The following is a 57,671-nucleotide window of genomic DNA, read 5'->3' as shown; positions in this document are numbered from 1 at the left end:
CCGTCCAACCTCGCCGCCGTCCAACCTCGCCGCCGTCCCACAGGTGCCGTCCCACAGGTGCCGTCCCGCAGGTGCCGTCCCGCAGGTGCCGTCCCGCAGGCGCCGTCTGACGTGGCGGCGGCCGGTTCACATGGCCGTCGGGTACGTCTCCGGCTCCCTGTCGCCCCACGGCTCGCCGTGCAGCGGGTGCACGGCCCTGGTCTCGTCCAGCCAGAGGAAGGCGTCGTAGCGGCGGCCCGCGACCGTGGGCACGTAGTTGCCCCAGCGCTCCCGCTCCGGGTGGTACACCACGCCGATCGCCCGGTGCGCCATCGGCTCGTCGTACCAGTCGGCCCGCAGGCCGGGCGGCGGCATGAGGAACAGCGCGTCCCGCCCGGGCAGCGCCTCGTGCAGGAACGCCTCCAGCGAGGCGGGCCGCGCCGGCGGCACCCGCATGACGTGGTGCCGCCCGCCCCACCGGTCGCCGGCCACCACGGTGCCGCGGTGCGTGCCGAACCCGACGAGCACCACGTCCTCGCGGTGCCGCTCGCGGGCGAGCTGCCCGAGGTTCGTCATCCCGGCGGCGGCCATGTCGGTGGCGCGGGCGTCGCCGATGTGCGTGTTGTGCGCCCAGACCACGCCCTTCGCCTGGTGGTGCTCGGCCAGCCGGTCCAGGGTGTCGGCCATGTGCACGTCCCTGATGTTCCAGGAGTCGGGGCCGCCTTGGACCATGGCCCGGTAGTAGCGCTCCGCGCCCGCCACGACCTCGGCGTTCTGCCGCACCCCGAGCTCGCCGTCGCCCAGCGTGGCCAGCAGGTTCACCACCTCGTCCTCGCAGCTGTCGGGGACCAGGCGAGTGGCCAGGCCGTACTGCTGCGGGTCGTGGCCGTAGGACTCGAAGCAGTACAGGGCCTCCATCACCGTGTCCATCTGCTGGGGCAGGTGGGCGGCGGCGTAGCGGCGGATGGCGCGCAGGGAGTCCCGGAGGCTGTAGACGTCCAGGCCGTGGAAGCCGCAGCGCTCGCCGGGCGGGCGGCTCGCGTTCCAGTCGCGCAGCCAGCGGCAGAAGGCGACGACCTCCTCGTTGGCCCACATGAACGTGGGCCAGCGCTCGAAGCCGTACAGGGCGTCGTACGGATCGGCGCCGGTGGTGACGGCGCGGTCGATCCGCTCGCAGTCGGGCCAGTCGCCCTCGACGGCGACGAAGCCGAAGCCCTTGTCGGCGATCAGCCTGCGGGTCAGCTCGGCCCGCCACGTGTAGAAGTCGTGGGTGCCGTGGCTGGCTTCGCCGATCAGCACGAATCTGGCCTCGCCGACGCGTTCGAGCAGCGGGCCGAGGTCGTCGGGAGCGGCGAGCGGCAGCGCCGAGCGGCGCACCTCATCCAGGTTCGTCATCGCTCCTCCTCGGCGAGCGCTAGGAGGCGGTGGTTCGTCATGTTTCCTCCTCGGCCAGCATCGCCAGGCATTCGCGGGCGAGCTGCAGCTCCTCGCGTACCTGGACCACCAGCACCGGTACGGCGGCGCCCTCCGCGCTGACGGCCCCGTCGTCGTGGCGGTTGCCCGTGACCGGTGGCTCGACCCCGAGCAGCCCCAGGCGCCGGCAGACGGCCTCGCGCACCTCGGGCTGGTCCCAGCCGATCTCCCCGGTGAACACCAGCGCGTCCACGCGCCGCAGCGAGGTGGCCGCGGCGGCGATCTCCCGCGCCGCCCGGTGCGCGAACACGCGCAGCGCCAGCCCGGCCGCCTCGTCGCCGTCCCGCTCGGCCGCCACCAGGTCCCGCGTGTCCCCGGACCGGCCCCCGGACAGCCCCAGCAGCCCCGAACGGCGCTCCAGCCCCTCGGCCAGCTCCTTCAGCGTCAGCCGCCCCCGCCCGAGCAGCCACAGCAGCATCCCGGGATCCACGCCGCCCGAGCGCTTGCTCATGGGCAGCCCGTCCAGCGGCGTGAAGCCCATCGAGGTGTCCAGGCTGCGCCCGCCCGACACCGCCGCCACCGAACAGCCGCCGCCCAGGTGCGCCAGCACCAGGTCCAGCTCGCCCGGCGGCCGGCCGAGCAGCTCGCAGGCCCGGTCCGCGGCCCAGGCGTACGACAGGCCGTGGAAGCCGTAGCGGCGCAGGCCGTAGCGGTCGCGCCACTCGGGCGGCAGCGCGTACACGGCGGCCTCGTCCGGCAGGCCCGCGTGGAAGGCCGTGTCGGGGCAGAGCACGTGCGGCACGGCGGGAAGCAGCTCGCGGGCCGCCTCCAGCAGGGCCAGCGCGGGCGGCAGGTGCAGCGGTGCCAGGTCCGCGAGCCCGCGCAGCGCCTCGGCCGTCTCGTCGTCGGCCACCGCGGGCGAGCGCACGACGTCGCCGCCGTGCACCAGCCGGTGCGCGACCGCCCTGACGTCGCGGTCGAAGTGGCCGCCCAGGAACGCCGACAGCTCCTCCCTGGCCGAGCCGGGGTCGACGGCGCGCTCCGAGTGCGCGCTGTCCAGCACGCTGCCCCCCTGTACGAGGTCGAGGCGCAGGCTCGACGACCCCGCGTTGACGGTGAGTATCGCCGCCGGCTCCACCACCTGCTCGTCCATGCCGCCCGGCTACCCTTCGGCATTCCGGCAAAACGGACGGGCGGCCTTTACCGCGCTCGGGGGTTGCCTCTCCGAGAGCTCGGGTAGTCGTGCGAAATGGATATCACCCTGCAGGTGAACGGCGTGCCGCGCACGGTGGACGTGGACCCGAGGATGTCCCTGCTCGACCTGCTCCGCGAACGCCTCGGCCTCATCGGCGCCAAGAAGGGCTGCGACCACGGCCAGTGCGGTGCCTGCACGGTCCTGATCGACGGGCGGCGGGCCAACGCCTGCCTGGCCCTGGCGGTGGCCGTGGACGGCTCGGAGATCACCACCGTCGAGGGGCTGGCGGCGGGCGAGCGGCTGCACCCGCTGCAGAGCGCGTTCATGGAGCACGACGCCTTCCAGTGCGGCTACTGCACGCCCGGCCAGCTCTGCTCGGCCGCCGGCATGCTCGGCGAGCCGGGCCCCAGCGCCGTCACCGACGACATCCTCGTGGACCCGGACCTGACGGACGAGGAGATCAGCGAGCGCATGAGCGGCAACCTGTGCCGGTGCGGCGCGTACGTCAACATCGTCAGCGCGATCGGCGAGGTGGCCAGGTGAAACCCTTCGACTACGCCCGCGCCGGCAGCACCGCCGAGGCCGTACGGGACTTCGGCCCCGGCACCATGTACCTGGGCGGCGGCACCAACCTCGTGGACCTCATGCGGCTCGGCGTGGCGGAGCCGGAACGCCTGGTGGACGTCAGCCGCCTGCCGCTCGACACCATCGAGCCCGTCGGCGACCGCGTCCGCATCGGCGCCACCGTGCGCAACACCGACCTGGCCGCCCACCCGCTGATCCGCAGCCGCTACCCGATGCTGGCGCGCGCGGTGCTGACCGGCGCGTCCGGTCAGGTGCGCAACGTCGCCACCGTCGCGGGGAACCTGTTGCAACGCACCCGCTGCACCTACTTCCAGGACGTCACCAGGCCCTGCAACAAGCGCCGCCCCGGCTCCGGCTGCCCGGCCATCGCCGGCGACCACGCCAACCTGGCCATCCTCGGCACGTCCGACGCCTGCGTGGCCACCCACCCCTCCGACATGGCCGTGGCCCTGGCCGCGCTGGACGCCCAGGTGCACGTCACCGGCCCCGGCGGCGACCGCATCATCCCCATGCCGGGCCTGCACCGCCTGCCCGGCGAGGAGCCCGAGCGCGACACCGTGCTCTCGCCCGGCGACCTGATCACCTCCATCGAGCTGCCGCCCGCGCCGCCCGGCGCCTCGCTCTACCGCAAGGTACGCGAGCGGGCCTCGTTCGCGTTCGCCCTGGCGTCCATCGCGGCCGTGCTCGACGTCCGGGACGGAAGTGTGGCCGGCTGCCGCCTCGCGCTCGGCGGCGTGGCCCACGCGCCCTGGCGGGCGGAGCGCGCCGAGCGGGCCCTGATCGGCGGCCCGGCGACCGGCGAGGCGTTCCTCCAGGCGGCCGAGGCCGAGCTGGAGCAGGCCCGCCCGCTGCCGCGCAACGCCTTCAAGGTGCCGCTGGCCCGCAACCTGATCGTCGCCACGCTTGAGGAGCTCGCACCGTGAACCGTACCGAGGGCCGGGTCAAGGTCACGGGGCTGGCCACGTACGCCGCCGAGTACCCGGTCGAGAACGTCGCCTACGCCTACGTCGTGCAGGCGCAGATCGCCAAGGGCCGCGTCAAGCGCGTGGACGCCACGTCCGCGCTGGAGCTGCCGGGCGTGCTGGCCGTGCTGTCCTGCGAGGCCGCGCCGCGCCTGGCCGAGGACGCCGATCCCGAGCTGGCCCTGTTCCAGAGCCGCGAGGTGGCCTACCGGGGCCAGATCGTCGCCGCCGTCGTGGCCGAGACCCACGAGATCGCCCGCGAGGCCGCCGCGCACGTCCGCGTCGACTACGACGCCGACGACCACGACGTGAGCCTGAGCAGCGACCATCCCGGCCTCTACCAGCCCGAGGTGGTCAACCCGAACTTCCCGTCCGACACCGAGAAGGGCGACGTGGAGGCGGGGCTGACGGCCGCCGCGGCCGCCGTGGACGTCACGTACGAGACGCCCGTCCTGCACAACAACCCGATGGAGCCGCACGCGGCGCTGGCCCTGTGGGACACCGAGGGCCGGCTGCTGGTGTACGACACCGCCCAGGGCACCACCGGCAGCCGCGCCCTCATCGCCGGGACGCTCGGCCTGCCGGAGGACCAGGTGCGCGTGGTGTCCAGGCACGTCGGCGGCGGGTTCGGCTCGAAGGGCACGACCAGGCCGCAGGCGATCCTGGCCGCGCTGGCCGCCCGCATGGTGGGCCGCCCGGTCAAGATCGCGCTGACCCGGCAGCAGATGTTCGACGTCACCGGCTACCGCACGCCCACGATCCAGCGGCTGCGGATCGGCGTGGACGCCGAGGGCCGGCTCACGGCGCTGGAGCACGTCGCGTACGAGCAGAGCTCCACGCTGGTCGAGTTCGCCGAGCAGACGACGGTCCCGGCCCGCGTCATGTACGGCGCGCCCGCGCTGCGCACCGGGCACCGGCTGGTCCGGCTGGACGTGGCCACCCCGTCGTGGATGCGCGCGCCCGGGGAGTGCCCCGGCATGTACGCGCTGGAGTCCGCGATGGACGAGCTGGCCTACGCCGCCGGCCTGGACCCGGTCGAGCTGCGCGTCCGCAACGACCCGGAGACCGAGCCGGACAGCGGCCTGCCGTTCAGCTCCCGCAACCTGGTGGGCTGCCTGCGCGAGGGCGCCCACCGCTTCGGCTGGGAGCACCGCGACCCGGAGCCGGGCGTCAGGCGCGAGGGGGAGTGGCTGGTCGGCACCGGCGTGGCGTCGTCGACGTACCCGGCCAGGCGGTCGCCGTGCAAGGCCGTGGCCACGATGCAGAACGGCGGCGACGTCCTCGTCCAGGTGGCCGCCGCCGACATCGGCACCGGCGCCCGTACGGTGCTCAGGAAGATCGCGGCGGGCACGCTCGGCCTCGACCCTGAGCGGGTGCACGTGGAGCTCGGTGACAGCGACCTGCCGGAGGCGCCGGTGGCCGGCGGCTCCATGGGCACCGCGTCGTGGGGCTCGGCCGTCGTACGCGCCTGCGAGGAGCTGCTGCGCGACGGCAAGGAGGGCCGCGCCGACACCACCGACGAGGTCAAGGCGGACTCCGAGCTGGCCAGGCACGCCTTCGGCGCCCAGTTCGCCGAGGTGCGGGTCAGCGCGGTGACCGGCGAGGTACGCGTGTCGCGGCTGCTGGGCGTCTTCGCCGCCGGGCACATCATGGACGCCAAGCTGGCCAGGTCCCAGTTCCTCGGCGGGATGACGATGGGCATGGGCATGGCGCTGATGGAGGAGACGCTCACCGACGAGGAGTTCGGCGGGTTCCTCCACCGGGACCTGGCCCAGTACCACGTGCCGGCCTGCGCCGACGCCCAGCACGTGGAGGCGTACTGGCTGGACGAGCAGGACGGCGAGCTCAACCCGATGGGCAGCAAGGGCATCGGCGAGATCGGCATCGTCGGCACCGCCGCCGCCATCGGCAACGCCGTCTTCCACGCGACCGGGCACCGCTTCCGCGATCTTCCCATCACCCCGGCGAAGGTCCTCACCGCGAGGTTTTAGCCGGGCTTTGCATGGAAGAAGAAGTCTCTCGTCCGAAGCGGGAGGCGGCGTGACAAGCGAGATGGCGGGGCAGCGCAACGAGTCGGAGCAGGAGCGGGCGGATCGCAACTTCGTCGAGCTGCTGCAGGGCGCGCGCGTGGCGGTCACCGGGGTGCAGGTGCTGTTCGCGTTCCTGCTCACGGTGCCGTTCTCCTCCGGGTTCTCCCGGCTGGACCAGGCGGACCGGTGGCTGTACTACGCGGCGCTGGTGAGCGCGGCGATCGCGTCCATCTGCTACATCGCGCCGACGGCGCAGCACCGCGTGCTGTTCCGGCAGGGGCGCAAGGAGACGCTGGTACGCCGCTCGAACCTGTACGGCATCTTCGGCGCCCTCGCCCTGGCCGTGTCGATGACCACGTCCACGATGTTCGTCATCGACTACCTGTTCCAGGCGACGCTGGCCTGGATCACCGCGGGCGTGCTGGCCGCGCTGGCCCTGTGGACGTGGTTCGCCCAGCCGGGCCTGACCCGCAACGGTCAGTCCTCGGACCGGTCGTCCGCCGAGGGGAACTCGGTGTCGTCGTCGGAGGACTGACGCGTGTAGGCCGCCCGCGCCACCATGTACGCCGCGACCGACACGGTGATCACCTGGGAGATCCCCACCAGCAGCAGCGGCCCCGCGTACGCCCAGGTGGGCCGGTGCAGCCACATGGCCAGCAGCACCAGCAGCACGCCGAGCACCTGGGGTTTCGTGCCGGCGTGCATGCGGTCCAGCGTGGTGCGGAAGCGCATCAGCCCGACCCCGGCCGACAGCGCCAGCGCCGACCCGAGCAGCAGGCAGACGGCCGCCGCGACGTTCACCGCGACCTCCCCGAGAAGAAGCGGGCCAGCGACACCGACCCGACGAACCCCAGCAGCGACAGCACCAGCAGGATCGGCAGGTCCGAGTAGTCGTCCCTGGCCACGGCGAACGCCCCGGCGCCGCACATCGACAGCGCCGTGAACACGTCCAGGGCCACGGCCCTGTCCAGCATCGAGGGGCCGCGCACCAGCCGGTAGAGCGAGGCCGCCGCCCCGCACCACAGCAGGGCCACCGTCGCCAGATACACCGCCGTCATCCCAGCTCCTCCCGGTCCCGCAGGGTCCCGAACGCCCGCACGATGCGCTCCTCCAGAGCGGCCACGTCCGCCAGGACCGCCCCGGTGACGTCCCCGGTCAGGCCCAGGACGTGCACGACGAGCTCCCCGCGGTACTTCTCCACGACCAGCGTCCCCGGCACCGTGGACAGCGCGATCATGGTCAGCACGATCATGGCCTCGGACGACGTGCGCAGCGGCGCCCGGACGATCCGCGTCGGCGGCGCCCCCGGATGCGCCACCCAGAACACCACCCGCGCCGTGGCGGTCACCATGTTCGCGGCGAACCAGAGCAGGAGCCCGGCCAGCGCCACCGGGCGCACCCTGATGCCCGGATCGAGGATGGGCAGCGGCAGCAGCCACGTCACGGCCAGCCCGGTCGCCAGCCCGCCCAGCACGTTCCCCACCGTCAGGTCGCCCCACAACGTCACCCACACCACAGCCAGCCAGGCCACCAGCGGCAGCGGTACCCGCCGCCCCAGCAGCCGCGGCGCCAGCACGTCCCGGATCACAGTCGCCTTCCCGCCGTCATGGCCGCCTCTCCAGCACCGCCGAGATGTACGGCTCGCGCGCCATCAGCTCCGCCGCCGCCCGCTGCGCCAGCGCCGACAGCGGCCCGGCCAGCACCGTGAACGACAACCCGAGCGCGACCAGCGCCGCCACCGACACCGGCAGCGCCACCGGCAGGGTGGTGGTGGTCACGGTGGGGTCCTCGCCGGTGTGCTCCTCGCTCTCCACCACCTCGCCCACCCGGGCCGGCCGCGGCGCCCGCCAGAACGCCTTCCCCCAGGTCTTGGCAACCGCGTACAGCGTGAGCAGGCTCGTCACCAGCCCCGCCGCCACCAGCGTGACCGGCAGCCACCCCCCGGCCGCCAGCCCCGCCTGCACCAGCATCAGCTTGCCCAGGAAGCCCGACATCGGCGGGATGCCCGACAGGTTCATGGCCGGGACGAAGAACAGCACGGCGATCAGCGGCGACGCCCTCATCAGCCCGCCAAGCCTGGTCACCGACGTCGTGCCGGTGCGCCGCTCCACCATCCCCGTCACCAGGAACAGGCTGGTCTGCACGGTGATGTGGTGCACCACGTAGAACACCGCCCCCGCCAGCCCCGCCACCGTGGACAGCGCCACGCCGAACACCATGTACCCGATGTGGCTGACCAGCGTGAAGGAGAGCATCCGCTTCATGTCCGTCTGGGCGACCGCCCCCAGCACCCCGGCCAGCATGGTCGCCAGCGCCACCCACATCAGCAGCGTCGACACCGGCCCCCCGGGGAACAGCAGCGCCTCCAGCCGGATGATCGAGTACACGCCGACCTTGGTGAGCAGCCCGGCGAACACGGCCGTGGCCGGGGCCGGCGCGGTGGGGTAGGAGTCCGGCAGCCACGCCGACATGGGAAAGATCGCCGCCTTGATGGCGAACGCCAGCAGCAGCGTCAGCTCCACCAGCAGCTTCACCTGCTCGGGCAGCGTGGCGAACCGCTCGGCGAGCTGCGCCATCGACAGCGTGCCCGTGGCGCCGTACGTGATGGCCAGCGCGATCAGGAACAACATCGACGAGGCCAGCGCCATCAGCGTGTACGTGGCCCCCGCCCGGATCCTGGACTCCGTGCCGCCGAACGTGAGCAGCACGTACGAGCCGCTCAGCAGCAGCTCGAACGCCACGAACAGGTTGAACAGGTCCCCCGACAGGAACGCGTCCGCCACCCCGGCCACCATCACCAGGAACGCCGGATGGAAGATCGCCATGGGCGCGTCGTGTTCCTGCTCGTCGTAGGCGTTGACGACCGAGTACACCATCACGCAGAACGTCACGGCCGACGACACGACCAGCACCAGCGTCGAGAGCCGGTCGGCGACCAGGCAGATGCCGATCGGCGACGGCCAGCCGCCGAGCTCCGTCACCAGCGGGCCGCGCGAGTCGGCCGCGATCATCAGCACCACCGAGACGGCCAGCGAGATGCCGAGCGTGACCAGGCTGATGACCGACTGCAGGCGCCGCAGCCGCCCGCCGATGGCCAGCTTCACCCCGGCGGCCAGCAGCGGCAGCAGCACGGGCACGCACACCAGGCTCTCCAGCGAGCCGGTCGCGAACGCGCTCTCCGGCACACCGCCGCTGAGCGCGCTGTCCGCCAGGATCGGGCCGGTCACGAGGCCGGTCGCGGGTCCGGTCACGAGTCGTCGCCCTCCAGCTCGGGATCCTGCGCCAGGGCCTGCCGCTCACGTTCCTCCCTGATGGCCGTGCGCATCTGCTTGCGCGCGTCCCGCTGGCGGGCCTTGAGCTTCCTGCGCAGCGCCTTCTCCCTGGCCGCCTGCCGCTCCCGCCCCTGCTCGTGCTCCTCGCGGAGCTGCTCGATCCGCTCCAGGTTCGACATGGCGCCGGGATCCTCGCGCAGCCCCGCCTCCTCCAGCCGCTCCTGCAGCGTCTCCTCCGACAGACCCTCGTAACGCAGCTCGCGCATCCACTGGCCCAGCTCCTCGTGCACGCGCGAGATGCGCCGCTCCAGGTCCGCCTCCTCCAGCCGCTCCCGCTCGGCCTGCTCGGCCTCCAGCTTCGCCAGCTCGGCCCGCTGCTCGATGACCAGCCGCCGGTAGTCGTCCCGCCGGGCCCGTACGGCGTCGCCCAGCTCGCCGCGCCGCGAACGCAGCCGCACCCGCCGGTCCTCGGTGTCGTCCTGGACCTCGTCGCTGCCCGTGAGCTGCCACGAGCGGTGCACCAGCGCCAGCAGGAACGCCGTCACCCCCAGGGTGATCACGATCGCGGTGAGCACCATGGCCTGGGGGAGCGGGTCGGCGATGCCGGGGTTGTCCAGGAAGGGCGGGCCGCCCGCGTCGCCGCCCGTGGTGACGATGAGCAGGTTCACCCCGTTGCCCAGCATGATGACGCCGGTCAGCACGCGGACCAGGCTCCGTTCGAGCAGCAGCGTCACGCCGCAGCTGATCAGCACGCAGCAGGCGGCGAACGGCAGCAGGGAGACGCTGTTCACCCGGTGCTCCCCTCGGCGTCGATCTGCCGGTCCAGCTCGGCGCCGAGCGCGCGCAGCACGTCCTGCACCATGCCGATCACCGACACGTACACGCCCAGGTCGAACAGCAGCCCCGTGGACAGGTGCACGTGCCCGACCAGTGGCACGCCGACGTCGGTGTCCAGCATCTCCAGCGCCGCCCGCCCGAACAGCAGCCCGATCAGCGCCGTGCCCGCCGACAGCGTCAGGCCCACGCCCATCAGCACGCCCGCGTGCACCGGCACGGCCGCCGCCAGCTCGTTCCTGCCGCCCGCCAGGAACCGCACGGTGATCGCCAGCCCGGCCACGATGCCGCCCGCGAACCCGCCCCCCACCCCGCTGTGCCCGATGAACAGCAGGAACACCGACAACGCCAGCACCGTGTGGAACGTCAGCCGCGCCGCCACCTCGAACGCCAGCGCCCGCTGCCCGCGCGGCAGCGTGGCCGCCAGCCAGTGCGTGCGCCCCTCCGGCCGGTGCCCGCTCGCGGCCCGCTCGATGGCGTACGACCTGCGCCGCAGGAACACCAGGCTCGTCACGCCCAGGGTCAGCACGATCAGCACCGCGCTCTCGCCCAGCGTGTCCCAGGCGCGGATGTCGAGGATGATGGCGCTGACGATGTTGCGGGCGCCCGCCTCCCGCGTCGCCTCGTCCATGGACGCGCCGACCGGCTCGGTGCCGCGCGCCGCCATCGCCAGCATGCCCGCCCCCGTGACCACCACCCCCACCGCCAGCCCCAGCCCGAGCCGGAACGGGAACGCCAGCCGCCCCTTCTCCGGCTGGATCGGCAGCCGCCGCAGCACCAGCGCGAAGATGACCAGGCTCAGCGTCTCGGCCAGGAACTGGGTCAGCGCCAGGTCGGGGGAGCCGTGCACGAGGAACAGCAGCGCCGTGCCGTACCCGGTCAGGCCGACGACCAGGGCGAGGAGCACGTAGGCGCGGGAGAACAGTGCCAGGATCGCCGCGGCCGCGAGCAGCACGACGATCGCCGGCTGCTCGGGCCGCTGCCAGGCGACGACCGGCACGTCCAGGTGGGGCTCGCCCCCGTAGACGAGCGAGAAGAGCCCCACACCGACCGTCGCGAGGAGTGTCAGCATCAGGTAATCGGGCACGGAGCCGCGCTGGATGAACCCGGTGAGCTGGATGGCGAACCGGTCCAGCCGCCGGATCAGCGACCAGTAGAGCTGGCCGGAGTCCACCACGTGCAGCGCCGCCCCCGCCCGCGCCACCGGATCCCTGGCCAGGAACAGCACTACCCCCGCCGCCAGGGACACCGCCGACAGCAGCAGCGGGAACGTGAAGCCGCTCCAGACCGCCAGGTGGGAGTGATGGCCCGGATCGCGGAACGTGCCGGTGTAGGCGGACATGGCGCCCTCGTACCAGGGGACCAGGGGCGCCACCAGCAGCCCCAGGACGGACAGCAGCGCCGCGGGCACGAACATGGCCGCCGGAACCCGATGCGCCTCCCCCGACCCGGGCACGGCCTCCTGAGGCCCGGACAGGGGCTTGCGCGCGAAGGCGCCCCAGAGGAACCGCAACGTGTACGCGGCCGTCAGCGCCGAGCCCGCCACCACCCCGGCCAGCGCGAGCGGCGTGTCCAGCAGCGCCTCCAGCGCCGCCTCCTTCCCGGCGAACCCCACCAGCGGCGGCAGCCCCGCCATCGACGCGCCGGCCAGCACCGCCACCCCGCACACCCAGGGCATCACCCGCCCCAGCCCGCTCAGCGCCCTCAGGTCCCGGGTGCCCGCCGCGTGATCGACGATGCCCACCACCAGGAACAGCGCCGCCTTGAACAGCGCGTGCGCCAGCAGCATGCCGGCTCCTGCCAGCGCCGCCCCCTCGGTGCCCGAGCCGAACAGCACCACCAGGAAGCCGAGCTGCCCAACCGTGCCGTACGCCAGCAGCCGCTTCAGATCGGTCTCCCGTAACGCCCGCCACCCGCCCAGCAGCATCGTCACCACGCCCAGCGGCACCGTGACCGCCCGCCACAGCGCCAGGTCGCCGAACGCGGGCCCCAGCCGGGCCAGCAGGTAGACGCCGGCCTTCACCATGGCCGCCGCGTGCAGGTACGCCGACACGGGGGTGGGGGCGGCCATCGCGGCGGGCAGCCAGGTGCTGAACGGGAAGATCGCCGACTTCGACAGCGCCCCGGCCAGCACCAGCACCACCGTGGCGGGGGCGAGGTCCGCCGGGCGGAGCTGCGAGATCTGGTACGTGCCCGCCGCCTGGCCCAGCAGCACGAACCCGGCCAGCATCGCCAGGCCACCGGACGTGGTGACCGTCAGCGCCTTCATCGCCGCCTGCCTGCTCATGCGGCTCTCCGGGTCGTACCCGATGAGCAGGTAGGAGAAGACCGTGGTCAGCTCCCAGAAGACGTACAGCAGCAGCAGGTCGTCGGCGGTGACCAGGCCCAGCATCGAGCCGGCGAAGGCCACCATCGCGCCGCCGTAGCGGCCGAGCCCGTCGTCGCCCTCGGGGAAGTAGCGGGCGCTGTAGCAGAGCACGAGCACGCCGACGCCGGTGACCAGCGACATCATCAGCACGGCCAGGGCATCGGCGCGGAAGGACAGCTCCATGCCCAGCGCCCACGGGGTGCTCTCCCGTACGGGCAGCCCGCGCGTCGCCAGCCACCCCGTGTAGCAGAACGCCGCCGCCGGAGGAACGGCCAGCACGGCGAAGGAGGCGCGACCCAGGCGCGTGGCGAGCCAGGGAGCGCAGGCGGCCGCCACCGCGTGCAGGATCAGCAGCGACTCCATGGGCTCCTCGGGCGGTCTCCCAGCGGTATGGGGCGAGCCGGTGGGAATTTCCGGCTACGTCCGCCCAATCTCTCCCGGTGCCGCCACGCTCACCACGCAGGCGCGGCCGGGGTTGACCCGAAAGACACCAGTCCCACACCTCGGTGAGGTGCGGGACTGGTGAATGACCTGGAGGGTCAGGCCTGAGGATGGGGATCGCGGCAGGTCCCGGCCCGCGGGGCCGCCGCCGTGATCAGGTACTGGTCCACCTTGCGGTCCAGGCAGGCCGACCCGCGGCCGTACCCGGTGTGCCCGTCGGCGTCGTTGGTCAGCAGCACGCCCTGGTCCAGCTGCCCGGCCAGCGACTCGGCCAGCTTGTACGGCGTCGCCGGGTCCCGCGTCGTGCCCACCACCACGATCGGCGGCGAACCCTTGGCCTGGACCTTCTTCGGGTACCTGGTGCCCTTGACCGGCCAGTTCGGGCAGGGGTTCTCCGGGTGGTCGACGCAGTTGATCGCCATGAGCGCCTCGAAGCTGTTGTCGTAGCGGCCGTCCGGGCGGCGGCCGTTGCTCTCGTCTGCCAGCAGCAGCAGCTTCGTGCCGTCGCCCTCGTACGCCTCCTTCAGCGCCTGGCGCAGCTTCGGCCAGGAGCGGGGGTCGTACATGGAGTAGTCCACGGCGGCGCTCACGACGGCCTCGGTGACCTGCCGGCCGTCGTACTCGTTGCGCAGCGGCGACTTGTCGGCCTGCTCGTAGAGCTCGTCGAGCTGCTCCTGCGCGCCCTCGATCGTGCGCTCGCGGAACGGGCAGCCCTTGGCCTTGAAGCAGTCCTTCATGAACGACTCCGTCGCCACCTGGAACGCGTCGTCCTGGTCGGCCATGAGGTCCTGGGCCTTCTCCGAGGGGTCCTCGGCGCCGTCGAGCACCATCGCGCGGATCCGCTTCGGGAACAGGTCCGCGTAGACGGCGCCCAGGTACGTGCCGTAGGAGAACCCGAGATACGTCAGCTTCGCGTCGCCCAGCGCGGCCCGCATCACGTCCATGTCGCGCGCGGAATCCACCGTGCCCACGTGCGCGAGCAGTTCCTCACCGGAATTCTTGGCGCAGTAGTTTGCGAAAACCTTGTCCCAGTTTTCCGCTTTCTTGACCTCGGTCCTGGTGTCCGGGGTGGGGTCGATCGCGAAATACGCGTCGAGATCCAGCGTGTCGAAACAGCGCACCGGCGAGGACGCGCCGACACCGCGCGGATCGAAACTCACGACGTCGAACCGCTCGCGGATGTCCGCCGAGACGGCGTCCTTGCTCGCCTTGAGCGTGTCCACGCCCGAGCCGCCGGGGCCGCCGAAGTTGAGCACGATCGAGCCGATCTTCTTGCCGGTCGCGGGCAGCCGGACCATGCTGATCCCGACCTGCTTGCCGCTGGGCTTGGCGTAGTCCAGGGGCACCGACATGGTCGTGCACTCGTAACCGTTGCCGCACCCGGCCCAGGCCAGGCGCTGGCCGTAGTAGGAGTCGAGTCGAGCGGGGGCTGCGGCGGCCGTCGTGGTCGAACCCGTGACGGCGATCAAGCCTGCGAGAACAGGCGCAAGGAATTTGCTTGGACGTCGCATAAGAGCACATTCGTAGGCAACACTTGCGACGTTCTTTATAGGCGTTCGGGGAGATCCGGTGCAAACCGGAATCCAGCCATAGCGCGACCCGGTTTCAGCCGCGGGATGACGTCGGAACGCCTGTTTCATCGGGGACGAGAATCGGAACAGTCGGGTGCGGGACGGTCATGCGCAGGAGTAGAAAATCTACCTGGGGGGTCAGCCGGCGTCGGAGACCCGCCGCTGCACCTCGTCGGCCAGCCGGTCCAGCGACCGGTCCAGCAGCTCCCGCACCTCATCGGCCCGAGCCCCCGACTGGGCCTCGTCCAGCAGGCTGATGTGCACCGTCACCTCGCTGGCCCCGGCGGCCGAGTCGGCCACCTGCAGCCACCCGGAGTAGTCGGGATGGTCGCGCCCGCCCCACTCCACCCTGAGCTGCTCCTCCGACGCTCGGAACAGGCCCTCGTGCTTGCCGTCGCCCGGCACCAGCGAGCCATCGGCCTCCACCGTGCCCGGGCCGCTGTCGTGCACCGACAGGCCCTGGGGCAGCCACCGGTCCATGAGCTCCACGTCGGACGCGACCCCGAACACCACCATGCTCTCGGCCGGCATCCCGCGCGTCGCCTCGAACTCCGCCATACCGTCCCCCAAGAGGCACCCGAGTTCCAATGCCAGCGCCGTACCCCTGTGATCTGCTCGCAAACAGCGGTCGGCGCGGAGGTGTCTCCCGCTACGGTGTCGTTGCGTTGGGTAATCGTGCGGCGAGGGGAGAGCGGGGCGATGGCGGAGCCGCCACGGGTGCCGCCGGAGATGTTCCGGTTCACCAGCACCGAGCGGGCAGACCTGCACACCGCGGTGCTCCACGCGTTCGGCGAGGCCGGCGAGCGGCTCGTGACGGCGCTGACGGTGGACGAGGTGCGCGAGCGGCTGCGCTCGGCGGGATGGTACGCGCCGGTCTCCGAGCAGGACCTGGCCGGGACGCTCAAGCAGCTCGCGGGCTGGGGGCTGCTCGACGTGATCTTCAATCACGCGGGGAGTTTCGCCACCGCGGAGGAGTACGAGCGCAGGAACCTGCAGTACGCGCTGACCAGGCGGGGCGAGGCGGCACTCACCGGCATGCGGCACGCCATGGCGGCGCTGTCCTCCGTTGGAGCGTTGCAAACCGCCGTGCTGGACGCGCTCGCCGACCGGCTGGAAGAGCTCGACCGGCTGCTGCGCGACCCCGACCCGGGGCGCAACCGGCGCATCTTCACCTGCCTCCGGGAGCTGGAGGGGCATCTCGACGGGCTGCGGGCCGACATCAGGGGGTTCAACGGCGAGCTGCAGCGGCTGCTGCGCGTCGAGGGGGCCGACGTGGCGGCGTTCCACGCGGACCTGGCGACGTTCCACGAGGTCAAGGCCGCGACGGTGGCCTACCTCCAGGAGTTCGTGACGAGCCTGGAGCGGCGGGGCGAGACGATCGCCGCCGCGCTGGAGGCGGTGGCCGGCCACGGCGCCGGCGTGCTGCACGCCCGGGCGCTCGACGGCGCCGACCTGCCGAGGATGCCCGGCACCGACCAGGCCACGGCCTGGCTGGCGGCGCGGGCGGCCCGGTGGGAGGCGCTGCGGGCCTGGTTCGCGCCCGAGGACGGCAGCGCGCCCCGGGTGCGGCGGCTGCACGACGTGGCCCGGCGCGCCATCGTGTCGTTGCTGCAGGTGCTCGACCGGATCACCGACTCGCGCCGCCGCTCGTCCAGCGCCGCCGCCGACTTCCGTACGCTGGCCCGCTGGTTCGCCACCGCGCCCGGCGAGGACGACGCGCACCGGCTGTGGGACGCGGCGTTCGGGCTCGGCTCGGCCAGGCACGCGCATCTCGGGCACGCCGACGCCGAGCTCATCCCCGCCGGGGTGCCGTGGGCGGAGGCCGAGCCGGTCGAGGTGTCGGCCCTGCTGCGCTCGCGCGGGCGTACGGAACGGATGGGGCGCACGGGGAAGGTGCGCGACGTGGCCGCGCTGAAGGCCGGGCGCAGGAAACGGGCCGAGCAGGAGCGGGCCGAGCTGGAGGCCGCCTGGTCGGCGCTGGCCACGACCGGGGCGATGCGGCTGTCCCAGCTCGGCAAGCTCGACCACGACACCTTCGGGCGGCTGCTCGACCTGCTCGGCCGGGCGCTGGCCGAGCGGCCCGACTCGACCGGGTTCCGGCGGGCCGTCACCTCCGACGGGCGGGTGGAGATCGTGCTGCGGACCCCCGAGGACGGCGCGGTCGCGGTGCTGCGCACGCCGGAAGGCTGGTTCCGCGGCCCCGACTACCTCATCGACGTGCGGACCCTCGGCGAGACCGGGCTCCACGGACGGGCGGCGGGCGCATGAGCAGCCTGGCCAACCAGCTCGTCAGGGCCGAGAAGGAGGAGATCGCGCGGGCGATCAGGACGCTGCTCGGCCGGCCCCTCGTCTCCCGGCACGACGATCCCGCCGCCTTCGACCTGATCAGGAAGCGGCGCGGGCCGCTGATCCAGTGGTTCGACTACTTCTGCGGCTGGCGGCTGGTCGTGGAGCCGCGCCAGGGGTACGCGCGCCTGGTCAAGACCGGCCCGCCGGGCCCGCGCGCGGCGAGCAGGCCCGCGCGGCGCCGCCGTACCACCCGCGCGCCGTTCGACCGCCGCCGGTACACGCTGCTGTGCCTGTGCTCGGCCGAGCTGCTGACCTCGCCCGTGACCACGATCGGGATGCTGGCCCGGCGGGTGGTCCAGGCGGCCGCGGTCGAGCCGGACGTGCCCGCGTTCGACCCGGTCAGGAACGAGGAGCGGGCCGCCTTCGTGGACGCGGTCAAGCTGCTGGAGCACTACGGGGCGGTCACCGCGATGGACGGGGTCACCGAGGCGTACCTGGGCGACGAGGACGCCAAGGTGCTGTACCGGGTGGACACGACCCGGGTGATCCGGCTGCTGGCCGCGCCGGTGCCGCCCTCCGGGGCCCGGCCTCCCGGGGAGGACGGGCCGGCGGAGCTGACCGCCGAGGCCAGGTACGGCGGGGACGAGCCGACCGGGACCCAGCGCGCTCTGTGGGCCCGCCACTCCCTCATCCGCCGCCTGCTCGACGAGCCCGTCGTCTACCGTGACGAACTCACCCCGGCCCAGTCCGCCTACGCCGCCTCCCTGACCGGCTGCCGGCTGCTGCGCCGGGCCGCGGAGGAGGCCGGGTTCGTGCTGGAGGAGCGGGCCGAGGGCCTGCTGCTCGTGGACCCGGACGCCATCGCCACCGACACCAGGTTCCCCGACGACGGCAGCCACGCCAAGGTGGCCGCCCTGCTCATGCTCGACCTGCTCGTCACCTCGGGCCCCGTCACCGCCGGACGGCTCGACGCCGAGGCGGCCAGGCTGCTGCGCCGGTTCCCGCAGTGGGCCAGGGCGTACCAGTCCGACGGCGGCGGGCCGCGGCTGGCCGCCGACGCGCTGGAGGTGCTCACCCAGTTCGGGCTGGCCCGCCGCAGCGGTGACCAGGTCGCCGCCCTGCCAGCCGCGGCCCGCTACCGGGTCGGGCGCGCCGTACAGGAGGATTCGTGACAGTCACCGAGCTGGCCCTGCCGCGTGCCGCGCAGGGAGTGGACGCCCGCTGGACTCCCGTACGCGCGGGGATCCTGAACGTCTGGCGCTACTACGACGAGGTGTTCGAGTTCCACCGGGGCAGGCTGCTGCTGCGCGGGCCCAACGGCAGCGGCAAGTCCAAGGTGCTGGAGCTGCTGTTCCCGTACGTGCTGGACGCCAGCCTCAAGCCGAGCAGGCTGTCCACGTTCGGCGGCAGCGAGCGCACCATGCACTGGAACCTCATGGGCGACGGCACCTCCGGCACCACCCGGGTCGGGTACGTGTGGCTGGAGTTCCGGCACTCCGACGGCCGCTGGTTCACCTGCGGCGCCCGGCTGCAGGCGACCGTCCACACCAAGAACGTCACCGCCGCCTACTTCACCACCGAGGCCCGCGTCGACACCCCCGACGGCATCCGGCTCACCGGGGAGGCCGGGCAGCCGCTGACCAGGGCCCAGCTCATCGACGAGCTCGGCACGTCCGGCACGGTGCACGAGTCGGCCGAGTCCTACCGCACCGTCGTGCGGCGGACGCTCTACCGGGCGCTGAACGAGCAGCGCTACGACTCGCTGCTCACCGCGCTGCGCCAGCTCCGCACGCCCAAGCTGTCCGAGCGCCTCGACCCCGGGCTGCTGTCGGAGCTGCTGTCGAGCGCGCTGCCGCCCCTCGGGGAAGGGGAGATCCACGAGATCGCCGAAGGGTTCGAGCGGCTCGACCGGCAGCGGGAGGAGCTGCGGCTGCTCGACCGCGACGTGGAGGAGGCCGAACGGCTCGCGGGGCGTCAGCGCGGGTACGCCCGGCGGGTGCTGCGGGCGGCCGCCGCGGCCGTGATCTCCGCCGGGGCCGCGCTGGAGTCGCTGGCCGCCGAGGTGAAGGGCAAGCGGGAGGCGCTCAAGGACGCCGAGCGGGAGCTCGACGCGACGACCGTGCGGCTGGGGGAGGAGGAGGCGCAGGAGCTGGCGCTGGCGGCGCAGCTCGACGGGCTCAAGGAGAGCGAGGCGTACCAGGCGGGCGGCGAGTTGCACCGGCTCCGTACCGAGGCGCAGGCGGCGCACGAGGTGGCGGCCCGCATGCGGGACCAGGCGGGGCGGGCGGCGCGGGCGGTCACGGCCAAGCAGGAGCTGTCGGCCCGCGCCGACGCCGAGGCCCGCGCGGCGGCGGCGCTCGCCGAGCGCGCCCGCGCAGACGCCCGCCACGCGGCCGAACGCGCCGGCCTCCTCACCGTCCACGAGGAGACCGAACGCGCGGGCGCCGACCGCGAGGAGGCCGAGCGCGCGGGCGCCGACCGCGAGAGGGCCGAGCGCGCGGGCGCCGATCGCGAGAGGGCCGAACGGGCGGGCGCCGACCGCGAGCCGTCCGGCGCGACCGCCCACGCTGCCGGGGCGGCCGATGGGCCGGAGGTCACCGGTGACAGGGCGGCCGATGGGCCGGACGTCGCAGGGGACGGGGTGGACAGTGAGGCGGCCGTGCGGAGGGCGCGGGAGCTGCTCAGGGCCGCCGTCACCAGCCGGGCCGCCCAGATCAGGGAGGTCAGGGCGGCCGCGTTCCGGCACGAGGAGGCGATCGAGCGCCGCACCACCGCCGAGCACGACCGCGATCGCGCCAGGGACGACCTCGCCACCGCCCAGGAGGCCCACGACAGGGCCGAGCGCCTGCGCGACGACCGGGCCCGCGACCTGGCCGCCGGCCTGGCCGACTGGGCGGCCGGCTGCACCCAGCTCCAGCTCGACCCGGGCGTGCTGGCGGGCCTGGCCGACGACGCCGAGCGGGCGGCCGAGCTGATCGGCACGGCCCGTACGATGGCCGCCGTCGAGCTGGCGGCCCGCGAGCAGAACGTGACGGGCCGGCGCGCGCGGCTGGTGGCCGAGCGCTCGGGCCTGGCCAGGGAGCGCGAGGGCCTCAGCGACACGACCGTGCTGGAGCCGCCCGCCCCGCACACCCGCGGCACCGCCGCCAGACAGGGACGCCCGGGCACGCCGCTGTGGCGGGCCGTCGCGTTCAGGTCCGGCCTCGACCCCGTGGCCCAGGCCGGGGTGGAGGCGGCGCTGGAGGCGTCCGGGCTGCTCGACCTGTGGCTGCGGCCCGACGGAGGGTTCGACCCGGGGGAGCACGACGCGATCGCCGTGGCCGCGCTGTCCAGACCCGCGCCGGGCTACAGCCTGGCGCACGTGCTGTTCACCGAGGCGGACTCGCCGGTGCCCGCCGACACCGTGCTGGCCGGCATCGCGTTCGCGCCCACCGCGATCGGCGTCGACCACCCGGCCGTGATCGGCGCCGACGGCACCTGGCGGCTGGGCCCGGCGGCCGGCCGGTGGGTGAAGCCGGAGCCGTCGTACATCGGCGCGACCGCCCGCGAGCGGGCCCGCCGCCGCCGGGTCGCCGAGCTGGACGACCGGCTGGGCGAGCTGGCCGGGCGGATCGCCGAGTGCGACCACCTGCTCGCCGTGGTGGACGGCGACCGCGACACGCTGGCCGCCGAGCTGCGCCGCAGGCCCGACAGGAGGCCGTACGCCGAGGCGGTGCAGGCGCTCGACGGGGCCGTGCGGCGGGTCGCGCTGATGGAGGACCAGCTCAGGGCGTACGAGGGGCGGCTGCAGGAGCGCGAGCAGGACGTCACCAGGTCGCTTCGGCGCCTCACCGAGCTGGCCGGCCGCCACGCCCTGCCCACGGCGCCACCCGCGCTCGGCAACCTGGAGGAGGCGCTGCGCGCCGCCGAGACGGCGGGCACCGTCTGGCACGACCGGCGCGCCGACGCCCGCGCCGCCCGCGAGCGGGCCGCCCTGGCGGCCGAGACCGCCGCCGGGTACGAGCAGCTCGCGATCGAGGCCGTCGAACGCGCCGAGGAGGCCGCGGCCTCCGCTGTCGTGCTGGCGGAGCGGCTGGGTGCGATCGAGCCGGCGGTCGGCGCCGAGCACCGCCACGTCCTGGAGCAGTTGCAGCAGACCCAGCACGCCTACCGGGCCTGCCGCCGGCTCATCAAGTCGGTCAACGACGACCTGGCGCGGCTCAACGCCCGGCTCGGGCAGCTCCGCGGCGAGCTCGGCACCGCCGGGGACAGGCACGCGGAGGCGGGGCGGGTGCGCGACGAGGTGTCCGACCGGTTCCGCCGCCTGGCCTCCGGGCATCTGCCGGTGGACGCGCAGGTGACCGTCGAGCTGGCTCCCGAGGCGGGGGTGCGGGCCGTTCTGGAGGCGGCCAGGGCCACGGTGGGGCAGCTCGCGGCCGTGCCGTACGAGCACAAGCACGTCAGGGAGGCCGAGGCGCGGCTGCAGGACGCCTTCCACCGCGCCAGGGAGGTGCTGGCCGGCCGGGCGGACCTGGAGCTGGCGCCGGACGAGGACGTGCGGGTGCTCACCGCGACCGTCAACGGCGTGCGGGCGGGCGCGGCGGCGCTGAGCCAGGCGCTGCGCGAGGAGCGCGACGAGCGGCGCTCGGACATCACGGAGGCCGAGCGGGACCTGTTCGACCGCACGCTGGCCGGCGACACGCGGCGGCACCTGGCCGACCGCATCAAGCAGGCGACGGCCCTGGTGGAGGGCATGAACCAGCGCCTCGAACGCGTTCGCACCGCCTCCCGGGTCGCGGTGCGGCTGGTGTGGCAGGTCGATCCGACCCAGTCGCCCGGCACCCGCGCCGCCCGGGACCTGCTGCTGCGCGACCCGGCCGGGCTGACGGAGTCCGACAGGGAGGCGCTGTACGCCTTCTTCAGGGACCGGGTGGAGGAGGCGCGGGCCGACGACTCCTCGGCGAGCTGGGAGGACCAGCTCGTGAAGGTGCTCGACTACACGGCCTGGCACCGGTTCGTGGTCAGGCTCGACCGGGGCGACGGGCAGGGGTGGCAGGACCTGACGAGGAAGCTGCACGGGGCGCTGTCGGGCGGGGAGAAGGCGATCGCGCTGCACCTGCCGCTGTTCGCGGCCGTGGCGGCGCACTACCAGACCGATCCGGGGTGCCCGCGGTTCATCCTGCTCGACGAGGTGTTCGTGGGGGTGGACAGGACGAACCGGGGGCAGGTGTTCGACCTGCTGGTGGATCTGGGGCTGGATCTGGTGCTGACGTCGGACCACGAGTGGTGCGAGTACCGCGAGCTGGACGGGATCGCGATCCACCAGCTCATCACGGGCGACGGGGACGACGCGGTGACGACGGCCCGTTTCGTGTGGAACGGATACCGGACGGTGCCGGCCGAGTAACGGTTCCCGTCGTTACTGAATCGTTTTAAGAATTTGGTCGCAAACGTGGAAATGTACCCATCCGGCGCCGCCTTAACGAGGTATTGACACCGTACACCGGCCCGTTTTACGTTCTGGACACCTTAAAACGTTTTGCCAAAACGTTGCCGGAGTGCACATGAGTGAATCTCCTCCCATCCTTTCGTTACGCAACGTGAGCAAGTCCTTCGGCGCCGTCCAGGCACTCAGCGAGGTGCGGCTGGACCTGTGGGCCGGCGAGGCCCACGGCCTGGTGGGCGAGAACGGCGCCGGTAAGTCGACCTTGGTGAAGATCCTGGCCGGCGCCCATCCCGCCGATGCCGGCACGTTGACGGTGGACGGGAAGGAGCTGAGACCGTCCGGCCCGGGGGACGCCCAGGCCGCCGGCATCGCGGTGATCTACCAGGAGCCCACGCTGTTCCCCGACCTGTCCGTGGCCGAGAACATCTTCATGAGCCGCCAGCCCCTGCGCTCCCTGCGCCGGATCGACGCCGGGGCCATGCGCGCCGCCACGGCCGACCTGTTCGGCAGGCTGGGCATCCACCTCGACCCCGGCCGCCCCGCCCGCGGGCTGTCCATCGCCGACCAGCAGCTCGTGGAGATCGCGAAGGCGCTGGCGTTCGACGCGCGCATCCTGATCATGGACGAGCCGACCGCCGCGCTGTCGGGCGTGGAGGTCGAGCGGCTGTTCTCGGTGGTCGCCTCGCTGCGCGAGTCGGGCGCGGCGGTGCTGTTCATCTCCCACCGCTTCGACGAGATCTTCGCGCTGTGCCAGCGCGTCACGGTCATGCGGGACGGCCGCTGGGTCTCCACCGACCCGGCCGCCGGGCTCACCGTGGACGAGCTCGTCCGCAGGATGGTCGGCCGCGAGGTGTCCTCCCTGTACCCGAATGCCGACACGACGGCCGGCGAGCCCCGGCTGGAGGTCAGGGGGCTGACGCGGCACGGCGTGTTCGCCGACGTGGGGTTCACGGTGCGCGGCGGGGAGATCGTCGCCCTGGCGGGACTGGTCGGGGCCGGGCGCAGCGAGGTGGCCCGCGCCGTGTTCGGCGTCGACCGGTACGACGAGGGCGAGGTGCTGGTCGACGGGAAACGGCTGCCGGAGGGCGACACGGCCGCGGCCATCGCCGCCGGGCTGGCCCTCGTCCCCGAGGACCGCCGCCAGCAGGGCCTGGTGATGGAGCTGTCGGTGGAACGCAACGCCACTCTCACCCGGCGCTGGTCGCTGAGCAGGCTCGGGCTGCTGTTCGGCGGCGGCGAGCGCGCGGCGGCCCGCGAGTGGAGCGAGCGGCTGCGGGTCAAGACGGCCCGGCTGACCGACCCCGTCTCCACCCTGTCGGGCGGCAACCAGCAGAAGGTGGTGCTGGCCAAGTGGCTGTCCACCGAGCCGCGGGTGCTCATCGTGGACGAGCCCACGCGCGGGATCGACGTGGGCACCAAGGCCGAGGTGCACCGGCTGCTGTCGGAGCTGGCCGGGCAGGGCGTCGCGGTGCTGATGATCTCCAGTGAGCTGCCCGAGGTGCTCGGCATGGCCGATCGCGTCCTGGTGATGCACGAGGGCCGCCTCGTCGCCGATCTCCCGCGCGAGCGGGCCGGCGAGGAGCCGGTGATGCTCGCCGCCACCGGCCAGAACGGCGGTGCCGGATGACGGCGGCCGGCGTGCTCGCCGGGGCCGGGAACGGCACCCGGCTGGTCCACCGCCTGTTCGTGATCAGGGAGCTGGGCATCGCGGTCGCGCTGGCGCTGCTCGTCGGCGTGACGGTGCTGGTCAACCCGCGCTTCCTGACCGCGCAGGGGATCAAGGACCTGCTGCTCGGTTCCACCATCCTGGCCGTGCTCGCGGTCGGCCAGAGCATCGTGGTCATCACGCGCAACGTGGACCTGTCGGTGGGCTCGGTGCTGGGCCTGTCGGCGTTCGCGACGGGCAGCCTGTTCGTGGCGAGCCCCGGCCTGCCGATCCCGGTCGTGCTGGTGCTCGGCGTGCTGCTCGGCGCGGCGTGCGGGGTGGTGAACGGCGCGCTGATCGCCGCCGCCCGCGTGCCCGCGCTCGTGGTCACGCTCGGCACCCTGTACGTCTTCCGCGGCCTGGACTACACCTGGGCCACCGGCCGGCAGATCAACGCCGCCGACATGCCGCCGGGCTTCCTGCGCCTGGGCAGCGCCACGGTGCTGGGCGTGCCGGTGCTCGCGCTGTTCGCCGTGGCCGTGCTGGCCCTGGCGGGTTACTACCTGCGCAGCTACCGCAGCGGGCGGGAGCTGTACGCGATCGGCTCCAGCCCGGCCGCCGCCCGCCTGGCGGGCATCCCGGTCGGCAGGCGGGTGTTCGCCGCGTTCGTCGTCAGCGGCGCCCTGGCCGGCCTGGCCGGAGTGCTGTACGCGGCCCGCTTCGGCACCCTGGACGCCAACGCGGGCAACGGCTTCGAGCTGAACGTGGTGGCGGCCGTCGTGGTCGGCGGCGTGGCCATCTTCGGCGGCAGCGGCTCGGTCTACGGCGCCGCGCTGGGGGCGGTGCTGCTCACCACGATCAGCAGCGCGCTGCCGGTGCTCGGGGTGAGCCCGTTCTGGCAGCGCGCCGCCGTGGGCGCGCTGATCCTGGCCGCGATCGGCCTGGACCGGGCGCTGGCGGTCCGCCTGGCCCGGTCCCTGAGCGGCCGGTCCCTGAGAGGAAGGAACGGCCGTGGCTGAGCGGATCGCGGTGAAGGCGGCGGCCGCGGGCGGGCGGGGCACGCGCCTGCGCTCCCTCGCCGGCTCCTGGGACGCCGCGCTGCTCGTGGCGCTGGTGCTGGTCGTCGCGGTCGGCGCGCTCGCGATCGAGGGGGTGGCCAGCCCGCGCTTCTGGCGGTTCGTCACGCTGGAGGTCATCCCGATCGCGTTGATCGCGCTGCCCATGACGCTCGTGATCATCACCGGCGAGATCGACCTGTCGGTGGCCAGCATCCTCGGCCTGACCTGCACGGTCATGGGCCAGCTCTGGCTGTGGGGCATCTCCTCGCTGCCCGTGCTGATCGCCGTCGCGCTGCTGATCGGCGCGCTGCTGGGGGCGGTCAACGGCTTGTTCGTCACGGCGTTCGGGCTGCCGTCGCTGGCCGTCACGATCGGCACGCTCGCCCTGTACCGCGGGCTGGCGTACGTCGTGCTCGGCGACCGCGCGGTGGCCGACTACCCGCCCGAGTGGACGACCGGCGCGATCGCCGCGATCCCCGGCCTGACCATCCCCTGGATGATCATCGTGGTCGCGGTGCTCGCCGTGCTCTTCGGCCTGGTGCTGCACGCCACCCCGATCGGCCGCGGCCTGTACGCCATGGGCAACAACGCCGAGGCCGCCCGCTTCACCGGCATCAACGTCGCCCGCACCAAGTTCTGGCTGTTCGTCGCCACCGGCGCCATGTCCGCGCTGGCCGGCGTCTTCTGGACGCTGCGCTACGCCAGCGCCCGCGCCGACAACGGCAACGGCCTGGAACTGGCCGTGGTGGCCGCCGTCCTGCTCGGCGGGGTGTCCATCTTCGGCGGTCGCGGCCGGCTGATCGGCGTCATCGCCGCGGTCATCCTGCTCGGCACCCTGCGCAACGCCCTGCAACTGGCCTACGTCCCGGCCAACACCCTCACGATCATCACCGGATCCCTGCTCATCGTCTCCGTCGTGGGCCCCAACGTCGCCGGCATGCTGCGCGAACGATGGCGCAGGCGACGCCCCGCCACCCCCCTGCACCAGGAGTGAGGACACACCATGGCAGCCAGAAATCGGCTCATCGCGCTGGCGATGTCCGCCGCGCTCAGCCTCGCCGTCAGCGGTTGCGCCAGTCAGGAGCCGGCCGCCACCCAGCCCACCGCGGGCGGCAGCGCGGCCCCGGCCACGATCAAGGAGGGATTGAAGATCGCCTTCCTGCCCAAGCAGGTGAACAACCCGTACTTCGACGCCTCCGACAACAAGGGCGGCAAGGTCGCGGTCGAGGAGTTCAAGGGCGTCTACAGCCAGACCGGCCCGTCGGAGGCCAGCCCGTCGGCGCAGGTGTCCTACATCAACACGCTGTCGCAGCAGGGCACCGACGTGATCGTGGTGTCGGCCAACGACAAGGACGCCATCTGCGGCGCGCTGCAGGAGGCCCGCACCGCCGGCGCGAAGGTCGTCACCTACGACTCCGACACCAACCCGTCCTGCCGCGACGCGTTCATCAACCAGGCCAGCGCCGAGGGCATCGCCGCCTCCCAGATCAAGCTGATCAGCGAGGCGGTCGGCGCGGACGGCGGCGAGATCGCGATCCTGTCGGCGACGGCGAACGCGACCAACCAGAACGCCTGGATCGAGATGATGAAGACCGAGCTGGCCAAGCCGGAGAACAGCAAGCTCAAGCTGGTCGACACCGTCTACGGCGACGACGACGACCAGAAGTCCTTCCAGGAGACCCAGGGCCTGCTCGCCAAGCACCCCAACCTCAAGGGCATCATCTCGCCCACCACGGTCGGCGTGGCGGCGGCGGCCCGCTACCTGTCCACCTCCGAGTACAAGGGCAAGGTGCAGCTCACCGGTCTCGGCACGCCGAACCAGATGCGCGAGTACGTCAAGAACGACACGGTCAAGTCGTTCGCCCTGTGGAACCCCTCCGACCTGGGCTACCTGGCCGCCTACACCGGCGGCGCGCTGGCCTCCGGCATGATCACCGGCAAGGAGGGCGAGAAGTTCACCGCCGGCAAGCTGGGCGAGTACACCATCGGCAAGGACGGCACCGTGCTGCTCGGCGACCCGTTCGTGTTCACCAAGGACAACATCGACGACTTCGACTTCTGACGGGAGGCGAACTTCGCCCTGGGCTCAGAGCTGGTCCGCCCAGGGCGGGTTCGCGCCCGCGACAGAACAGGTCAGCGCCGCCACCGTGGCCGCGAACTCGGCCGCCGCCACCACGGTCTCCAGGTCCAGCCCGTCCAGCCGCCCGCCGAGCAGCCCCTTCACCTCCAGGCTGTGCAGCAGCCCGGCCGTGAACGCGTCCCCGGCGCCGACCGTGTCCACGACCTCCACCCCGGGAGCCGCGACCGCGGCCCGCTCGCCGTCCAGCGACACCAGTGCCCCCGCCGCGCCCCTGGTGATGACGACGAGCCGCGCGCCGGCGGCGTGCCAGCGGTCGCAGGCCCGCTCCGGCGGCACGCCGGGCAGCAGGAAGGCGAGGTCGTCGTCGCTCAGCTTGAGGATGTCGGCGAACGCGCACCAGCGCTCGACCTGGTAGTCGTCCCTGCCCGCCAGGCTGGGCCGCACGTTCGGGTCGATCGAGATCGTGGCCCGCGCGGACGCCGCCCTGGCGAACTCCTCCACGGCCTCCCGCCCCGGCTCCTTGACCAGCGCGATCGAGCCGGTGTGCAGGCAGGAGGCGGAGCCGAGGCGCGCCAGGCCCAGCTCGCCCGGGGTCCACTGCCAGTCGGCCGTGCCCGTGGCGTAGAAGGTGTACTCGGCCCGGCCGCGCTCGTCGAGGGCGGCCACCGCGAGGGTGCTCGGCTCCGCGGCCTCGACGCAGGCCGTCAGGTCCACCCCCGAGGCGGACAGGCGCTCGCGGAACAGCGCGCCGAAGACGTCGTGCGAGAGCCGGCCGAGGAAGCGGGCCGGCGTGCCGAGCCGAGCCAGCGCCACCGCCGTGTTGGCGGGCCCGCCGCCGGGCAGCGCCCGCAGCACCAGCTCGGCGGAGCCCGCCGCAGGCCGGTCGGTGAAGCTGTCGGCCACGCACTCGCCCAGGACAGCGATCATCAGAGTCGGCCTTTCCGACGGGGGGCATTGACGTTTCCCGGATCGGAGTTCATCATCGCAGCACGGCCGATGTCAACGTTGACATATGTCATCGATGTCATCAAATCTCCCCTGATAGGAACCGCCATGAACGCGAAGCTTCCGGCCGGAATCCTCGTCACCGCACTCCTGCTCGCCGGCTGCGGAGGCAACGGCCAGAGCGCCACCTCCGCCACCCCGAAGGTCGGCCTGATCACCAAGACCGAGACGAACCCGTTCTTCGTCAAGATGAAGGAGGGCGCCCAGAAGGCGGCCCAGGCCGGCGGCCTGGAGCTGATGAGCGCCGCGGGCAAGTTCGACGGCGACAACGCCGCCCAGATCACCGCCATCGAGAACATGGTCGCCGCCGGCGTCAAGGGCATCCTCATCACCCCGAGCGACACCAAGGCCATCGTCCCCGCGATCAAGAAGGCCCGCGACGCCGGCGTGCTCGTCATCGCCCTCGACACCCCCACCGAGCCGCAGGACGCCACCGACGCGCTGTTCGCCACCGACAACTTCAAGGCGGGCGAGCTGATCGGCCAGTACGCCAAGGCCGCCATGGCCGGAAAGCCCGCCAAGATCGCCACCCTCGACCTGGCCCCCGGCATCACGGTCGGCCAGCTCAGGCACGACGGCTTCCTGAAGGGCTTCGGCGTGCCCGAGGGCGACCCGTCCATCGTCTGCTCCCTGGACACCCGCGGCGACCAGGCCAAGGGCCAGACCGCCATGGAGAACTGCCTGCAGAAGGCCCCCGACCTCAACCTCGTCTACACCATCAACGAGCCCGCCGCGCTCGGCGCGTACACGGCGCTGAAGGCCAAGGGCCGCGAGAAGGACGTGCTGATCGTCTCCGTGGACGGCGGCTGCACCGGCACCAGGGCCGTGCAGTCCGGCCAGATCGCCGCCACCAGCCAGCAGTACCCGCTCAAGATGGCCGAGAACGGTGTCAAGGCCGTCGCCGAGTTCGCCAAGAACGGTCAGAAGGCCTCCGGCTACACCGACACCGGCGTCACGCTCATCACCGACCGGGCCGTCCCCGGGGTCGAGGCCAAGGACACCGCCTTCGGCCTGGCCAACTGCTGGGGCTGACCATGGCCGTGATGGAAGCGCCGCTGCCGCGCCGCCTGATCAGCACCCCCGTCGCCGGGCCGCTGGCCGCGCTCGTGCTGGCCTGCCTGTTCTTCGGGCTCAACAGCGCCCAGTTCTTCACCGGGCCGAACTTCTCCCTCATCATCCAGCAGGTCATGGTGGTCGGCACGCTGGCCATCGGGCAGACCCTGATCATCCTGACCGCCGGCATCGACCTGGCCTGCGGCGCGATCATGGCGTTCGGCGGGATCGTGATGACCAAGCTGGCCGTCGACTCCGGCCTGCCGCCGCTGCTCGCGCTGGCCGCCGGCCTTGCCGTGTGCGCCGCGTTCGGGCTGGTCAACGGCCTGCTGGTGACGCGGATCTCGCTGCCGCCGTTCATCGTGACGCTGGGCATGCTGAACGTGGTCTTCGCCCTGACCCACATCTACTCCAACGAGCAGACGGTCACCGAGCTGCCCGCGCTGCTCACCTTCCTCGGGCAGACGTTCCAGCTCGGGCAGACGAACGTCACCTACGGCTCGCTGCTGACCATCCTGCTGTTCCTGCTGTTCGCGTACCTGCTCGGCTCGACCGCGTGGGGCCGCCACGTGTACGCCCTGGGCAACAGCCCCGAGGTGGCCCGCCTGACCGGCATCAGGACGCGCCGGCTGACCGTCGGCGTCTACACCCTGGCCGGCCTCGTGTACGGCATCGCCGCCCTGCTCCTGGTCTCCCGTACCGGCGTGGGCGACCCGCAGGCGGGCCAGACCGACAACCTCGACAGCATCACCGCGGTCGTGCTCGGCGGCACCAGCCTGTTCGGCGGCCGCGGCCTGGTGCTCGGCACGCTCGTCGGGGCGCTCATCGTGGGCGTGTTCCGCAACGGGCTGCAGCTCATGGGCGTGCCGTCGATCTACCAGACGCTCATCACCGGCATCCTGGTGATCCTCGCGGTCGCCGTCGACCAGCTCTCCCGCAGGAGGATGCGATGACCACCCCCGTCCTCCAGGCCCGCGGCCTGGTCAAGAGGTACGGCCACGTGACCGCGCTCGACGGCGCGGACTTCGACCTCATGCCCGGCGAGGTGCTCGCGGTCATCGGCGACAACGGCGCCGGCAAGACCAGCCTGATCAAGGCGCTGACCGGCGCGCTGCAGCCGGACACGGGCGAGATCCGCCTCGACGGCGAGCCCGTGCGCCTGCGCGACCCGCTCGACGCCCGGCGGCACGGCATCGAGACCGTCTACCAGGACCTGGCGATCGCGGCCTCGCTCGACATCGCGACCAACATGTTCCTCGGCCGCGAGCTGCGCAAGCCCGGCCTGCTCGGCAAGGTCTTCCGGATGCTGGACAAGAAACGCATGCGCGAGGAGTCGGCCCGGCACATGGCCGAGCTCAAGATCGGGCTGCGCTCTCTCACCCAGCCGGTCGAGTCGCTGTCGGGCGGCCAGCGCCAGGGCGTGGCCGTGGCCAGGGCGGTGGCCTGGGCCACGCGCGTCGTGGTCATGGACGAGCCCACGGCGGCGCTCGGCGTGAAGGAGTCGGGCCAGGTGCTCGACCTCATCAGGCAGGTCCGCGACCGCGGCACGCCGGTGGTGCTGATCAGCCACAACATGCCGCACGTGTTCGAGATCGCCGACCGCGTGCACGTCCAGCGGCTCGGCCGCAGGGTCGCCGAGCTGAGCCCGCGCGAGCACAGCATGGCCGAGGTCGTGGCCATCATGACCGGTGCGATCCAGGTCTCGGACGGCAAGTCCGTGGTGGCGGACCAGGAGGCGGCGAAGGCGATCGGCCTCTGACAGGATGTCTGAAATGCGGCGTCCGACGATGACAGATGTGGCTCGTGAGGTGGGAGTCACCGCGAAGACCGTCTCCCGGGTCCTCAACGACGAGGGCCCGGTCGCCGTCGAGACCCGCGAGCGGGTGCTGGAGGCGGTCAGGAAGCTCGGCTACCAGCCCAACCTCATGGCCCGCAACATGCGGGTGGGCGCCCGGGACGCCGCGATCGGCCTGGTCGTGCCCGAGCTGGGCAACCCGTTCTTCGGCACGGTCGCGGGCGGCGTCGAGGGCGCCGTGCGGGCCCGCGGGCTCACGCTCATCGTCGGCTCCTCCGACGAGACGGCCGGCCACGAGCAGTCGCTCATCGCCACGTTCCTGGCCCGCCGGGTCAGCGCCCTCATGGTCGTCCCGGCCGCCGCCGGCGACCACCGCCACCTGCGTGCCGAGCGGGCGGCCGGGCTGCCGATCGTCTTCCTCGACCGCCCCGCCGCCGGGCTGACCGCCGACTGCGTGGTGAGCGCCAACCGGGAGGGTGCGACGGCCGGCGTGGCGCACCTGATCGCGCACGGGCACCGCAGGATCGGCTTCGTGGGCGACCTGCCGGCCACCCTCTACACGCGCCGCGAGCGGTTACAGGGCTACCGGGACGCCCTCGAAACCGCCGGGCTGCCGTTCGACCGCGCCCTGGTGGAGACGGGGCACGACCTGGAGGCCGCGGCCCGTGCCACCATGCGGCTGCTGGCGCTGGCCGACCCGCCGACCGCGCTGTTCGCGGGCAACAACCTCGCCTCCATGGGGGCGGTGGTGGCGCTGTCGCGGGCGGGGCGCAAGGACGTGGCGCTGGTCGGGTTCGACGACCTGCCGCTGGCCGAGGCGCTCGACCCGCCGCTCACCGCCGTCGCCCAGGACCCGGCCGGCGTGGGGGCCGCGGCGGCGGAGCTGGTGCTGGCCCGGCTGGACGGCGACCGGTCCAGGGCCCGCCGCGTCACGGTGCCGACCCGGCTGATCGTGCGCGGCTCGGGCGAGCTGCTTCCGGGGACGCGCGCTCAGGGAGACGTGCAGGTGTAGCCGGAGGGCACCCGGCCGTCCGCGCCGGGGCGGCTCGCCTGGAAGCCGAACGACGTGCTCGCGCCGGGCGCGATCGGGCCGCCGTTGTAGGCGGCGTTCCTGGCCGTGGCCGTCTGGCCCGAGCTGGACACCTGGACGTTCCACGAGCCGGTGATGGTGTGCCCGGGAGGCAGCGTGAACGTCACCGTCCAGCCGTTCAGCGTGGCTGTGCCGGTGTTGGTGACCGTCACCTGGATCACGTAGCCGGTGGCCCACTCGCTCGCCGTCGCAGGCGTGGCCGTGCAGGTGCCGCCCTGCGAGGAGGTCGTGGTGACCGTGACCGTGTTCGAGACGGGGGACAGGTTGCCGGCCGCGTCCCTGGCCCTGACCTGGTAGCGGTAGGTGGTGCCCGCGGTCAGGCCCGTGTTCGTGAACGAGGTGGTCGCCGACGTGCCGGCCTGCGCGAACGTGCCGCCCGACGCGCCGGGCGCGCGCAGCACGTCGTAGCCGGTCACGCCCACGTTGTCGGTCGCGGCGGTCCAGGACAGCGTGGTCGCCGTGGCGGTCGTGCCCGAGGCGGCCAGGCCCGCGGGCGCGCTCGGCGCCTGCGTGTCGGTGCCGCCCGACGCGGGCGGGACGCGGACGATGCGGTCGTCCTGCGCCACCGGGCTGCCGCGGCCGTCACGGTTGCTGGTGCCCACCCAGAGCCAGCCGTCGGGGCCGACGGCCACCGCGCGCAGCCGCCCGTACTCGCCCTGCAGCTCGGCGACCGGCGTGCCGGCCCCGCCGCCGGAGGTCAGCGGGACCGCCCACAGCCGCTGGCCGCGCAGCGCCGCCGCGAACAGCGTGTCGTTGGCGTACGCCAGCCCGCTCGGCGACGCCTCGGCCGTGGTCCACGTGACGATCGGGTTGCGGAAGCTCCCGTTGCCGCAGGTGCCCTCGCAGGTGGGCCAGCCGTAGTTGCCGCCCGCGACGATCTGGTTGACCTCGTCCCAGGTGTTCTGGCCGAACTCGGTGGCGTACATCCTGCCCTGCGAGTCCCAGGCCAGGCCCTGGACGTTGCGGTGGCCGTAGCTCCAGACGCGGGAGTTGGCGAACGGGTTGCCAGAGGGGACGCCACCGGTGGGCGTCATGCGCAGGATCTTGCCGGCCGGGCTGTTGAGGTTCTGGGCGTTGGCGGTGTTGTTCGCGTCGCCGGTGGCCACGTACAGCATGCCGTCGGGGCCGAACGCGATCCGGCCGCCGTCGTGGATGGCCGCGCTCGGCACCCCGGAGAAGATCACCGTCTGCGTCTGCGGGGCGTTGAGCCGGAACCTGACCAGGCGGTTGTCGCCGCTCGTGCTGGTGAAGTATGCGTACACCCAGCCGTCCTCCGCGTACGACGGCGAGACCGCCAGCCCCAGCAGGCCGCTCTCGCCCGACGCGCTCACCCCGCTCACCGTGGCGACCTGGGCGGGCGCCTGGCCGGGCCGGACCTGCATGACGCGGCCCGTGTTCCGCTCGGAGACCAGCGCGCTGCCGTCCGGCAGGAACGCCATGGCCCACGGCACCTGCAGGCCCGTGACGGACACCTCCGCCCTGTCGAAGTCGAACCCGCCCACCACCTGGGCCTCGGCCCTGGGGACGCCGACGCCGAGGGCCAGCAGGGGAGCGAGCAGAGTCAGGATCAGGGCCGGGACGACACGGGCGCGCATGACGGGCTCCTTGACCGGATCGGTACCAGCACCGTAAGACGCCCGCCGCCCGATCTCAACCGGCCCGCCCGAGGCGATCCCACGACCTGCGCGGAAGCGGTGAAACTTTCCTCACGAGCCCGGCCGGCCGGCCATCGCGCACGGCTCCGCCTGCTCGTACAGGCGGCCGCACTGGCCGACCACCTCGATGCCGCCCGAGGCGGAGACGGTCGCGAGCAGCAGCGGCCGGTCCACCGCGCGGTTGCCCGACGGGTCCTGCTCGAACGAGATGAGCCCGCTGGCGCCGTCGATCTCGTCCAGGCGCCCGAACGCGGCCAGCAGCCCGCCACGGTCGACGGCCGGGCCCCGCCCGTCGCCGCCGGGATCGTGCTGGAGCCGGTAGGTGCTCTGGGCGGCGTCCATCATGGCCCGCGCGGCGTCGTAGGCCAGCACGGCGTAGGTCGGGGACGGCTTGACCTCGCCGTCGTCCGGAGGGCCGGTGCGGCGCCACAAGGCGTCGTAGAACGCGGCGGGACGCCGGATGTCCCCCGGTGGCCAGGCCTTCTCCGTGGCCAGGGGGGTGTAGTAGAGCTTGATCTTCCCGATCATCGCGATCCTGGCCGCGTTGCCGTCCACGTACTGGGAGACGGCGTCTCCGGCCAGGACCAGCAGCCCTTCGCAGGGCGAGCTGGAGATCCGGTCGACGAAGGTGCCGAACTGGGTGGACCGCCCGGAGTAGAAGACGAGGTCGGGCTGCTCGGCGTCCCGCTTGCAGAGCTTCTTCAGCTCCTCACCGGCGTCGCCCGCGTCGTCGTACTCGATGAGGGTGGCCTTGCCGCCGAGCTCGCCGAACCGCTTCATGAAGCGCCTGCCGATGTCGGAGCTGTAGAGATCGCTGCTGTCGGCGTCCACGAAGACCGCCGCGGTCCTGGCCGGCCGCTTGTGCGGCAGGCCGTCGTCCGCGGGCGCCGCCAGCGCGCCCGAGCGGGCCCAGCGCGCGGAGACGTCGGCGACCTCGCTGTTGGTCGGCGACAGCGGGAAGTAGGACAGGGAGGGGCGGCCCTTGCCGTCCTTGCCGAAGTCGTCGTAGGTCGCCGCGGTGCCCAGCATCGGCAGGAAGATGGAGCTGAGGCGGTTGATCGCGGCGTTGGCGCCGTCCCTGCTCTCGCCGAAGCCGATGGCGCCCGCGATGGACGGGTCGTCCCTGGCCAGCTCCAGGATCCGGTCCGCGACCTGCTCGCCGAACCGGAACCCGTTGCCGGCGTTGGCGATCAGGACGCGCAGCTGGACGATGCTCTGGTCGGCGCTCTCCAGCAGCTCGCCCTGCCGGATCGCGATCCCCGTCAGCTCGCCCTGCGCGTCCGCCAGGTCCTCCGCGGCCGAGGACGGCTGGGTGCTGAGCGCGCCGACGTAGACGATGGTGGTGTAGGGCCGTCCGGAACGCTCGATCTTCCCGTTGTTGTCCTCGATCGCGTTCACCACCTCCGCGAACCGTTCGTCGAAGCTGACGTCGCCGCTGGTGATGCCGACGCATTCGCCGGTCGGCGCCTTCCAGACGCCCTTGCCGCAACTGCTCTGCCATTCGCGCGCCAGGACGGCGGCGGGCCCCAGGAAGAGCAGCAGGATGGCCGCGCGCAGGAGCCAGCGGTTGGCGAGCAGCGGCGGGCGGGGAGGCTGCTCCAGCGGGATGGACCTGGCCACCGCGTCCGCCGCGCGGGCGTCCTCGCGCTTGAGCCGGATGCCGAGGTGCCGGACGTCGCCCACGGCCCGGCTGGCCCGCAGGCTCCTGTTCCACTCCGTCCAGAGCCGCTCGGCCCCGCTGACCTCGGCGTACGCCGGAGGGGCCGGGGCCGGGCCGACCGGGTCGCCGCCCTCGGCCGCGGCGATGTGGATCACGAACAGCGGGTCGGACTGCGGGATCTGGCGGCGTACCTGCTCGACGCGCCGCAGCAGCCGCACGTTGACATCCGCCTCCCCGGCCGTGTCGACGAGGAGGACCGGGTAGACCGTCCTGGTCCACGCGGCCCGCCGCCAGAACGTGCGCCGGCTCCGCTCGTAGCCCTGGCGCAGGTCCTCCAGGAACGCGTTGACGAGCAGCAGCTCGATCTCGTCGCACTCCCTGCGCGGCTCCCGCTGCCCGCGGTCGCTCATCTCCGACAGACTCGCCGGCACCTCGGCCTTGTGCCGCGCCTTGAGCACGAGCTCGACGAACTCGCGGAAGCTCTGCGGGCGGGTCTTCGAGCTCTCCGGCATGAGGTACGGCTGCCGGGTGAACCACCGGTAGCGCCGCCATCCGGCCCAGCTCCGCGAGAGCAGGAGCACGTGGGCGACCGCCAGGACGAGAGCCGTGCAGACGGCCACCAGCCCGATCACCGGGCTGAGCTGCTCCGCCAGGGCCTGGCTGACCAGCGCGGCGGCCGCCGCCCAGGCGCTCAGCGGCCCCTCGAAGTAGGCCCGCAGGTTCTTCAGCAGCCCCCGGTGCTCCAGCTCGGAGCTGGGCCGGAGCTGCAGGCGCCGCCGCCGGGTCTCCCGCGCGACGAGCTCGCGCACGGCCTGCGGCGTGTCGCCGGGCAGCTGCATGCCCAGCATCCAGTGCACCTGGTGGAACAGCGGGAACCGCAGCTGCGGCTCCTTGCCCGGCCCGGTGGAGGACAGGGTGCGGGCGACCCTGAGCAGGGTCTCGCTCATCGCGAGGTACGGCGCGCCCGCCTCGCCGCCGGCGTGCTCCCCGGCTCTCGACTCGGCCCACGCGTTGGGCGCGCCCTTGCAGCGGGCGGCCAGGATCTGCGCGAACGCGGCGGTGACCTCGAACGGCCCGTGGAGGGAGAGAACGGGCAGGGGCACGTCGCCTTTTCTGGCGCGGGGTCTGGCCCGCATCTGCTCGAACGTGCGGATGAAGCCGCGGATCGCGTCGGTGTTGTAATGATCCAGGCTGTCGCCGCCGTCCGCGCGCGGAATTTCGACCGCTTCTGTCACTGGGGCATCCCTGCAGGCTGTCGGCATCGTCGCCCGGGGATGTTAACAGGAACTTGGGGAATGCATGGGAAATAGCCGAATATGCAATTTCGCATATCCGGCCATTTAATTATTTGTCGGAAAAGGTCAGCTGTCGCGCAGGCCCGCGAACAGATCCTCCTCGTGCTTCGGCGTGTCCACCTTGCTCAGCACCCGCTCGAACGCCTCGTGCGAGAACGCCTGCTGCTGCGCCTCCTCCGGCATCCGCAGCAGGAAGATGTTCTCCCCCTGGCTCTCGTGCGCCCGCAGGGCCTTGAGCTTGCGCTCGACGTAGGGGGAGACGTCGAGGACGCTGGTCACCCGCTCGTCGGGGGTGCCGAAGTCGTCGGAGGGCGTGAAGTCGCCGACGTCGGCGCCGCTCTCGCGCATCAGCTCGAACATGCGCTTGATCGCCGACCGGGGAATGGCGGTGTAGTAGAGCTTGTCGGGGATGCCGGTGCGCTCGGCGGCGGCCACCGTGACGCGGTGCGTCTGCACGTGGTCGGGGTGGCCGTAACCGCCGCCGCCCGTCTCGTCGTAGGTGACCACGACCTGCGGCCGGTAGTGCTCCATCAGCGCGGCCAGCCTGGCGGCGGCCGTCTCGACGGGCACGTTGGCGAACGCGTCGGGGTGGCCGTTGCCGTCCCAGCCGTCCATGCCGGAGTCGCGGTAGCCGAGCAGCTCCAGGTGGTCGACGCCCAGGTGGGCGACCGACTCGCGCAGCTCGCCCAGCCGCCGCCGCGCCACCGCCTCGTCGTCGTGACCCGGCTCGCCCGGCTTCACGCCGCCCTCGCCGTCGCCCTGCTCGCCGTTGGTACAGGTGACCAGGACCGTGCGGATGCCCTCCTCGGTGTAGCGGGCGAGGATGCCGCCGGTGCTCAGGCATTCGTCGTCGGGGTGGGCGTGCACGACCATCAGGGTGAGTTGCCGATCCATGTGTGCAGAAACTACCCGGAGGCTCCGACAATTCCGGACCTGGCCAGCTCGCCCGCCCGGCCGCGCGCGACGGCCGCCGCCGCGCCGTCGCCCATCGCCTCGGCCACCGCCGCCTGCTTGAGCCAGTTGTACGGGCTGCACGGCCGCACGCTGATCCGCTCGCTCACCAGCACCCTGGCCAGATCTCGCCGCCCGGCCCGCAGCGCAGCCTCCAGCAGCGTGCGCTGCACGGCGTCCCGCTGCGCGTGGCTGCCGCCGAACTCGTTGACCCGGTGCCTGATCGGATGCAGCAGATCCACCACCGCCCCGTAGTCGCCCCGCCCGAACGCCACGATCGCCCGGCACACCGGCAGCCCCACCCTGAGCGTCATGTCGTGGTTGGTGACCCCGGGATGCGGCTCGGCCACGTACGCCTCCCGCCCCGCGATCAGCTTCTCCGCCTCCGCGATCCGCCCGGCGCCGACGTACGACATCACCGCGTGCATGTCGTTGAAGGCGTAGAACGGCTCCGCCACCCGCGCGGGCCACGCGTCGGCCAGCGCCCGCCAGCGCTCGTGCTGGTCGGAGCCCTCCAGGTGGAGCCGCCACAGCAGCGCCGCCGCGTCGAGCAGCTCCATGCAGGCCCGCCCGCCCGCCAGCACCGCGTCGTAGACGGCCAGCACGCGCGGCACGTCGCCGGTCTCCAGCGCGTACAGGCAGTAGTGCCACCAGTTGTGGATGTTGAAGAACGTGCCGGACGACCAGTCGGGCACCCGCGCGTCGAGATACCGCAGCCCGTCGCCGAAGCGCCCCTGCATCTCGTAGGTGTGCACCACCGCGTGGATGCCCCACACGTCGCGCGGGTTCAGCTCCACCGCCCGCAGCCCGACCTCCTCCGAGCGGTCGTAGTGCCCGGCCTCCTCCAGGCCGAAGGCGTACATGCCGAGCACGTGCCCGAGGTGCGGGTCGTCCTCGTGCCAGGCGGTCAGCGCCCCGCCGATCCGGTCGCGCAGCATGCGGGCGTCGCCGGTGAAGAAGTCGATCTGGTGCCCTGCGGCCAGCGCCAGCGCGTCGCGCGGGTGCTCGGCCGTGATGCCGGCGAGCAGCGCCCCGCAGGTCAGGAAGTCGCCGCCGAGCAGCGCCCGCACGGCCGCGACGTGCGCCCGCTCGCGGGGCAGCAGCGCGCCGCTGTCGATCCCCCCGCTGCCGATCCCGCTGTCGATCCCGCCGTCGATCCCGCGCAGGAACGCGCCGAACCGTGCCCGTGCCGCGCGCGCGTCCTCGGCCTCCGTGGTCAGCAGCCCCAGGTACGCCGACAGCACGTGGCCCATCGCGAAGCCGGGCGACTCGGCCAGCGCGGCGTTCGCCTCGGCCTCCACCTCGGCCCTGAAGTGCAGCAGGTCGTCGATCGCGCGATCGTAGTGCCGCACCGCCGCGGCACCGGCCCCGGTCATCGCCAGGCCGTGCTGGTCGTGGCTCACCGGACCACTGTAACCAGCCCCATCGTCCCTGGCAGCGCCACGCCGAGGCGTAGGGACGCCGATCCCGGGCACTCGGGGTTCTCCGGCAAGACCAGCTTGGAGGAAACGGTGAATACCGCGCAACAGGCCGGGAACGAGGCGAAGGCCGCGACGCGCCGCGCCACCCGCAGCCGGCCGATGGCCGTGCTGACCAGGGTGGGCCTGGCGTGCCGCGGCGTGCTGTACGCGCTGATCGGCGTGGTGGCCCTGCAGGTCGGCCTCGGCCAGGGGTCGGGCGGGGAGGCCGACAAGGCCGGAGCCATCAGCACGTTAGCCCGGCTGCCGTTCAGTGAGGTGCTGCTGTGGATCATGGTGGCCGGCTTCGTGGCGCTGGCCCTGTGGCAGGCGTCCGAGGCGGTGTTCGGCGGCGGGAAGGCGCTCGAGCGCGCCGAGGCGGCCGGGCGGGTCCTCGTCTACGGCCTGGTCGTCTACACGCTGTGGAGCGTGATCACCTCGGGCAAGGCGGGCTCCGACGACCAGAAGTCGCAGGACGTGACGGGCAAGCTGCTCGGCCTGCCCGCCGGGCAGTGGATCGTGGGCGCGATCGGGCTCGGCCTCGTGGCGCTCGGCGTCTACTGGGTGCACCGGGGCGCCACGAAGGGCTTCAGGGAGGAGCTCGACCAGGGGCGGATGTCCCCGAGAGCCAGAACCGTCATGGACCGGCTCGGGGTCGGCGGGTACGCGGCCCGCGGGGCGATCGCCGGGATGGCCGGGATCTTCGTCACCTACGCGGCGATCACCCACGACGCGGACAAGGCGGGCGGCATCGACGCCACCCTGCGGCAGTTCGCCCAGACCCCGGCGGGGCCGTCGCTGCTCGTGGTGGTGGCGCTGGGAGTGCTGCTGTTCGCCGGTTACTGCTTCGGCGAGTCCCGCTGGCGCCGTACCTGACGGATCAGCGGCCGGAGCGACTGGACACCACAGCCCTGCCCATGCCCGGGTCGTCGCAGAACGCGCCGTCGATGCCCAGCTCCAGCAGCCGCGACAGCCAGCCCATCACGTTCCCGGTCGCCCGCGGGTAGGCGGGGCTGGCCGGGTTGCCGAGCCGGTAGTCGGCGGGGAGCTGCGAGTTCTCGTTGCGCACCGTCCACACGTGCACGGCCAGCCGCCTGCGGTGGGCGTCGGCGACCAGGGTGGTGGGCGCGGTCGTCGCGCCGGAGGCGTCCACCGGCACGATGCGCCTGGTGTCCACGCCGATCCCGTTCGCGTACCCGGCGACCTCGCGCAGCCCGTCCGGCTTGACCATGTCGTCGTAGGTGCGCGTGCTGCCGGCCGCCACCCAGTCGTAGGGCGCGCCGCCGAACGTGATGAGCTGGATCAGCGGCAGCCGCGTCTTACCCCGCAGGTCACGCAGGTTCGCGGTCTCGAACGACTGGATGTACGCCTTGCGCACCCGGTACCGGTTCAGCACGTCGAGCAGCGGCTCCTCCAGCGACAGGCCGATGGAGTCGAAGTAGGTGGGGTGCTTGGTCTCGGGGTAGACGCCGACGCCGTGCTCCAGCGCGAGCTTCACGACCTCCTCGAACGTCGGGATCTCGGGCAGGCCGTCGAACGCCGTGTTGTCCGGCCGCAGGTCGGGCACCCGCTCCTTGGCACGCAGCGTCTTCAGCTCGGCCAGCGTGAAGTCCTCGGTGAACCAGCCGGTGACGGGCCTGCCGTCCACGGTCTTGGTGGTGCGGCGGCCGGCGAACTCGGGGTGCGCGGCCACGTCGGTGGTGCCGGAGATCTCGTTCTCGTGCCTGGCGACCAGCACGTGGTCCTTGGTGGAGACCAGGTCGGGCTCGATGTAGTCGGCGCCCATCGCGATGGCGGCCTCGTACGCCAGGAGCGTGTGCTCCGGGCGGTGGGCGGAGGCGCCCCGGTGGGCGATCACGATGGGATCCTGGGCCCGGCGCTCGGCCGTGGCGGTGGAGGTCTGGGTCAGCACGACGGTGACCGTACCGCCGATCAGGGCGGTGGACAGCACGCCCGCGAGTAAGCTGCGCATCTTCATGCGCGCACGGTAGACCGCCGAGGTTGACCGCGAGTTACGGATGGGCGCACAGCGACGGTCGGGACGGGGCGCCGGTCATGAGGACCCCGTCCCGGTCCCGCTCACAGGTCGGCGGCGATGATGCGCTCGATGTTCCGCTCCGCCAGCGCCGTGATCGTCACGAACGGGTTGACGGTCGTGTTCCCCGGGATCAGCGCCCCGTCGATGACGTACAGCCCCGGGTAGGCCGTCAGCCGCCCGTAGTTGTCGGTGGCCCGGCCGAGGACGGCGCCTCCCAGCGGGTGGTACGTCAGGTGGTCGCCCCAGATCTTGTAGACGCCGAACAGGTCCGTCCGGTAGATCGTGCCCTCCTTGGCGTTGATCTTGTCGAAGATGGTCCTGGCCATGTCGATGGACGGCTGCTTCCAGGCGGTCTGCCAGTTCAGCTCCACCTTCCCGGCGGCCGCGTTCCAGGAGAACTGCGCGCGGTGCGGGTTGTTGGTGATCGACAGGTAGAACGAGGCGAAGGTCTCGATCCCGGTGGGCAGCGGGGCCACCTCGGCGAACGCGCCGCCGGCCGCCCAGTTGTCGATGCCGCAGCACGGGATGGCCGACTGGAGCTTGCCCGTGGGGTCCCACAGGTGGTTCGCCCGGCCGCACATGACGTTGCCGTTGTCGCCCCAGCCCTTGCCGACCTCGCCGTTGAGCGCCGGCAGCACGCCGGTGGCCTTCAGCTTGACCAGGAGCTTGCTGGTGCCGACGCTGCCCGCGGCGAAGAACACCCGGTCGGCCGTGACCGTCTTGGTGGCGACGACGCCGCCGCTCGTGTCGAGTTGCTCGATGGTGACCGTGTACGCGCCGCCCGCCGGGGCGACCGAGGTGACCCTGTGCAGGGGCGAGACGGTGACGCGGCCGGTCGCCGCGGCCCGGGCCAGGTACGTCTTCTGCAGCGACCTCTTGCCGTGGTTGTTGCCGTAGAGGATCTCGCCGGCCAGCGCCGACTGCGGGACGGTCCCGGCCGCCTCCTGCTTCATGTAGTCCCAGTCGTAGACGTCCGGCACGAACACGAACGGGAAGCCGGAGCGCTGGGCGTGCTTGCGGCCGACCCGGGCGTACTGGTAGCAGGCCGTCGTGTCGAACCAGGCCGGGTCCACCGTGCCCACGCCGAGGGCGGCGTTGGCGCGCGGGTAGTAGGTGCCGTACATCTCGCCGGCGTCGACCGAGGGCAGGACGGCGGCGAAGTTCTCGCGCTTCGGGGTGACCGCCATGCCGCCGTTGACCAGGGAGCCGCCGCCGACGCCGCGGCCCTGGTAGACGGTGATGCCGCCGAACTCCTCGGCGTCCAGGATGCCGGTGTGGCGGGGGATGTCGCGGTCGATGGGGAAGCCGAGGAAGTAGTTGAGCGGGGCCTTGGTGCGGGTGCGCAGCCAGTAGGAGCGGTAGTCGGGCTCCCGCGTGTTGCAGAAGATCCTGCCGTCGGGGCCGGGGGTGTCCCACGCCTGGCCCATCTCGACGAGGTGCACGTCCACGCCCGCCTCGGCCAGGCGCAGGGCCGCCACCGAGCCGCCGTACCCGGTGCCGATCACCAGGGCCGCCACGTGCGCGCCCGAGCCGATCGGGCCGGCCGCGCGGGCGGCGGGGGAGTGCACGCCGAGGGCGGCGGTGCCGAGCAGGGCGCCGGTGGCGGTCAGGAAGCCGCGGCGGGAGACGTCGTCGATCCTGCTGTCGATCTTGCTCATGGGGCCGGGCTCGCTTTCGGGGACGGGGCGTTCGGGAGGCGGCAGATCGTGTCCAGGCCCAGGACGTGGTTGAGCCGGCCGAACGCCAGCCACGAGCCGATGCACATGCTCAGCTCCACGATCTGGAGCTGGCTGTAGTGCGCGGTCATCCGGCCCCAGAACTCCTCGTCCAGCCCGTGGTGGTCGAGGGTGTACCGTTCGGCGTACTCGGCGGCCAGCCGGGTGCGCGCGTCGAAGGCGCCGGTCGCGCGCCAGTCCGCGACGGCGTCGGCGAAGCCGTCCTCGACGGTCTGCCCGTCCCGCTCCGTCCGCCAGTCGAGGCAGAACGCGCAGCCGTTGAGCTGCGCCACCCGCAGCCTGGCCGCCTCGAACTCGCGCAGGCCGAGCGTCGTGTGCGCGTACACCGCCAGCGAGTAGCGGGAGGCGGCGGGCCCGATGCCGGGCACCATCTCCCCCCACACGTACTCGATCGCGTCCTTGCCCTCCGGGATGTCGATCCTCACCCGCTCCTCCTTCCGAGCTTGCCGATGGCGGGCCGCAGCGGTACGTCGAGCGCGTCGTACAGCCCCGGCCCCGCCTCCAGGAGCCACTCGACGGCGCCCACCAGGCGGCCCACGGCCGTCGCGTTGCCGCCCGCGGAGTGGTTGCCGCCCTCGTCGGTGGCCTGCACCGTGACCTCGATGCGCGGGCTGCCCTCGACGATCACCCGGTGCGCCCCCGCGCCGGCGGGCGGGACGGGCCAGTCGGGGGCGCAGGACGGGTGGATGCGGGTGACGTGCTCCAGCACGATCCTGGGCTCGCCGCCGACGATGCCCCGCACCTCGAACCGCACCGCGCCCTGCGTGCCGGCCTCGAACGCGCCCATCGAGGCCGTCGTGACCGTGGACTCCAGCGGGCGGCGCTCCACGTGCTCGCGGATGCCGTCCAGGCCGGCGCCGAGCGCCCTGGCGATCAGCCGCACCTGGCCGCCCCACACCATGGCGGGCACGTCCGGCGCGAGCATCGGCGGCTCGTAGTCCATCGGCTGGCCCATGCCGACCAGGTAGCGGACCGCGTCGGGCTGGTCGTAGGTGGAGTAGTCGAAGATCTCCTGGCAGCGTACGGCGTCCACGGTCGCGGCCAGCCCGCTGACCAGCAGTGGCAGCACGTCGTTGGCCCAGCCGGGATCGACGCCGGAGACGAACAGGGAGCCGCCGCCCTCCGCGATGGCCGCCAGCACCGGCTGCCGGACCTCGGGCGGGGCGCTGCGGTGGTCGTACAGCGCGTACAGGGAGGGGGTGACGACGACGGCTCCCGCGCGCAGGGCGCGGACCACGTCGGCCAGCGCCTCGGACGGGCGGATGTCGCCGGAGGCCGCGTACACGACGGCGCCCGGGCTCGCGCCCAGGGCCGCCTCGACGTCGGCGGTCGCCGTGACGCCCAGCCGGTGGCCGAGCCCGGCCAGCTCGCCCGCGTCGCGGCCGAGCTTGGCGGGGTCGTGGACGAGGACGGCGGTCAGCTTCAGCCCGGGATGGGCCTCGACGGCGCGGATGGCGGCGCGGCCGATGTTGCCGGTACCCCAGACGATCGTGGACACCATGGGCGGAGCGTAGCAAGCGCTTGGTTAAGTGGGAAGGGCCCGCCGACCCGGGGTTTCGCGCGTTCGAGCCGGCGCCTCGAACGAACCCGGCGGAATCGCTCAACAGGGGACGGCATTAAGAAACGCCCGCAACCCGGTCTGTTGCGTAGTCACTTTCTCACTTTTCGTGGCGGATCCTGGCCGCGTCCGGCAAGCTGCTGTCACCGAACGCGGCGGACCGAGCCGGACAGGTGAGGATCATGAACATGGGTGGGCGGCATGCCGGGAATCTGCCGCCGGAGACGACCAGCCTGGTAGGCCGCCGCGGAGAGCTCGCCCGGATCCGCCGGCTGTGCAGGGAATTCCGGATGGTGACGCTGACCGGCGTGGGCGGGGTCGGCAAGACCCGGCTGGCGCTGCGGGCCGCCGCCCTCATGCAGCCCGGCTACGGTGACGGCGCCTGCCTCGTCCAGCTCTCGGCGCTGGACGAGGGGGCGCTGGTGCCGTACAGCATCGCCGAGGCGCTGCCGCTCGCCGACCGCACCACCAGGCCCATGATGGACGTGCTGGCCGAATACCTGGAGGACCGGCACCTCCTGCTGGTGCTCGACACCTGCGAGCACCTGATCGACGAGTGCGCCGCCACGGCCCGCGAGCTGCTCCTCGCCGCGCCCGGGCTGTCGATCCTGGCCACCAGCCGCCGCCCGCTCGGCGTGCCCGACGAGCAGGTCCTGATCATCGACCCGCTCCCGGTCCCCGACTCCGGCGGCGGCGGCCGGCAGGACGCGGTGATCCTGCTCGCCGAGCGCACCGCCCGCTCCCTGCCCGGCTTCACCGTCACCGACGGCAACCGCGCCGACCTGGCCCGCCTGTGCCGCCGCCTGGAAGGGCTCCCGCTGGCCATCGAGCTGGCCGCGGCCCGGCTGCGCGAGCTGCCCGCCGCCGAGCTGTGCGAGCGGCTCGACGACCGGTTCGAGCTGCTCGGCGACACCGACGCCGAGGTGAACGACGCCGACCCGCCCTGGCACCAGGCGCTGCGCACCGCCATCGGCTGGAGCCACCAGCTCTGCACGCCGGAGGAGCGGCTGCTGTGGGCGCGCACGTCGGTGTTCGCCGGCAGCTTCGACGACACCGCCGTGGCCGAGGTCTGCTCCGACGAGCTGCTGCCCCCCGCGGCCATCCCCGACCTGATGGCCGGGCTGGTGGACAAGTCGATCGTGATCTGGGCGCCCACCGGCGGCGGCGAGCGTTACCGGATGCTGGACACCATCCGCGAGTACGGCGCCATCTGGCTGCGCGCCCTCGGCGAGCAGGACGGGCTGCGGCGCCGGCACCGCGACTTCTACCTGAAGCTGGCCCGCCGCGGCGACGCCGCCTGGCTGGGCCCCGAACAGGTCTCCTGGAACGACCGCACCAACGCCGAGCACGACAACCTGCGGACGGCGCTCGACTACTGCCTGACCAACCCCCGTGACCACACCGCGCTGGAGCTGGCCGCCGCGCTGTGGTTCTTCTGGTACCCGTGCGGCTTCCTCCGGGAAGGACAGCACTACCTGGAGCGCGCCCTGGCTCTGGACACCGAGCCGAGTGTGGTGCGCAACAGGGCGTTGTGGGTGTGCAGCCTGACCCTCATGGTGCAGGGCGACCCCAACGCCGGCATGGCCTGGGCGGCCGAGTGCGCCGGCGTCGCCGACCAGCTCGGCGACACCGCCGCGGCGCTCGCCGCCCAGGCCATGGTCATGGCCGCCGCCACCATCAGGGGCGACCTCGCACTGGCTCTGGCGCTGGCCGACAGCCTGCTGGCCGTGCACCGGCCCGAGCGCGGCCTCACCCTGCCCACGCTGCTGGCCCGGCTCGGGCAGAGCCACGTGCACACCGCGCAGGGCCGCGTCGAGGACGCGGTCAAGGCGCTGGAGGAGATGTGCGCCGAGTGCGACAAGCACGGCGAGCGGTGGATGCGCGCGTACGCCGACCTCTTCCGCGCCCAGGCCGAGCTGTCACTGGGCCGCAACGACGCCGCCCAGGCGTACGCGCGGTCGGCGCTGGAGATCAAGCACCGGCTGCACGACAGCATCGGCATCGCCATGGCCCTCGACGTGCTCGCCTGCGCCGCCTCCGCCTCCGGCCAGGCCGAGCCCGCCGCCCGCCGGCTCGGCCTGGCCCAGCAGGTGTGGGACACCATCGGCCGGGCGCAGCTCGGCATTCCCGAGTGGGTCGGCGCGCGGGAGATGTGCGAGCGGCTGGCCCGCGCGGCGATCGGCGACAGCGCGTTCCAGACGGCGTTCGCCGCCGGCTACGACACCGGGCTGGACACCGGCATCCTGCACGCCCTCGACCCCGATCCCAACTCCGCCCACCCGGCCGCCGAACACTGACCCGTCACAGGAGTGCGGCGGTGGCGAAGAGGAGGGGTTCGTCGCCAGGCCGGCAGACGAGCTGCAGGCCGACCGGCAGCCCGTCCACCAGCCCGGCGGGCACGGTCAGCGCGGGCAGGCCGAGCACGTTCCACGGGCTGGTCAGGGCGAGCAGCGCCGGGCGCACCGCGACCGCCCGGCCGTCCAGCGCGAACTCCCGCTGATCCACCGGCGGCGCCACGATCGGCACGGTCGGCATCGCGAGCACGTCGTGCCGCCCGAACAGCTCCTCCACCAGGCCTGCCAGCCGCTCCCTGGCCTCCAGCGCGCGCACGTACCGCCAGCCGGGCACCTCCGCGGCCGCGCGCAGCCGCTCCAGCACCTCCGGCTCGAACAGCTCGGGCGCCCGCCCCAGCCGCTCGGCGTGCACGGCGGCCGTCTCGCAGCTCTGCACCGCCACGTACGTCTCCCGCACCTCCTCGGCGAACCCCTCGGGCAGCCGCACCTCCTCCCCGGTCTCCAGCACCGCCCGCACGGCCCGTGTCACCCGCGGATCACCGTCGAACAGCCCGGCCGGGTCGATCCAGCCCACGCTCCCGGCGGCGCTCCCGTCCACGGTCTCCCCGGTCAGGCAGCGGTAGGCGATCAGGCAGTCCTCCGCTCCTCCCGCCAGCACGCCGACGTGGTCGTAGCTGCGCGACAGCGGGAACACCCCGTCCGCCGGGATCGCCCCGAACGCGGGCTTGAAGCCGGCGATCCCGCACAGAGCGGCGGGGATGCGCACGGACCCGCCCGTGTCGGTGCCGATCGCCAGCGGGACGATGCCCGCCGCCACGGCCGCCGCGCTGCCGCCGCTGGAGCCGCCCGACATGCGCTCCGGGTCCCGGGGGTTGCGCGAGGGGCCGTTGGCGGAGCGGTCGCCGGTGGGGCCGTACGCGAACTCGTGCGTCGTCGTCTTGCCCACGATGACCGCCCCGGCCCGGCGCAGGCGCGTCACGCACGTGGCGTCGGTGTCGGGGACGTACTGGGCGAAGTGCCTCGACCCCATCGTCGCGGGCAGGCCCGCCACCATGATCAGGTCCTTGACCGCGACCGGCAGCCCGTGCAGCGGCCCCCGGTCGGTGCCCGCGGCCAGCTCCTCGTCCGCGCGGCGCGCCGCCTCCAGTGCCCCGGCGGCGTCCATGGTCACGAACGCGTTCAGCGCGGGTCCGAGCGCGCCGGCGGCGTCGAGCGCCCGCTCGGCCAGCTCGGTGGCGGTGACCTGCCCCGCGCGCAGGTCCCGGGCGAGGTCGGTGATGGTACGGCCGGCGAAGGGGCCAGGGGGAATCGGCATGAACACATCATGACGGGCAGATCACCCGACCCGGCCCCCGCTACCATCAACCGGATGCCCGACCCGACGCCCACCCCCGCGAGCGCCGACAAGCCCGGCCCAGCGCCTACCCCCGCGAGCGCCGAGGAGCGCGGCCCGTTGCGCGCCGTCGCGGGTGCGCCGCCGTCGGCCGGGCGCCGGTTGCTGCGCTGGGCGCGGCGGGGCGCGGCCGCCGTGATCTCGTTGTGCGCGCTGGCCGGCGCCGTGCGGCTGGTCGTGCCGGCCACCGCGGGCCCGGACGGTGAGCCGCCCGGCGTGCGCCGCCAGCTCGCCTTCCTCCGCTCGGCCCTGGACGCGGGCGCCGCCGGGCAGGCGCAGGCGCTCTTCCCCGAGGGCTATTTCTTCCTGCACGTCCTGTACGGCCTGAGCTGGGTCGAGCTCGCGCAGCGGGACGGGACCACCCGCCCGGAGGCGCTGCGCGAGTCCCGCTGGGCGCTGCGGCGGCTCGACGCGCCCCCGGGCCGCGAGCCGTTCAGCCCGGACCTCGACCCGCCCCACGGCGTGTTCTACCGGGGCTGGACCAACTGGCTGCGCGGCGGCGTGCTCGCCCTGCAGCCGGACGATGCCCGCGACCCGGCCGAGCTGCGCCGCTTCACCGAGGACTCGGCCGCGCTGGGCCGGGCGTTCGACCGGTCGCGCTCGCCGTTCCTGGAGGCGTACCCGGGCCAGTCCTGGCCGGTCGACTCGACGGTGGCGGTGGCCTCGCTGCGCCTGCACGACACGCTGCGGCCACCCCGGTACGCCGCCACGGTGGACCGCTGGCTGCGCGGGACCCGGGAGCGCCTCGACCCGCGTACCGGCCTGATCCCGCACCGGGCCGAGCCGGGCACCGGCGAGCCGGCCGAGGTGGCCAGGGGCTCCTCGCAGAGCCTGATCCAGCGGTTCCTGGCGGACATCGACCCGGCCTTCTCCGCCGGGCAGTACCTGCGCTTCCGCGACCGCTACGTGGTCACCCCGCTCGGGCTCGGCCCGGCCGTCCGCGAGTACCCGCGAGGGATGGACGGGCCGGGCGACGTCGACTCGGGGCCGCTGCCGCTGGGCGTGAGCCTGTCGGCCACGGCGGTCACCCTGGGCGCCGCCCAGGTGCGGGGGGACGCCCCGCTCGCCGCCGCCCTGGCCAGCTACGGCGAGCTGGCCGGGCTGCCCATCGGCACCCCGTGGACCAAGCGGTACGCCTTCGGCCTGCTGCCCGTCGGCGACGCCTTCCTCGCCTGGTCGAAGACGGCCCGCCCCTGGGTGTCGCGGCCGGACGGCCCGCCACCGGCGAGCGTCACGTGGTGGTGGCGCGCGCCGCTGCTGCTCCTGCTGGCCGTCATCGGGACCGCACCCTGGGCGCCCGCGCTGTGGAGGAGGCGCCGAGGCGGTGCGCCAGCCGGTCCAGCGCCAGGTTGATCAGGATGAAGATGGCCGCGATGAGGACGGCCGCCGGGATGACGTTGGAGAAGTTCGCCGCGATCCCGTTCAGCCCCCGGTCCACCAGCTCGTCGTAGCCCACGATCAGGCCCAGCGCCGAGTCCTTCAGCAGCACCACGAACTGGCTGATCAGCGCGGGCAGCATGGCCTTGACGGCCTGCGGCAGCAGGACGAGCCGCATCGCCTGCCCCTTGCGCATGCCGACCGCGTACGCCGCCTCCCGCTGCCCCTTCGGCAGGCTCAGCACCCCGGCCCTGACGATCTCCGCGATGACCGACCCGTTGTAGAGGGTCAGCCCGAACACGACGGCGGCGAACGCCGAGATGTTCACGCCGATGAGCACGTACGACCCGAAGAACGCGAAGAAGATCAGCAGCAGCAGCGGCACGGACCGGAAGAACTCCACCACCACGGCGGCCGGCACCCGGATCCAGCGGTGCTCCGACAGCCGGGCGACGGCGAACAGCAGCCCGAACAGCGCGGCCAGCACCACCCCGGCGACGGCCGCCGCCAGCGTGCCCGCCAGGCCGGGCAGGATGAACGTGGCCCAGACGTCGCCGCGCAGCAGCGGCGTCCACTTCTCCGCCGCCCACTGGTCCTTCTCGTCGAAGCGCACGTAGACGACGTACGCCACCGCCAGCAGCGCCGCCGCGACGAGGACCGTCAGCACCCGGTTGCGGCGCACGCCGCGCGGGCCGGGCCGCTCGTACAGGTTCGCGAACGTCATCGCGCCACCGCCATCCGCTTCGACAACCAGCCGAACAGCAACCCCATCGGCAGGCACAGCAGCACGAAGCCGGCGGCGAAGCCGAGGAAGATCTCGATGACCTGGTCACCGTACGTCTCGATCAGCTCCCGCATCCGCACCGACGCCTCCGCCACGCCCACCACCAGGGCGATCGTGGTGTTCTTGGTCAGCGCGATGAGGATGCTGCCCAGCGGCGCCACCACCGCGCGGAACGCCTGCGGCAGCGTGATCAGCGCCAGCGTCCTGACGAAGCCGAGCCCCAGCGAGCGGGCCGCCTCCGCCTGCCCGACGGGCACCGTGTTGAGCCCGGAGCGCAGCGCCTCGCACACGAACGCCGAGGTGTAGGCGGTCAGCCCGATGACGGCGAGCCAGAAGTTGTTGGTCGCGATGTCGTCGGACAGCTCCAGGCCCAGGTTCGCGCCGATGCCGAGACCGGTGAACAGCAGCACCAGCGTCAGCGGCGTGTTGCGGGCCACGGTCACGTACACGGTGGCGGTGGCGCGCAGCGAGGCCAGCGGGGCCACCCGCATGGCGGTCAGCAGCGTGCCCAGCACCAGCGAGCCGAGCGCGCTGACCGCCGCCAGCCGCACCGTCATCCAGAAGGCGGCCAGGATGGTGCCGCCCTCGGTCAGCAGTGCCTCCATCAGTACCGCTCGAGCTGCGGGGCCTGCGGCAGGGTGAAGCCGGAGGCGCCCACGCTGGCCTGCAGCGCCTTGGTCCAGCTCCCGTCGGAGAACATCTTCTCCAGGGCGTCGTTGACGGCCTTGCGCCCGGCCGTGTCGTCCTTCTTCATCCCGATGCCGTACTTCTCGGTGCTGAACGTCTTGCCGACCACCTTGAGCTTGCCGGAGTGCTGCGCGGCGTACCCGGCCAGGATGACGTTGTCGGTGGTGATGGCGTCGAGCTGGCCGCCGAGCACGCGGTCCACGCACGCCGAGTACGTGCGCTCCTCCTGGAGCTGCACCTCCTTGGCGTACTCCGCCTTGACCTTCTGCGCGGGCGTGGAGCCGGCGACCGAGCACAGCTTCTTGCCGTTGAGCGCCTCGGGCCCGGTCAGCGCCGCCTCGTCGGCGCGGACCAGCAGGTCCTGTCCGGCCACGAAGTACGGCCCGGCGAAGGACACCTTCTGCTTGCGGGCGTCGGTGATCGAGTACGTGGCCACGACCAGGTCCACCTGGCCCTGCTCGATGAACGCCTCCCGGTTGGCGGACACGGTCTCCTTGAACGTGATGCCGCTCGGCTCGACGCCGAGCTGCTTGGCCACGTACTTGGCCACCTCGATGTCGAAGCCGGTGAAGGCGCCGTCGGGCGTGCGCAGGCCGAGCCCGGGCTGGTCGGCCTTGACGCCGATCACCAGCTTCTTGTCGTTCTTGGCCTTGTCCACGATGGAGGCGTAGCTCTCCGAGCCGCCCCCGCACCCGGAGGCGACGGCCACGACGGCGAACACGGCGAAGAGGGATCTGCCGAACATCACGGCTCCTTAGTGAGTGAGGATCTTGGCGAGGAAGGACTGGGCGCGGTCGCTGCTGGGCGCGCCGAAGAAGGTGTCCGGGGTGTTCTGCTCGACGATCTCGCCGTCGGCCATGAAGACGACCCGGTCGGCCGCACGGCGGGCGAAGCCCATCTCGTGGGTGACGACGACCATGGTCATGCCCTCGCGGGCCAGGCCCGTCATGACGTCCAGCACCTCGTTGACCATCTCCGGGTCCAGCGCCGAGGTGGGCTCGTCGAACAGGATCGCCTTCGGGTCCATGGCCAGCGCCCTGGCGATGGCCACCCGCTGCTGCTGCCCGCCGGAGAGCTGGGCGGGGAACTTGTCCGCCTGGCCGCCGATGCCGACGCGGTCGAGCAGCTCGCGGGCCTTGCGCACGGCCTCGCCCTTCGGCCGCTTGAGCACGTGGACCTGCCCGAGGACGACGTTGTCCAGGACGGTCTTGTGCGCGAAGAGGTTGAACGACTGGAACACCATGCCGACCTCGGCGCGCAGCCTGGCCAGCTCCCTGCCCTCAGCCGGCAGCGGCGTCCCGTCGAGAGTGATCGTGCCCGAGTCGATCGTCTCCAGCCGGTTGATCGCGCGGCACAGGGTGGACTTGCCCGCGCCGGACGGGCCGATGATCACGACGACCTCGCCCTGCCGTACGGTCAGGTCGACGTCCCTGAGCACGTGGTGATCGCCAAAGCGCTTGTTGACCTGGTGCAGGACGATCAGGTCCGCCTGGGTCATGCGTCACGCTCCTTGTCTCGGTCAGCGTTGGCGTAACCGTAGGAGCCGCATGTGGCGAGGAAGGGCTTGTGATCGTTCTGCTCAGATTGTGATCGTTCTGCTCAGCAAACGGCCGGGCGAGGGGCCGGCTTCGCGGATTCGGAGGTGGTGCCGGAGACCCCGACGGTGGCCATGTAGGCGCGGTCCCACTCGCCGTTGCACAGCCAGCGGGCGATCAGCCCGTTGAGGTAGTCGCGGAAGGCGGTGTCCTGCTTGCGCATGCCCATCCCGTACGGCTCGCGCGCGAACGGCTTGCCGACCAGCCGCAGCGTGTCGGGGTGCTGGGCGTACAGGCCGAGCAGGATGGTGTCGTCGGTGCTGACGGCGTCCACCCGGCCGGCCACCAGCGCGGGCACGCAGATGCTGTACGCGTCCACGACCTCCAGGTCGATGCCGGGCACCGTGGTGCGCAGCCGGTCGACGGAGGTGGAGCCGCGGGCCGTGCAGACGGTCTTGCCCTTGAGGTCGGAGACCTGGTTGATGGTGGAGTCGCCGACGCGTACCAGCAGGTCCTGGCCGGCGTAGTAGTACGGGTCGGTGAACGTGACCCGCTGCGCGCGGGTCTCGGTGATCGAGTAGGTGGCGATGACGAGGTCCACCACGCCCTGCTCGATGAAGTTCTCGCGCTCGCTCGACACCGTCTCGACGAAGCGGATGTTGCGCTCGCTGCCGGTCAGGTCCCTGGCCACCAGCCGGGCCATCTCCGCGTCGAACCCGGTGATCCGCCCGCTGGCGGGATCCTTGTAGCCGAAGATCGGCTGGTCGAACTTGATGCCGACGGTGAGGATGCCGCGCTCCCTGATGCGCGACATCGTGGTGTCCTCGGGGAAGGCGCTCGCCTCGCCGCAGGCGGCGGGCAGCAGGCCGACCAGCATGGCCACGGCCAGCGCCCGGAGTGCCCTCATCGGATGCGGTACCGGTGCTGGGGCCGCCCGGTGGTGCCGTACTTCGGCCGGCCCTCGACCAGCCCCCGCTCGGCCAGGTGCTCCAGGTAGCGGCGGGCGGTGGCGCGGCTGACGCCGACCTTGGCGGCCAGCTCGTCGGCCGAGGCGTCCTCGACCTCCGACAGCGCGTCCAGCACCGCCTGCTCGGTGGAGGCGGAGATGCTCTTGGGCCGGGTGCCCACGTCGAGGTGGAGCGAGCGGAAGAGGTTGTCGATCTCCTGCTGGTCGGTGAAGCGGGCCTCGGACTCGAGCTGCTTGACGGTGGCGGCGTAGCGCAGCAGGGCCTGCTCCAGCGTGCCGGCCCTGGTCGGCTTGACCAGGTAGTTGAGCGCGCCGCGCTGGATGGCGGCGCGGACCGTCGCCGACTCCTTGCGCCCGGAGATCACGATGACGTCGGCGGGCGGCTGGTCCGGGCGGCGCAGCCGGTGCGCCACCTCCAGACCGGGCATATCAGGGAGGTGCAGATCGAGCAGGACCAGCCGGGGCGCGAACCGCCCGGCCGCGGCCAGCGCCGCGTGACCGGTGTGCGCGATGCCCACGACCCTGAACCCGAGCACCCGGTTGACCTGCGCGTGCAGGGCCGCCGTGACGACCGGGTCGTCGTCCACGATGAGTACGGTGATGTCCCTGAGCTCAGGCACCGCCACGCTCCTCGTCATTCAGGTAGATCACTGCAGCTTAAGCGGGTTTTAATAAAAAAGATCACCTTTTGCTCGTTCTGCTCACCGGGAACCGGCGCGCGCGCCGGTTTCCTCCTAATCTGTACCCGAGCGAGTGGGGGGAGGGACGGACGCCCGTGCGATGGTTGCTCGCGGTGACGGCCCTGTGGACGTTACTCGGACTGCTGCCCCTGGCGCTGCTCACCTCGTCCAGCATCTCGCTGTCGGAGAACGCGATGAGCGACGAGGTCCGCGAGCGCGTCAGGACCACCGCGTCCGTCAGCCGGGTCGTGGTCGAGCAGCAGATGGACTCGCTCAAGCAGCTCGTCACCGCCTTCGCCCAGCGGACCCAGGTGCGCGAGGCCGTGGACGAGGTCACCAGCGCCACCATGCGCGACTGGCTCGGCGAGCTGAAGGAACTGCGCGACGGCGTCAGCGGCCTGATCGTCAACTCCCCCGAGGGCAAGATCAGGGGCGCGGAGCCGCCCACCGTGCTGCCGCAGGACATCACGACCACCGACTGGTACCGCGCGGTGCGCGACAAGCGCCAGGCCCACGTCTCGCAGGCGTACACACCCACCATGGTAGGCGTGTCCAGGGCCGTGGCGGTGGCCGCGCCCATCCCCAGCGCCGACGGCACCCGCATGCTCGGCATGTTCACCGTCGTCTACAGCCTCGACGCCATCCAGGAGTTCGCCGAGGACGCCGCCGAGGCGCAGGACATCCGGCTGCTCATCACCGACAAGGCCGGCGTGCTGGTCGCCGACCCCGGCAGGAAGCTGTTCGCGCTCACGTCCCTGCGCGAGGACCCCCGGGTGGACGCCGCGCTGGCCGGGCGGGCGTGGAGCGGCGAGTTCCACGGCATCGACGGCACGGTCCTGTCGGCGTCCGAGCCCATCTCCGGCATCGGCTGGACGGTCACCGCCGAGGTCTCCGTCGCCGAGGCGCTGGCCTCAGCCGAGAAGCTGCGCACCAACGTGCTCACCGTCGCGCTCCTGCTCGCCCTGCTCATCCTCATCGGGCTCGGCCTGCAGATCCACAGCACCCGCGGCCGCCGGCGGGCGCAGGCCCAGCTCTCCACGTACGCCACCGAGCTGGCCGCCGCCAGGGACGAGGCGATCAGCGCCTCCAGCGCCAAGTCCGAGTTCGTGGCCAAGATCAGCCACGAGATCCGCACCCCCATCAACGGCGTGCTCGGCATGAACTCCCTGCTCATGGGCACCCGCCTGGACGAGGAGCAGCGGTACTACGCCAGCACCGCCCAGGAGTCGGCGCAGAACGTGCTGCGCCTGCTCGACGACTTCCTCGACCTGTCCAGGATCGAGGCCGGGCACCTCCAGGTCGAGGCCGCGCCGTTCGACCTGCCGCGGCTGTGCGACGAGGTCGTGGCGCCGTTCGCGCCGCACGCGTACGAGCAGGGGCTCTGGCTCACGCTGCGGCTCGACGAGAACGTGCCCCGCCAGGTGGCGGGCGACCCGGCGCGGCTGCGCCAGGTGCTGACGAACCTGGTCGGCAACGCGCTGAAGTTCACCGTCCAGGGCGGCGTGGACCTGCACGTGGCGCTCGACGAGGGCGAGCCCGGCCAGGAGCGGGTGGTGCTCAGGTTCGCGGTGGCCGACACGGGCATCGGGGTCGGGCCGCGGGACCGGGAGCGGGTCTTCGGCGTCTTCCGGCAGGTGGACTCGCCCATCACGCGCAGGACCGGCGGCAGCGGGCTCGGGCTGGCCATCAGCAGGCAGCTCGTCGAGCTCATGGGCGGGCGGATCGGGCTCGACAGCGTGGAGGGCGTGGGCAGCCGGTTCTGGGCCACGCTGCCGGTGGACGTACTCACCTGGTCGGAGCCGGGCGCCGGAGCGCTGGAGGGGCGGCGCGCGCTGGTCGCCGACCCGCGGCCCGAGGACCGCACGCTGGCCGCGCGCTGCCTGGAGCAGGCCGGGGCCGAGGTGGAGGAGACCAGGGACGAGGTGTCGGCGCTGGCCCGCCTGCGTGCCGCCGCCGCGGACGGGCGGCCGTACGAGCTGGCCGTCGTCGCCCTCGACCTGGGCGCGGGTCTCAGCGTGGGCGTGGGGGCGGACGCCGGCGTGGCGCGTTCGCTGGCCGACGCCATCCTCAACGACCCGGCGCTCCAGGCCACCAGCGTCATCGTGGTCGTCACCCCCGGCCGCGCCGGGTTCGCCTGGCCGGGCGCGGCGGGGGAGCGGGCCGTGCAGTCGATCACCCGGCCGCTCAGCCGCCGCCGCCTGCTCGCCGCCGCGGAGAACGCCCTGGGCCTCGCGGAGTGCGACGGCGAGCCGCGCGAGGGCGCGCAGACCACCGGCCTGACCGAGGGCGCGCGCATCCTGGTGGCCGAGGACGACGAGGTGAGCCGCCAGGTGGCGATGCTCGTGCTGACCCAGGCCGGGCACGAGGTCGACGTGGTCGACGACGGCAGGCAGGCCGTGCGGGCCGTGCTGGCCGGCCGGTACGACCTGGTGTTCATGGACTGCCAGCTCCCCGTGCTCGACGGCCTGGCCGCGACCGAGGAGATCAGGGAGCGCGAGGAGGCGCACACCCCGATCATCGCGATGACCGCCGCGGCCATGCCGGACGACCGGATCCGGTGCCTGGAGGCGGGCATGGACGACCACCTGGCCAAGCCGGTCGACTGGCCACGCGTGCTGGCCAGGATCCCGGAGTGGACGGTCTCCGCCGGGCTGCCGCCCGAGCTGGCGGGGCTGTCGCAGGAGGCGCTGGCCGACGTGGCGCGGGCGTACCTGGCGACCGCCACCCGCACGTTCGAGGAGCTCCGGCAGGCCGTACGGGACGGCGACCAGGCGGCGGCGGCCGGGCTCGCGCACCGGCTCAAGGGGTCCTGCGCGACGGTCGGCGCGACCCGCGAGGCGGAGCTGTGCCAGCGGATCGAGGACCTGGCCAGGGCGGGCGACGCCGTGGACGGCGACGTCATGGAGGAACTGGGCGGGCTGCTCAGCGACCTGCCCGAGTGGATGAACGCCGCCGACCCCCGGATCGAGGCGGCGTCCCGGATCGAGGCGACCTCCCGGATCGACACGACGGCCCGGATCGACGCGACTTCCTGAATCGGCGCGACGATTTGCCCGGGCAGACCCGCACTTGGGGAGCACGATACGCGGGGTTGCGTACGCTGCCTTCATGGAGCCGTCCGGCCTGGACGATCTGCTGATCGAGGCCGTGTTCACCGCGGGCGCCCACATCGGCAGCGTGTACGTCCTCGACGGCAGCCGCCAGGTCCTCCAGATGGAGGCGTCGATCGGCCTGCCCGCCACCATCGCCCGCTCGTGGGCCAGGGTCAGGACGAGCGACCACGCGCCGATCTCGGTGGCGGTGCGCGAGCGGCGGCTGGTCTGGCTGCGGGACCGGGTGGCGCTGGCCAGAAGGTTTCCCGCGGTGGCGCTGGCGCTGCCGTACCACTTCGCGATGGCGTTCTCCCCGATCAGCTCCGGCGGCGCGGTCTGGGGCGGGTTCGCGCTGGGCTGGCCCACGGGCGCCGAGTCGTCGCTCACCCAGCGCAGGCTCCGCCTGATCGAGGACGTCTGCG

At 72.9% G+C, this 57,671-nt stretch carries 46 protein-coding genes (1 of these 46 cut by a window edge); 20 read left to right on the top strand and 26 right to left on the bottom strand.

Annotated features, from left to right (window positions below; all coding sequences use genetic code 11):
* Window positions 1-126: 126 nt before the first annotated feature.
* Together HD593_RS34935 and HD593_RS34930 are read right to left on the bottom strand one after the other, a co-directional pair.
* On the bottom strand, window positions 127-1,374 hold the full coding sequence (locus HD593_RS34935; protein WP_185106198.1) for an erythromycin esterase family protein: 1,248 nt from the start codon (window positions 1,372-1,374) through the stop codon (window positions 127-129).
* A gap of 37 nt (window positions 1,375-1,411) precedes the next feature.
* Entirely contained in the window at window positions 1,412-2,545 is a 1,134-nt protein-coding gene (locus tag HD593_RS34930; protein WP_185106197.1) for an acetate/propionate family kinase, read from the bottom strand.
* Window positions 2,546-2,641: 96 nt separating this feature from the next.
* On the opposite strand from HD593_RS34930, the gene HD593_RS34925 reads away from it, so the two are divergent.
* The 4 genes from HD593_RS34925 to HD593_RS34910 are packed head-to-tail and all read left to right on the top strand — an operon-like array spanning window position 2,642 to window position 6,699.
* Window positions 2,642-3,130, top strand: a complete 489-nt coding sequence (locus tag HD593_RS34925) for a (2Fe-2S)-binding protein (RefSeq protein WP_185106196.1) — start codon at window positions 2,642-2,644, stop codon at window positions 3,128-3,130.
* Entirely contained in the window at window positions 3,127-4,095 is a 969-nt protein-coding gene (locus tag HD593_RS34920; RefSeq protein WP_185106195.1) for an FAD binding domain-containing protein, read from the top strand. The genes HD593_RS34925 and HD593_RS34920 overlap by 4 nt, the downstream gene beginning before the upstream one ends.
* Entirely contained in the window at window positions 4,092-6,125 is a 2,034-nt protein-coding gene (locus HD593_RS34915; protein ID WP_185106194.1) for a xanthine dehydrogenase family protein molybdopterin-binding subunit, read from the top strand. The genes HD593_RS34920 and HD593_RS34915 overlap by 4 nt, the downstream gene beginning before the upstream one ends.
* Before the next feature lie 49 nt (window positions 6,126-6,174).
* Entirely contained in the window at window positions 6,175-6,699 is a 525-nt protein-coding gene (locus HD593_RS34910) for a DUF6328 family protein (RefSeq protein ID WP_312903928.1), read from the top strand.
* On the opposite strand, the gene mnhG is transcribed toward HD593_RS34910, so the two are convergent.
* The 8 genes from mnhG to HD593_RS34870 all read right to left on the bottom strand — a co-directional run bounded on the left by mnhG (window position 6,642) and on the right by HD593_RS34870 (window position 15,208).
* Entirely contained in the window at window positions 6,642-6,965 is a 324-nt protein-coding gene (gene mnhG, locus HD593_RS34905) for a monovalent cation/H(+) antiporter subunit G (RefSeq protein ID WP_185106193.1), read from the bottom strand. The two genes, HD593_RS34910 and mnhG, sit on opposite strands and share 58 nt — an antisense overlap.
* Window positions 6,962-7,222, bottom strand: a complete 261-nt coding sequence (locus HD593_RS34900; RefSeq protein ID WP_185106192.1) for an MrpF/PhaF family protein — start codon at window positions 7,220-7,222, stop codon at window positions 6,962-6,964. Before HD593_RS34900 ends, mnhG begins: the two co-directional genes overlap by 4 nt.
* Complete coding sequence (locus tag HD593_RS34895) at window positions 7,219-7,752, bottom strand: Na+/H+ antiporter subunit E (RefSeq protein WP_185106191.1); 534 nt, start codon at window positions 7,750-7,752, stop codon at window positions 7,219-7,221. The genes HD593_RS34900 and HD593_RS34895 overlap by 4 nt, the downstream gene beginning before the upstream one ends.
* Window positions 7,753-7,768: 16 nt before the next feature.
* On the bottom strand, window positions 7,769-9,349 hold the full coding sequence (locus HD593_RS34890) for a Na+/H+ antiporter subunit D (protein ID WP_379478843.1): 1,581 nt from the start codon (window positions 9,347-9,349) through the stop codon (window positions 7,769-7,771).
* Between the two features lie 62 nt (window positions 9,350-9,411).
* On the bottom strand, window positions 9,412-10,227 hold the full coding sequence (locus tag HD593_RS34885) for a Na(+)/H(+) antiporter subunit C (protein WP_185106190.1): 816 nt from the start codon (window positions 10,225-10,227) through the stop codon (window positions 9,412-9,414).
* Window positions 10,224-13,001, bottom strand: coding sequence for a Na+/H+ antiporter subunit A (locus tag HD593_RS34880; protein WP_185106189.1), 2,778 nt, complete (start codon window positions 12,999-13,001; stop codon window positions 10,224-10,226). The genes HD593_RS34885 and HD593_RS34880 overlap by 4 nt, the downstream gene beginning before the upstream one ends.
* 176 nt (window positions 13,002-13,177) lie before the next feature.
* Entirely contained in the window at window positions 13,178-14,548 is a 1,371-nt protein-coding gene (locus HD593_RS34875) for an alpha/beta hydrolase (RefSeq protein ID WP_185106188.1), read from the bottom strand.
* Between the two features lie 240 nt (window positions 14,549-14,788).
* On the bottom strand, window positions 14,789-15,208 hold the full coding sequence (locus HD593_RS34870) for an SRPBCC family protein (protein ID WP_185106187.1): 420 nt from the start codon (window positions 15,206-15,208) through the stop codon (window positions 14,789-14,791).
* Window positions 15,209-15,349: 141 nt separating this feature from the next.
* On the opposite strand from HD593_RS34870, the gene HD593_RS34865 reads away from it, so the two are divergent.
* The 7 genes from HD593_RS34865 to rhaS all read left to right on the top strand — a co-directional run bounded on the left by HD593_RS34865 (window position 15,350) and on the right by rhaS (window position 27,129).
* The gene (locus HD593_RS34865) at window positions 15,350-16,918 is read left to right on the top strand and encodes a TIGR02677 family protein (protein WP_185106186.1); all 1,569 of its coding nucleotides are present in this window, start codon (window positions 15,350-15,352) and stop codon (window positions 16,916-16,918) included.
* Window positions 16,915-18,111 (top strand): TIGR02678 family protein, encoded by a 1,197-nt coding sequence (locus tag HD593_RS34860; RefSeq protein ID WP_185106185.1) that lies wholly within the window; start codon window positions 16,915-16,917, stop codon window positions 18,109-18,111. The genes HD593_RS34865 and HD593_RS34860 overlap by 4 nt, the downstream gene beginning before the upstream one ends.
* Window positions 18,108-22,325, top strand: coding sequence for a TIGR02680 family protein (locus HD593_RS34855; protein WP_185106184.1), 4,218 nt, complete (start codon window positions 18,108-18,110; stop codon window positions 22,323-22,325). Before HD593_RS34860 ends, HD593_RS34855 begins: the two co-directional genes overlap by 4 nt.
* A 157-nt stretch (window positions 22,326-22,482) precedes the next feature.
* On the top strand, window positions 22,483-23,991 hold the full coding sequence (locus HD593_RS34850) for a sugar ABC transporter ATP-binding protein (protein ID WP_221525147.1): 1,509 nt from the start codon (window positions 22,483-22,485) through the stop codon (window positions 23,989-23,991).
* A complete protein-coding gene (locus HD593_RS34845) occupies window positions 23,988-25,028 on the top strand; it encodes an ABC transporter permease (RefSeq protein ID WP_185106182.1) in 1,041 nt (346 codons plus the stop codon). Before HD593_RS34850 ends, HD593_RS34845 begins: the two co-directional genes overlap by 4 nt.
* Complete coding sequence (locus tag HD593_RS34840; protein ID WP_312903926.1) at window positions 25,021-26,061, top strand: ABC transporter permease; 1,041 nt, start codon at window positions 25,021-25,023, stop codon at window positions 26,059-26,061. Before HD593_RS34845 ends, HD593_RS34840 begins: the two co-directional genes overlap by 8 nt.
* Before the next feature lie 9 nt (window positions 26,062-26,070).
* On the top strand, window positions 26,071-27,129 hold the full coding sequence (gene rhaS / locus HD593_RS34835; protein WP_185106181.1) for a rhamnose ABC transporter substrate-binding protein: 1,059 nt from the start codon (window positions 26,071-26,073) through the stop codon (window positions 27,127-27,129).
* Window positions 27,130-27,153: 24 nt separating this feature from the next.
* Here the strand turns inward: rhaS and HD593_RS34830 are convergent, their stop codons facing one another.
* Complete coding sequence (locus tag HD593_RS34830) at window positions 27,154-28,074, bottom strand: carbohydrate kinase family protein (protein WP_185106180.1); 921 nt, start codon at window positions 28,072-28,074, stop codon at window positions 27,154-27,156.
* Between the two features lie 126 nt (window positions 28,075-28,200).
* Between HD593_RS34830 and HD593_RS34825 the strand changes: the two genes are divergently transcribed.
* The 4 genes from HD593_RS34825 to HD593_RS34810 are packed head-to-tail and all read left to right on the top strand — an operon-like array spanning window position 28,201 to window position 32,012.
* Window positions 28,201-29,184, top strand: a complete 984-nt coding sequence (locus HD593_RS34825) for a sugar ABC transporter substrate-binding protein (RefSeq protein ID WP_185106179.1) — start codon at window positions 28,201-28,203, stop codon at window positions 29,182-29,184.
* 11 nt (window positions 29,185-29,195) lie between these two features.
* The gene (locus HD593_RS34820) at window positions 29,196-30,158 is read left to right on the top strand and encodes an ABC transporter permease (RefSeq protein WP_221525146.1); all 963 of its coding nucleotides are present in this window, start codon (window positions 29,196-29,198) and stop codon (window positions 30,156-30,158) included.
* Window positions 30,155-30,964: an ATP-binding cassette domain-containing protein gene (locus HD593_RS34815; protein WP_185106177.1), complete on the top strand. Its 810-nt coding sequence runs from the start codon at window positions 30,155-30,157 to the stop codon at window positions 30,962-30,964. Before HD593_RS34820 ends, HD593_RS34815 begins: the two co-directional genes overlap by 4 nt.
* A 28-nt stretch (window positions 30,965-30,992) precedes the next feature.
* The gene (locus HD593_RS34810) at window positions 30,993-32,012 is read left to right on the top strand and encodes a LacI family DNA-binding transcriptional regulator (RefSeq protein ID WP_221525145.1); all 1,020 of its coding nucleotides are present in this window, start codon (window positions 30,993-30,995) and stop codon (window positions 32,010-32,012) included.
* On the opposite strand, the gene HD593_RS34805 is transcribed toward HD593_RS34810, so the two are convergent.
* The 4 genes from HD593_RS34805 to HD593_RS34790 form a co-directional block, all read right to left on the bottom strand.
* The gene (locus tag HD593_RS34805; RefSeq protein WP_185106175.1) at window positions 31,991-33,685 is read right to left on the bottom strand and encodes a PQQ-dependent sugar dehydrogenase; all 1,695 of its coding nucleotides are present in this window, start codon (window positions 33,683-33,685) and stop codon (window positions 31,991-31,993) included. The genes HD593_RS34810 and HD593_RS34805 overlap by 22 nt on opposite strands.
* Window positions 33,686-33,796: 111 nt before the next feature.
* The gene (locus HD593_RS34800; RefSeq protein WP_185106174.1) at window positions 33,797-36,640 is read right to left on the bottom strand and encodes a type 1 periplasmic-binding domain-containing protein; all 2,844 of its coding nucleotides are present in this window, start codon (window positions 36,638-36,640) and stop codon (window positions 33,797-33,799) included.
* 126 nt (window positions 36,641-36,766) lie between these two features.
* A complete protein-coding gene (locus HD593_RS34795) occupies window positions 36,767-37,594 on the bottom strand; it encodes a PIG-L family deacetylase (RefSeq protein ID WP_185106173.1) in 828 nt (275 codons plus the stop codon).
* 11 nt (window positions 37,595-37,605) lie between these two features.
* Complete coding sequence (locus HD593_RS34790; protein ID WP_185106172.1) at window positions 37,606-39,054, bottom strand: tetratricopeptide repeat protein; 1,449 nt, start codon at window positions 39,052-39,054, stop codon at window positions 37,606-37,608.
* A 108-nt stretch (window positions 39,055-39,162) separates the two neighbouring features.
* Here HD593_RS34790 and HD593_RS34785 point away from each other — a divergent pair, with 108 nt between their 5' ends.
* A complete protein-coding gene (locus HD593_RS34785; RefSeq protein WP_312903924.1) occupies window positions 39,163-39,984 on the top strand; it encodes a DUF1206 domain-containing protein in 822 nt (273 codons plus the stop codon).
* 4 nt (window positions 39,985-39,988) lie between these two features.
* On the opposite strand, the gene HD593_RS34780 is transcribed toward HD593_RS34785, so the two are convergent.
* From HD593_RS34780 to HD593_RS34765, 4 genes are all read right to left on the bottom strand, one after another.
* Window positions 39,989-41,086 carry a glycerophosphodiester phosphodiesterase gene (locus HD593_RS34780; RefSeq protein WP_221525144.1) on the bottom strand — a complete coding sequence of 366 codons (1,098 nt, stop codon included), beginning with the start codon at window positions 41,084-41,086 and terminating at the stop codon, window positions 39,989-39,991.
* 101 nt (window positions 41,087-41,187) lie between these two features.
* On the bottom strand, window positions 41,188-42,804 hold the full coding sequence (locus tag HD593_RS34775) for a GMC oxidoreductase (protein ID WP_185106171.1): 1,617 nt from the start codon (window positions 42,802-42,804) through the stop codon (window positions 41,188-41,190).
* On the bottom strand, window positions 42,801-43,307 hold the full coding sequence (locus tag HD593_RS34770) for a carboxymuconolactone decarboxylase family protein (RefSeq protein ID WP_185106170.1): 507 nt from the start codon (window positions 43,305-43,307) through the stop codon (window positions 42,801-42,803). Before HD593_RS34770 ends, HD593_RS34775 begins: the two co-directional genes overlap by 4 nt.
* Window positions 43,304-44,383 (bottom strand): NAD(P)H-dependent amine dehydrogenase family protein, encoded by a 1,080-nt coding sequence (locus tag HD593_RS34765; RefSeq protein WP_185106169.1) that lies wholly within the window; start codon window positions 44,381-44,383, stop codon window positions 43,304-43,306. The genes HD593_RS34770 and HD593_RS34765 overlap by 4 nt, the downstream gene beginning before the upstream one ends.
* A 347-nt stretch (window positions 44,384-44,730) precedes the next feature.
* On the opposite strand from HD593_RS34765, the gene HD593_RS34760 reads away from it, so the two are divergent.
* Window positions 44,731-46,737, top strand: a complete 2,007-nt coding sequence (locus HD593_RS34760; RefSeq protein WP_185106168.1) for an ATP-binding protein — start codon at window positions 44,731-44,733, stop codon at window positions 46,735-46,737.
* 4 nt (window positions 46,738-46,741) lie between these two features.
* Here the strand turns inward: HD593_RS34760 and HD593_RS34755 are convergent, their stop codons facing one another.
* Window positions 46,742-48,049 (bottom strand): amidase, encoded by a 1,308-nt coding sequence (locus tag HD593_RS34755; RefSeq protein ID WP_185106167.1) that lies wholly within the window; start codon window positions 48,047-48,049, stop codon window positions 46,742-46,744.
* Between the two features lie 54 nt (window positions 48,050-48,103).
* Between HD593_RS34755 and HD593_RS34750 the strand changes: the two genes are divergently transcribed.
* The gene (locus HD593_RS34750; protein WP_221525143.1) at window positions 48,104-49,480 is read left to right on the top strand and encodes a hypothetical protein; all 1,377 of its coding nucleotides are present in this window, start codon (window positions 48,104-48,106) and stop codon (window positions 49,478-49,480) included.
* Here the strand turns inward: HD593_RS34750 and HD593_RS34745 are convergent.
* From HD593_RS34745 to HD593_RS34720, 6 genes are all read right to left on the bottom strand, one after another.
* Window positions 49,401-50,228, bottom strand: coding sequence for an amino acid ABC transporter permease (locus tag HD593_RS34745; protein WP_185106166.1), 828 nt, complete (start codon window positions 50,226-50,228; stop codon window positions 49,401-49,403). The two genes, HD593_RS34750 and HD593_RS34745, sit on opposite strands and share 80 nt — an antisense overlap.
* Complete coding sequence (locus HD593_RS34740; protein ID WP_185106165.1) at window positions 50,225-50,893, bottom strand: amino acid ABC transporter permease; 669 nt, start codon at window positions 50,891-50,893, stop codon at window positions 50,225-50,227. The genes HD593_RS34745 and HD593_RS34740 overlap by 4 nt, the downstream gene beginning before the upstream one ends.
* Window positions 50,893-51,720 carry a glutamate ABC transporter substrate-binding protein gene (locus HD593_RS34735; protein ID WP_185106164.1) on the bottom strand — a complete coding sequence of 276 codons (828 nt, stop codon included), beginning with the start codon at window positions 51,718-51,720 and terminating at the stop codon, window positions 50,893-50,895. The genes HD593_RS34740 and HD593_RS34735 overlap by 1 nt, the downstream gene beginning before the upstream one ends.
* A 9-nt stretch (window positions 51,721-51,729) precedes the next feature.
* Complete coding sequence (locus HD593_RS34730; RefSeq protein WP_185106163.1) at window positions 51,730-52,473, bottom strand: amino acid ABC transporter ATP-binding protein; 744 nt, start codon at window positions 52,471-52,473, stop codon at window positions 51,730-51,732.
* Window positions 52,474-52,574: 101 nt separating this feature from the next.
* The gene (locus tag HD593_RS34725; protein WP_246546867.1) at window positions 52,575-53,417 is read right to left on the bottom strand and encodes a glutamate ABC transporter substrate-binding protein; all 843 of its coding nucleotides are present in this window, start codon (window positions 53,415-53,417) and stop codon (window positions 52,575-52,577) included.
* Entirely contained in the window at window positions 53,414-54,097 is a 684-nt protein-coding gene (locus tag HD593_RS34720) for a response regulator (RefSeq protein ID WP_185106162.1), read from the bottom strand. The genes HD593_RS34725 and HD593_RS34720 overlap by 4 nt, the downstream gene beginning before the upstream one ends.
* 155 nt (window positions 54,098-54,252) lie before the next feature.
* Between HD593_RS34720 and HD593_RS34715 the strand changes: the two genes are divergently transcribed.
* Both HD593_RS34715 and HD593_RS34710 read left to right on the top strand, forming a co-directional pair.
* On the top strand, window positions 54,253-57,192 hold the full coding sequence (locus HD593_RS34715; RefSeq protein WP_185106161.1) for a hybrid sensor histidine kinase/response regulator: 2,940 nt from the start codon (window positions 54,253-54,255) through the stop codon (window positions 57,190-57,192).
* A 73-nt stretch (window positions 57,193-57,265) separates the two neighbouring features.
* Window positions 57,266-57,671: the 5' portion of a SpoIIE family protein phosphatase gene (locus tag HD593_RS34710; RefSeq protein WP_185106160.1), read on the top strand. It continues 1,667 nt past the right edge of the window; 406 of the gene's 2,073 nt are visible here — the first part of the coding sequence; its start codon is at window positions 57,266-57,268; its stop codon lies beyond the right edge, outside the window.

The organism is Nonomuraea rubra, from assembly GCF_014207985.1.
Lineage (GTDB): Bacteria > Actinomycetota > Actinomycetes > Streptosporangiales > Streptosporangiaceae > Nonomuraea > Nonomuraea rubra.
The sequence above is the reverse complement of the archived record's forward strand: the minus strand, read 5'-3'. Positions and strand labels throughout refer to the sequence as shown.

What these genes read in the sequence shown, in the direction of transcription:
- HD593_RS34935 (WP_185106198.1), bottom strand. Translation starts at nt 1,374, where the DNA reads ATGACGAACCTGGATGAGGTGCGCCGCTCGGCGCTGCCGCTCGCCGCT.
- HD593_RS34930 (WP_185106197.1), bottom strand. Translation starts at nt 2,545, where the DNA reads ATGGACGAGCAGGTGGTGGAGCCGGCGGCGATACTCACCGTCAACGCG.
- HD593_RS34925 (WP_185106196.1), top strand. Translation starts at nt 2,642, where the DNA reads ATGGATATCACCCTGCAGGTGAACGGCGTGCCGCGCACGGTGGACGTG.
- HD593_RS34900 (WP_185106192.1), bottom strand. Translation starts at nt 7,222, where the DNA reads ATGACGGCGGTGTATCTGGCGACGGTGGCCCTGCTGTGGTGCGGGGCG.
- HD593_RS34880 (WP_185106189.1), bottom strand. Translation starts at nt 13,001, where the DNA reads ATGGAGTCGCTGCTGATCCTGCACGCGGTGGCGGCCGCCTGCGCTCCC.
- HD593_RS34870 (WP_185106187.1), bottom strand. Translation starts at nt 15,208, where the DNA reads ATGGCGGAGTTCGAGGCGACGCGCGGGATGCCGGCCGAGAGCATGGTG.
- HD593_RS34865 (WP_185106186.1), top strand. Translation starts at nt 15,350, where the DNA reads ATGGCGGAGCCGCCACGGGTGCCGCCGGAGATGTTCCGGTTCACCAGC.
- HD593_RS34860 (WP_185106185.1), top strand. Translation starts at nt 16,915, where the DNA reads ATGAGCAGCCTGGCCAACCAGCTCGTCAGGGCCGAGAAGGAGGAGATC.
- HD593_RS34850 (WP_221525147.1), top strand. Translation starts at nt 22,483, where the DNA reads ATGAGTGAATCTCCTCCCATCCTTTCGTTACGCAACGTGAGCAAGTCC.
- HD593_RS34845 (WP_185106182.1), top strand. Translation starts at nt 23,988, where the DNA reads ATGACGGCGGCCGGCGTGCTCGCCGGGGCCGGGAACGGCACCCGGCTG.
- rhaS (WP_185106181.1), top strand. Translation starts at nt 26,071, where the DNA reads ATGGCAGCCAGAAATCGGCTCATCGCGCTGGCGATGTCCGCCGCGCTC.
- HD593_RS34830 (WP_185106180.1), bottom strand. Translation starts at nt 28,074, where the DNA reads ATGATCGCTGTCCTGGGCGAGTGCGTGGCCGACAGCTTCACCGACCGG.
- HD593_RS34825 (WP_185106179.1), top strand. Translation starts at nt 28,201, where the DNA reads ATGAACGCGAAGCTTCCGGCCGGAATCCTCGTCACCGCACTCCTGCTC.
- HD593_RS34820 (WP_221525146.1), top strand. Translation starts at nt 29,196, where the DNA reads ATGGAAGCGCCGCTGCCGCGCCGCCTGATCAGCACCCCCGTCGCCGGG.
- HD593_RS34815 (WP_185106177.1), top strand. Translation starts at nt 30,155, where the DNA reads ATGACCACCCCCGTCCTCCAGGCCCGCGGCCTGGTCAAGAGGTACGGC.
- HD593_RS34810 (WP_221525145.1), top strand. Translation starts at nt 30,993, where the DNA reads ATGACAGATGTGGCTCGTGAGGTGGGAGTCACCGCGAAGACCGTCTCC.
- HD593_RS34805 (WP_185106175.1), bottom strand. Translation starts at nt 33,685, where the DNA reads ATGCGCGCCCGTGTCGTCCCGGCCCTGATCCTGACTCTGCTCGCTCCC.
- HD593_RS34795 (WP_185106173.1), bottom strand. Translation starts at nt 37,594, where the DNA reads ATGGATCGGCAACTCACCCTGATGGTCGTGCACGCCCACCCCGACGAC.
- HD593_RS34780 (WP_221525144.1), bottom strand. Translation starts at nt 41,086, where the DNA reads ATGAAGATGCGCAGCTTACTCGCGGGCGTGCTGTCCACCGCCCTGATC.
- HD593_RS34775 (WP_185106171.1), bottom strand. Translation starts at nt 42,804, where the DNA reads ATGAGCAAGATCGACAGCAGGATCGACGACGTCTCCCGCCGCGGCTTC.
- HD593_RS34765 (WP_185106169.1), bottom strand. Translation starts at nt 44,383, where the DNA reads ATGGTGTCCACGATCGTCTGGGGTACCGGCAACATCGGCCGCGCCGCC.
- HD593_RS34760 (WP_185106168.1), top strand. Translation starts at nt 44,731, where the DNA reads ATGGTGACGCTGACCGGCGTGGGCGGGGTCGGCAAGACCCGGCTGGCG.
- HD593_RS34755 (WP_185106167.1), bottom strand. Translation starts at nt 48,049, where the DNA reads ATGCCGATTCCCCCTGGCCCCTTCGCCGGCCGTACCATCACCGACCTC.
- HD593_RS34750 (WP_221525143.1), top strand. Translation starts at nt 48,104, where the DNA reads ATGCCCGACCCGACGCCCACCCCCGCGAGCGCCGACAAGCCCGGCCCA.
- HD593_RS34745 (WP_185106166.1), bottom strand. Translation starts at nt 50,228, where the DNA reads ATGACGTTCGCGAACCTGTACGAGCGGCCCGGCCCGCGCGGCGTGCGC.
- HD593_RS34740 (WP_185106165.1), bottom strand. Translation starts at nt 50,893, where the DNA reads ATGGAGGCACTGCTGACCGAGGGCGGCACCATCCTGGCCGCCTTCTGG.
- HD593_RS34735 (WP_185106164.1), bottom strand. Translation starts at nt 51,720, where the DNA reads ATGTTCGGCAGATCCCTCTTCGCCGTGTTCGCCGTCGTGGCCGTCGCC.
- HD593_RS34730 (WP_185106163.1), bottom strand. Translation starts at nt 52,473, where the DNA reads ATGACCCAGGCGGACCTGATCGTCCTGCACCAGGTCAACAAGCGCTTT.
- HD593_RS34725 (WP_246546867.1), bottom strand. Translation starts at nt 53,417, where the DNA reads ATGAGGGCACTCCGGGCGCTGGCCGTGGCCATGCTGGTCGGCCTGCTG.